The 56,501-nt window shown below is 70.9% G+C and carries 51 protein-coding genes and 1 pseudogene (2 of these 52 running past the window's edge); 28 read left to right on the top strand and 24 right to left on the bottom strand.

The genetic code is table 11. The annotated features are described in order from the left end of the window. Positions 1-1,494: the 3' portion of a flavin-containing monooxygenase gene (locus ACFC96_RS04045; RefSeq protein ID WP_376610073.1), read on the top strand. It extends 72 nt beyond the left edge of the window; 1,494 of the gene's 1,566 nt are visible here — the last part of the coding sequence; its start codon lies off the left edge, out of view; its stop codon occupies positions 1,492-1,494. Positions 1,495-1,573: 79 nt separating this feature from the next. Here the strand turns inward: ACFC96_RS04045 and ACFC96_RS04040 are convergent, their stop codons facing one another. Together ACFC96_RS04040 and ACFC96_RS04035 are read right to left on the bottom strand one after the other, a co-directional pair. Then, positions 1,574-2,950, bottom strand: coding sequence for a pyridoxal phosphate-dependent decarboxylase family protein (locus ACFC96_RS04040; RefSeq protein WP_376254287.1), 1,377 nt, complete (start codon positions 2,948-2,950; stop codon positions 1,574-1,576). A gap of 156 nt (positions 2,951-3,106) precedes the next feature. After that, positions 3,107-3,868: a FadR/GntR family transcriptional regulator gene (locus tag ACFC96_RS04035; protein ID WP_376610072.1), complete on the bottom strand. Its 762-nt coding sequence runs from the start codon at positions 3,866-3,868 to the stop codon at positions 3,107-3,109. Positions 3,869-4,036: 168 nt separating this feature from the next. Between ACFC96_RS04035 and ACFC96_RS04030 the strand changes: the two genes are divergently transcribed. Next, a complete protein-coding gene (locus ACFC96_RS04030; RefSeq protein WP_376610071.1) occupies positions 4,037-5,407 on the top strand; it encodes an MFS transporter in 1,371 nt (456 codons plus the stop codon). A gap of 142 nt (positions 5,408-5,549) precedes the next feature. On the opposite strand, the gene ACFC96_RS04025 is transcribed toward ACFC96_RS04030, so the two are convergent. Continuing rightward, positions 5,550-6,251 carry a GntR family transcriptional regulator gene (locus ACFC96_RS04025; protein WP_376610069.1) on the bottom strand — a complete coding sequence of 234 codons (702 nt, stop codon included), beginning with the start codon at positions 6,249-6,251 and terminating at the stop codon, positions 5,550-5,552. Positions 6,252-6,468: 217 nt separating this feature from the next. Between ACFC96_RS04025 and ACFC96_RS04020 the strand changes: the two genes are divergently transcribed. The 3 genes from ACFC96_RS04020 to ACFC96_RS04010 all read left to right on the top strand — a co-directional run bounded on the left by ACFC96_RS04020 (position 6,469) and on the right by ACFC96_RS04010 (position 10,024). Further along, positions 6,469-7,794 (top strand): amidohydrolase family protein, encoded by a 1,326-nt coding sequence (locus tag ACFC96_RS04020; protein WP_376610067.1) that lies wholly within the window; start codon positions 6,469-6,471, stop codon positions 7,792-7,794. Next, complete coding sequence (locus tag ACFC96_RS04015) at positions 7,791-9,296, top strand: APC family permease (protein ID WP_340457253.1); 1,506 nt, start codon at positions 7,791-7,793, stop codon at positions 9,294-9,296. Before ACFC96_RS04020 ends, ACFC96_RS04015 begins: the two co-directional genes overlap by 4 nt. A gap of 149 nt (positions 9,297-9,445) precedes the next feature. Further along, a complete protein-coding gene (locus tag ACFC96_RS04010) occupies positions 9,446-10,024 on the top strand; it encodes a dihydrofolate reductase family protein (protein ID WP_376610065.1) in 579 nt (192 codons plus the stop codon). 93 nt (positions 10,025-10,117) lie between these two features. Here ACFC96_RS04010 and ACFC96_RS04005 read toward each other — a convergent pair whose 3' ends face one another. Together ACFC96_RS04005 and ACFC96_RS04000 are read right to left on the bottom strand one after the other, a co-directional pair. After that, positions 10,118-10,501: a thioesterase family protein gene (locus tag ACFC96_RS04005; RefSeq protein ID WP_376610064.1), complete on the bottom strand. Its 384-nt coding sequence runs from the start codon at positions 10,499-10,501 to the stop codon at positions 10,118-10,120. Positions 10,502-10,552: 51 nt separating this feature from the next. After that, complete coding sequence (locus ACFC96_RS04000) at positions 10,553-12,331, bottom strand: FUSC family protein (protein WP_376610062.1); 1,779 nt, start codon at positions 12,329-12,331, stop codon at positions 10,553-10,555. Positions 12,332-12,517: 186 nt separating this feature from the next. Here ACFC96_RS04000 and ACFC96_RS03995 point away from each other — a divergent pair, with 186 nt between their 5' ends. Further along, positions 12,518-13,150 carry a DUF1345 domain-containing protein gene (locus ACFC96_RS03995; protein WP_340457249.1) on the top strand — a complete coding sequence of 211 codons (633 nt, stop codon included), beginning with the start codon at positions 12,518-12,520 and terminating at the stop codon, positions 13,148-13,150. A gap of 235 nt (positions 13,151-13,385) precedes the next feature. Here ACFC96_RS03995 and ACFC96_RS03990 read toward each other — a convergent pair whose 3' ends face one another. Continuing rightward, the gene (locus ACFC96_RS03990; protein ID WP_376610060.1) at positions 13,386-13,706 is read right to left on the bottom strand and encodes an Hsp20/alpha crystallin family protein; all 321 of its coding nucleotides are present in this window, start codon (positions 13,704-13,706) and stop codon (positions 13,386-13,388) included. A gap of 376 nt (positions 13,707-14,082) precedes the next feature. On the opposite strand from ACFC96_RS03990, the gene ACFC96_RS03985 reads away from it, so the two are divergent. From ACFC96_RS03985 to ACFC96_RS03975, 3 genes are all read left to right on the top strand, one after another. Then, a complete protein-coding gene (locus tag ACFC96_RS03985) occupies positions 14,083-16,620 on the top strand; it encodes an ATP-dependent Clp protease ATP-binding subunit (protein ID WP_376610058.1) in 2,538 nt (845 codons plus the stop codon). A gap of 61 nt (positions 16,621-16,681) precedes the next feature. Further along, entirely contained in the window at positions 16,682-16,957 is a 276-nt protein-coding gene (locus tag ACFC96_RS03980; RefSeq protein ID WP_340457246.1) for a hypothetical protein, read from the top strand. Between the two features lie 40 nt (positions 16,958-16,997). Beyond that, a complete protein-coding gene (locus ACFC96_RS03975) occupies positions 16,998-17,459 on the top strand; it encodes a GreA/GreB family elongation factor (RefSeq protein WP_376254259.1) in 462 nt (153 codons plus the stop codon). A gap of 91 nt (positions 17,460-17,550) precedes the next feature. On the opposite strand, the gene ACFC96_RS03970 is transcribed toward ACFC96_RS03975, so the two are convergent. From ACFC96_RS03970 to ACFC96_RS03955, 4 genes are all read right to left on the bottom strand, one after another. After that, complete coding sequence (locus tag ACFC96_RS03970) at positions 17,551-18,480, bottom strand: LysR family transcriptional regulator (RefSeq protein ID WP_376254257.1); 930 nt, start codon at positions 18,478-18,480, stop codon at positions 17,551-17,553. Between the two features lie 74 nt (positions 18,481-18,554). After that, a complete protein-coding gene (fdhD, locus tag ACFC96_RS03965) occupies positions 18,555-19,391 on the bottom strand; it encodes a formate dehydrogenase accessory sulfurtransferase FdhD (RefSeq protein ID WP_376610057.1) in 837 nt (278 codons plus the stop codon). Between the two features lie 82 nt (positions 19,392-19,473). Further along, a complete protein-coding gene (locus ACFC96_RS03960) occupies positions 19,474-20,673 on the bottom strand; it encodes an MFS transporter (protein ID WP_376610055.1) in 1,200 nt (399 codons plus the stop codon). Between the two features lie 104 nt (positions 20,674-20,777). Continuing rightward, on the bottom strand, positions 20,778-23,072 hold the full coding sequence (locus ACFC96_RS03955) for an FdhF/YdeP family oxidoreductase (RefSeq protein ID WP_376610053.1): 2,295 nt from the start codon (positions 23,070-23,072) through the stop codon (positions 20,778-20,780). A gap of 482 nt (positions 23,073-23,554) precedes the next feature. Between ACFC96_RS03955 and moaA the strand changes: the two genes are divergently transcribed. The 6 genes and pseudogenes from moaA (at position 23,555) to ACFC96_RS03925 (ending at position 27,971) form a co-directional block, all read left to right on the top strand. Continuing rightward, the gene (moaA, locus tag ACFC96_RS03950) at positions 23,555-24,580 is read left to right on the top strand and encodes a GTP 3',8-cyclase MoaA (RefSeq protein ID WP_376610521.1); all 1,026 of its coding nucleotides are present in this window, start codon (positions 23,555-23,557) and stop codon (positions 24,578-24,580) included. 69 nt (positions 24,581-24,649) lie between these two features. After that, a pseudogene (locus ACFC96_RS03945) lies at positions 24,650-24,898 on the top strand (DUF6457 domain-containing protein); the annotation flags it as partial. A gap of 62 nt (positions 24,899-24,960) precedes the next feature. Beyond that, positions 24,961-26,151, top strand: coding sequence for a molybdopterin molybdotransferase MoeA (locus tag ACFC96_RS03940; RefSeq protein WP_376610519.1), 1,191 nt, complete (start codon positions 24,961-24,963; stop codon positions 26,149-26,151). Between the two features lie 86 nt (positions 26,152-26,237). After that, complete coding sequence (locus tag ACFC96_RS03935) at positions 26,238-26,501, top strand: MoaD/ThiS family protein (protein WP_376610518.1); 264 nt, start codon at positions 26,238-26,240, stop codon at positions 26,499-26,501. A 39-nt stretch (positions 26,502-26,540) separates the two neighbouring features. Further along, complete coding sequence (locus ACFC96_RS03930) at positions 26,541-27,041, top strand: molybdenum cofactor biosynthesis protein MoaE (RefSeq protein ID WP_376254247.1); 501 nt, start codon at positions 26,541-26,543, stop codon at positions 27,039-27,041. 234 nt (positions 27,042-27,275) lie between these two features. Beyond that, positions 27,276-27,971: a L,D-transpeptidase family protein gene (locus ACFC96_RS03925; protein WP_376610052.1), complete on the top strand. Its 696-nt coding sequence runs from the start codon at positions 27,276-27,278 to the stop codon at positions 27,969-27,971. Positions 27,972-28,083: 112 nt separating this feature from the next. On the opposite strand, the gene ACFC96_RS03920 is transcribed toward ACFC96_RS03925, so the two are convergent. Beyond that, a complete protein-coding gene (locus ACFC96_RS03920) occupies positions 28,084-28,734 on the bottom strand; it encodes a TetR/AcrR family transcriptional regulator (RefSeq protein WP_376610050.1) in 651 nt (216 codons plus the stop codon). Positions 28,735-28,803: 69 nt separating this feature from the next. Here ACFC96_RS03920 and ACFC96_RS03915 point away from each other — a divergent pair, with 69 nt between their 5' ends. Then, on the top strand, positions 28,804-30,249 hold the full coding sequence (locus ACFC96_RS03915) for an FAD-dependent oxidoreductase (RefSeq protein ID WP_376610048.1): 1,446 nt from the start codon (positions 28,804-28,806) through the stop codon (positions 30,247-30,249). Here ACFC96_RS03915 and ACFC96_RS03910 read toward each other — a convergent pair. Continuing rightward, a complete protein-coding gene (locus tag ACFC96_RS03910; RefSeq protein WP_376610046.1) occupies positions 30,222-31,007 on the bottom strand; it encodes an SAM-dependent methyltransferase in 786 nt (261 codons plus the stop codon). The two genes, ACFC96_RS03915 and ACFC96_RS03910, sit on opposite strands and share 28 nt — an antisense overlap. 243 nt (positions 31,008-31,250) lie before the next feature. Then, positions 31,251-32,396, bottom strand: coding sequence for a S1 family peptidase (locus tag ACFC96_RS03905; protein ID WP_376610044.1), 1,146 nt, complete (start codon positions 32,394-32,396; stop codon positions 31,251-31,253). Positions 32,397-32,594: 198 nt separating this feature from the next. Between ACFC96_RS03905 and ACFC96_RS03900 the strand changes: the two genes are divergently transcribed. The 7 genes from ACFC96_RS03900 (at position 32,595) to ACFC96_RS03870 (ending at position 39,942) form a co-directional block, all read left to right on the top strand. Further along, a complete protein-coding gene (locus tag ACFC96_RS03900) occupies positions 32,595-32,726 on the top strand; it encodes a hypothetical protein (RefSeq protein ID WP_376610547.1) in 132 nt (43 codons plus the stop codon). 233 nt (positions 32,727-32,959) lie between these two features. Further along, the gene (locus ACFC96_RS03895) at positions 32,960-33,724 is read left to right on the top strand and encodes an alpha/beta hydrolase (protein ID WP_376610042.1); all 765 of its coding nucleotides are present in this window, start codon (positions 32,960-32,962) and stop codon (positions 33,722-33,724) included. A gap of 148 nt (positions 33,725-33,872) precedes the next feature. Continuing rightward, entirely contained in the window at positions 33,873-34,439 is a 567-nt protein-coding gene (locus tag ACFC96_RS03890; RefSeq protein WP_340456748.1) for a glycerol-3-phosphate responsive antiterminator, read from the top strand. 262 nt (positions 34,440-34,701) lie between these two features. Further along, positions 34,702-36,003: an MFS transporter gene (locus ACFC96_RS03885; RefSeq protein ID WP_376610041.1), complete on the top strand. Its 1,302-nt coding sequence runs from the start codon at positions 34,702-34,704 to the stop codon at positions 36,001-36,003. A gap of 127 nt (positions 36,004-36,130) precedes the next feature. Beyond that, a complete protein-coding gene (locus ACFC96_RS03880) occupies positions 36,131-36,907 on the top strand; it encodes an SDR family NAD(P)-dependent oxidoreductase (RefSeq protein ID WP_376610039.1) in 777 nt (258 codons plus the stop codon). 70 nt (positions 36,908-36,977) lie between these two features. Further along, the gene (locus ACFC96_RS03875) at positions 36,978-38,441 is read left to right on the top strand and encodes an FAD-binding oxidoreductase (protein WP_376610037.1); all 1,464 of its coding nucleotides are present in this window, start codon (positions 36,978-36,980) and stop codon (positions 38,439-38,441) included. Between the two features lie 70 nt (positions 38,442-38,511). Then, on the top strand, positions 38,512-39,942 hold the full coding sequence (locus ACFC96_RS03870) for an FGGY-family carbohydrate kinase (protein WP_376610035.1): 1,431 nt from the start codon (positions 38,512-38,514) through the stop codon (positions 39,940-39,942). Positions 39,943-40,069: 127 nt separating this feature from the next. Here ACFC96_RS03870 and ACFC96_RS03865 read toward each other — a convergent pair whose 3' ends face one another. Beyond that, complete coding sequence (locus tag ACFC96_RS03865) at positions 40,070-40,498, bottom strand: pyridoxamine 5'-phosphate oxidase family protein (protein WP_340456743.1); 429 nt, start codon at positions 40,496-40,498, stop codon at positions 40,070-40,072. Positions 40,499-40,645: 147 nt separating this feature from the next. Between ACFC96_RS03865 and ACFC96_RS03860 the strand changes: the two genes are divergently transcribed. Then, positions 40,646-42,532 carry a DUF6461 domain-containing protein gene (locus ACFC96_RS03860; RefSeq protein ID WP_376610033.1) on the top strand — a complete coding sequence of 629 codons (1,887 nt, stop codon included), beginning with the start codon at positions 40,646-40,648 and terminating at the stop codon, positions 42,530-42,532. 25 nt (positions 42,533-42,557) lie between these two features. After that, positions 42,558-42,728: a hypothetical protein gene (locus ACFC96_RS03855; RefSeq protein WP_376227764.1), complete on the top strand. Its 171-nt coding sequence runs from the start codon at positions 42,558-42,560 to the stop codon at positions 42,726-42,728. A gap of 30 nt (positions 42,729-42,758) precedes the next feature. Here ACFC96_RS03855 and ACFC96_RS03850 read toward each other — a convergent pair whose 3' ends face one another. From ACFC96_RS03850 to ACFC96_RS03815, 8 genes are all read right to left on the bottom strand, one after another. After that, on the bottom strand, positions 42,759-43,757 hold the full coding sequence (locus ACFC96_RS03850; protein ID WP_376610516.1) for a phosphotransferase family protein: 999 nt from the start codon (positions 43,755-43,757) through the stop codon (positions 42,759-42,761). A gap of 106 nt (positions 43,758-43,863) precedes the next feature. After that, positions 43,864-44,421 (bottom strand): pyridoxamine 5'-phosphate oxidase family protein, encoded by a 558-nt coding sequence (locus ACFC96_RS03845; RefSeq protein ID WP_376610031.1) that lies wholly within the window; start codon positions 44,419-44,421, stop codon positions 43,864-43,866. A gap of 86 nt (positions 44,422-44,507) precedes the next feature. Next, a complete protein-coding gene (locus tag ACFC96_RS03840) occupies positions 44,508-47,237 on the bottom strand; it encodes a fumarate reductase/succinate dehydrogenase flavoprotein subunit (protein ID WP_376610029.1) in 2,730 nt (909 codons plus the stop codon). Positions 47,238-47,266: 29 nt separating this feature from the next. Next, on the bottom strand, positions 47,267-48,016 hold the full coding sequence (locus tag ACFC96_RS03835) for an ABC transporter ATP-binding protein (RefSeq protein ID WP_340456739.1): 750 nt from the start codon (positions 48,014-48,016) through the stop codon (positions 47,267-47,269). After that, positions 48,013-48,870 (bottom strand): ABC transporter permease, encoded by an 858-nt coding sequence (locus tag ACFC96_RS03830; RefSeq protein WP_340456738.1) that lies wholly within the window; start codon positions 48,868-48,870, stop codon positions 48,013-48,015. Before ACFC96_RS03830 ends, ACFC96_RS03835 begins: the two co-directional genes overlap by 4 nt. Beyond that, the gene (locus ACFC96_RS03825) at positions 48,867-50,213 is read right to left on the bottom strand and encodes an ABC transporter substrate-binding protein (RefSeq protein ID WP_376610027.1); all 1,347 of its coding nucleotides are present in this window, start codon (positions 50,211-50,213) and stop codon (positions 48,867-48,869) included. Before ACFC96_RS03825 ends, ACFC96_RS03830 begins: the two co-directional genes overlap by 4 nt. 14 nt (positions 50,214-50,227) lie before the next feature. After that, positions 50,228-50,455, bottom strand: a complete 228-nt coding sequence (locus ACFC96_RS03820; protein ID WP_055563275.1) for a ferredoxin family protein — start codon at positions 50,453-50,455, stop codon at positions 50,228-50,230. Positions 50,456-50,496: 41 nt separating this feature from the next. Further along, positions 50,497-51,267: a GntR family transcriptional regulator gene (locus ACFC96_RS03815; protein ID WP_340456734.1), complete on the bottom strand. Its 771-nt coding sequence runs from the start codon at positions 51,265-51,267 to the stop codon at positions 50,497-50,499. Between the two features lie 224 nt (positions 51,268-51,491). Here ACFC96_RS03815 and ACFC96_RS03810 point away from each other — a divergent pair, with 224 nt between their 5' ends. From ACFC96_RS03810 to ACFC96_RS03800, 3 genes are all read left to right on the top strand, one after another. Continuing rightward, a complete protein-coding gene (locus ACFC96_RS03810) occupies positions 51,492-53,210 on the top strand; it encodes an FAD-dependent monooxygenase (protein ID WP_376610025.1) in 1,719 nt (572 codons plus the stop codon). A gap of 100 nt (positions 53,211-53,310) precedes the next feature. Then, positions 53,311-53,991, top strand: a complete 681-nt coding sequence (locus ACFC96_RS03805) for a DUF2238 domain-containing protein (protein ID WP_376610023.1) — start codon at positions 53,311-53,313, stop codon at positions 53,989-53,991. A 191-nt stretch (positions 53,992-54,182) separates the two neighbouring features. Further along, complete coding sequence (locus ACFC96_RS03800) at positions 54,183-54,518, top strand: hypothetical protein (RefSeq protein WP_376610022.1); 336 nt, start codon at positions 54,183-54,185, stop codon at positions 54,516-54,518. Here the strand turns inward: ACFC96_RS03800 and ACFC96_RS03795 are convergent. Continuing rightward, on the bottom strand, positions 54,490-55,992 hold the full coding sequence (locus ACFC96_RS03795) for a long-chain fatty acid--CoA ligase (protein WP_376610021.1): 1,503 nt from the start codon (positions 55,990-55,992) through the stop codon (positions 54,490-54,492). The two genes, ACFC96_RS03800 and ACFC96_RS03795, sit on opposite strands and share 29 nt — an antisense overlap. Next, positions 55,943-56,501, bottom strand: the 3' portion of a protein-coding gene (locus ACFC96_RS03790; protein WP_376610019.1) for a TauD/TfdA family dioxygenase. Its footprint extends 524 nt past the window's final position; only the last 559 of its 1,083 coding nucleotides appear in the window; its start codon lies beyond the right edge, outside the window; its stop codon occupies positions 55,943-55,945. The genes ACFC96_RS03795 and ACFC96_RS03790 overlap by 50 nt, the downstream gene beginning before the upstream one ends.

The raw sequence follows: 56,501 nt of genomic DNA, 5'->3' as shown, positions 1-56,501 counted from the left end.
GGCGCCGGCCTGTCCGGTGTCGGCGCCGCGTACCGGCTCCAGAGCGAGTGCCCGGAACGCTCGTACGCGATCCTCGAGGCGCGGCAGTCCATGGGCGGGACCTGGGACCTGTTCCGCTACCCGGGCGTGCGCTCGGACTCCGACATGTTCACGCTGGGCTACCCGTTCAAGCCCTGGCGCGACCGCAAGGTGCTCGCCGACGGCGGGTCCATCCTGAGCTACATCGAGGAGACGGCAGCCGAGTTCGGCATCGACCGCCGGATCCGCTACGGCACCAAGGTGCTCGCCGCCGACTGGTCCACAAAGGCGGCGCGCTGGACCGTGACGCTGGAGCGCACCGACGGGGACGGCCACCGCACGCTGTCCACCCTCACCTGCGATTTCCTCTACTCCTGCGCGGGCTACTACGACTACGACAAGGGACACACCCCCGAGTTCGAGGGCGCCGACTCCTTCTCCGGCACGGTCGTGCACCCGCAGTTCTGGCCCGAGGACCTGGACTACGCGGGCAAGCGCGTCGTCGTCATCGGCAGCGGCGCCACCGCCGTCACACTGGTCCCCGCGATGGCGCGGAGCGCCGCCCACGTCACCATGCTCCAGCGCTCCCCGACCTGGATCAGCTCGCTGCCCTCACGCGACAGACTCGCCGACGGCATCCGTGCCGCCCTGCCCTCGGGAGCGGCCCACCGGGTGGTGCGTACCAAGAACATCCTGTTCGCCATCGGCGTCTACCAGTTCTGCCGGCGCAGCCCGAAGACGGCCCGGCGCGTCCTGACCGGGCTCAACAAGCGCATCGTCAAGGACGACCGGCTGGTCGACGAGCACCTCACACCGTCGTACGACCCGTGGGACCAGCGGCTGTGCGCGGTGCCCGACGCGGACCTGTTCAAGGTCCTCAGGTCGGGCGACGCCGACATCGTCACCGACCACATCGACCGCTTCGTCCCCGAGGGCATCCGCCTGAAGTCGGGGCGCGTCGTGGAGGCCGACATCATCGTGTCCGCGACCGGGCTCAAGCTCCTCGCCTTCGGCGGCATCGCGCCGCGCGTCGACGGTGAACCCGTCCCCCTGAACCGCCAGTTCGTGTGGCGCGGCGCGATGATGACCGGCGTCCCCAACTTCGCGGTGTGCATCGGCTACACCAACGCCTCCTGGACACTGCGCGCCGACCTCACGTCCCGGCTCGTGTGCAAGGTGCTCAACCATATGCGCCACCACGACTACGCGGCGGTGGAGCCGAGGCCGACAGGCGCCCTGAACGAGCGCCCGCTGCTCGACCTCGCCTCCGGATACGTGAAGCGCTCCATCGACGCGTTCCCCCGGCAGGGCGACCGCGGCCCGTGGAAGGTCCGGCAGAACTACGTGCTCGACGCCGCGTCGACCCTGCGCACCAACCTGCACCGGACGCTGGCCCCCACCCCGGCGTCCACGGTCCGCGCGGCCCGCAGCCGTATCGGCAGGGAGCCGGCCGAGGTGGCGGCGCCGGCGGGGTGACGCGTCGCCGGTCTCGCGTGCCGACCCCTGTACGGCACGGTGACGTGCTCCGCCGCCCCCGTGTGGGCTCCCGCTCGGACTACCCCTCGTCGACGAGCGAGTCGAGGATGGCGCGGACGGTCTCCTCGGTGATGTCCGGGTGGAGGAAGGCGAGGCGGGCGACCGTCTCGCCCTCCCAGACGCTCGGGGTGACGAAGGCGGTCCCCGAGGCGAGCAGCCGCTTGGACCAGGCGTAGTAGTCCTCCGGCTCCCAGCCGGTGCGACGCACGAGGACCACCGTCAACTCGGGCTCGCGCAGCAGCTCCAGACCCTCGGTCCGCTCGACGAGGCGGGCGGTGCGCCGGGCGATGTCGGCGCCCCGGGCGACGGCGTCGCGGTAGGCGTCGGTGCCGTGCACGGCCAGCGAGAACCACAGCGGCAGACCGCGGGGGCGGCGCGTGAGGTGGTACGCGTAGTCGCTCGGGTTCCACTCGGTCTCGTCGTCGGCGCCGTCCGCCCCGTGGATGGCGTCGAGATACGAGGCGTCCTGGGTGTGGACAGCGCGGGCCGACTTCGGGTCGCGGTAGAGCAGCGCGCCGCAGTCGAAGGGCGCGAACATCCACTTGTGCGGGTCGACGACGAGCGAGTCGGCGTGCTCGATGCCGCGCAGCCGCTCGCGCAGCTCCGGTACGAACAGCGCCGCGCCGCCGTACGCGGCGTCGATGTGCAGCCACAGGTCATGGGCGCGGGTCTGCTCGGCGACCCCCTCGAGGTCGTCGATGATGCCGGCGTTGGTGGTGCCGGCGGTCGCCACGGCGGCGACGACGGGTGCGCCCCCGTCCCGCTCGGCGGCGTCCAGGGCGGCGCGCAGGGCTTCGCCCGTGAGGCGGTGGTCGGAGGTGGGCACGACGAGGGGCTCGACGCCGAGGATGCGCAGCGTGTTGCCGACCGAGGAGTGGACCTGGTCGCTGACCGCGATGCGGACGGGAGCGCGCTCGTCCAGGCCGCGGCGGTGGCGGCCGGTGTCCCGGGCGACGACGAGGGCGGAGAGGTTGCCGGCGGAGCCGCCGCTGACGAAGCAGCCACCGGCGGCTGCGGGCAGCCCGGCCAGGTCGGCGAACAGCCGCAGCACCTGGTTCTCCGCCGCGACCGCGCCGGACGCCTCCAGCCAGGAGACGCCGTGCAGGGAGGACGCCGAGAGCACCATGTCGAACAGTGCTGCGGCCTTCGTGGGGGCGCCGGGTATGAACGCGAGGAAGGCCGGGTGGTCGCACGAGACGACCGTGGGCTCGAGGGAGTCGGTGTAGGTGCGCAGCACGTCGGCGGGGGACTGCGGGGCGCGTCCGATCGCGTCCTTGAGCGCCAGGGTGAGTTCCTGATGGTCGCCGAGGCGGCCGAGCGGCGGCGGGTCGAGCCGGAGTCGGTGCACCAGGTGGTCCATGACCTGCTGCGTGAGGTCCTCGTCGTAAGAGTGCACGGGGCGTCTCTCCTGTCGCGCGCTGCGGAATTGCCTTTTGGGTCTCACCTGGACCCATTTCGGAGCGTAGGCGTCGCCACGGGCGCGCGTCAATCGACGGGCGCGCGGAGCAGGGGTGCCGGGCCCGTCCGTGTGGGGCGCGGGGCGCGCCCGGGGTCAGTCCTGTGCGGCGAACTGGTCGAGCAACGCCAGGAATTGACGGTGCGAGTCGTTCAGGTGATCCCGCATCCGCGCCTCGGCCGCGTCGCCGTCGCCGGACAGTACGGCGAGCGCGACGGCCTCGTGTTCCTCCCGGAACGCGGAGCCGAAGTCCCGCTCCGCCGGATACACCCGGCTCCAGTCGGAGCCGAGCCACAGGGCGTTGCCGCCCACGAACATCTCGGCGCGGGCCCGCGTCACCGCCTCCGCGAGCACCTCGTTGCCGCCGGCGGTCGCGATACCGAGGTGGAACGCGGTGTCGCAGCGGTGGTACTCGCCGAGGTCGGCGACGTCGGTGTCGAGCATCGCCAGCAGTTCGCGGCGGGCCGCGCCCGCCCCGCGCTCGGCGGCCAGGCGCGCCGCGTACGGTTCGATCGCGAGCCGGTACTCCATGTAGTCGCGCAGCGAGGCCCGGATCGTCGCGGTGATCGCGGCCCGTGAACCGTCCCCGCCGGGCCGGGTGGGTGCCACGCGGGTGCCGCCGTTGCGCCCCAATGTGGTGGTGACCAGGCCTTCGTCGGCCAGCTCACGCACTGCCTGCCGCACGGTGTTGCGCCCCACCCCGAAGGCCGCGGACAGCTCCCGCTCGGTGGGCAGCCGGTCGCCCGGTCCGAAACCGCCGAGCGCGATGCGCTGCCGGAGCGTCTCGGCCACCACGGCGTGCGACGCCGCCTGGCGCGTCCCGGTCGTCCATGCGTCACGACTCTCGCTGTTGCTCACGGGCCCTCTCCCAGCTCGCGGGTCACGCGCGTCCCGTCATGCCCCGGATGGCCATGATATTGGACTTCACGCGAACCCTATTGACAGCCCCTGGTGAGCGCCTTAGCGTCGCCCCCACGTTTTTGGGTCCATTGCGAACCCAATCGTTGGCCGTGAAGGAGTACGCACATGAGCACAGTCGCAGGTGGCGCCACGGGCCCGGGAGCACGGCGCCGATCCGGGCCGTGGAAGGTCGCCGGGGCCTCGATGATCGGCACCAGCGTCGAGTGGTACGACTTCGGCATCTACGCCACCGCCGCCGCGCTCGTCTTCCCGGAGTTGTTCTTCCCCGAGGTGAACCGGGCACTCGGCACGCTCATGTCGTTCGCGACGCTCTTCGTGGGCTCTCTCGGGCGTCCGCTCGGCGCGATCGTGTTCGGGCACATCGGCGACCGCTACGGCCGTAAGCGCGCCCTGATCTGGTCCATGACCCTCATGGGCGGCGCCACCTTCTGTATCGGCCTGCTCCCGGGCTATGCCTCCATCGGCGTCGCCGCGCCGCTCCTGCTCGTCCTCATCCGTATGGTCCAGTCGCTCGCGGTCGGCGGCGAGTGGGGCGGCGCCGTGCTGTTCGCCGTCGAACACGCCCCGCCCCGACGCCGGGCGTTCTTCGGCTCCTTCCCCCAAGTCGGCGACGGCGTGGGCTACTTCATGTCGACCGGTGCCTTCGCCCTGGCGGCACTGGCGGGACACCACGCACTCGTCGGCTGGGCCTGGCGCCTGCCCTTCCTGCTGTCCGCCGTCCTGGTCCTGGTCGGCCTCGTGATCCGCGGGTCCATCGAGGAGTCGCCCGAGTTCGAGGCGGCGCGCCGGGCCGAGGCCGCCGAGGAGAAGCAGGCGGCGCCGCTCGTCGCCGTCGTCCGCGACGCGTGGCGAACCTGGCTGCTCGCCTCCGGTGCCTTCCTCGTCACCGTCGGCGGCTACTACGTGGTCGTCACCTTCATGTCGACCTACGCCGTCACCGAACTCGGCTTCACCGACTCGCAGGTGGCGGGGGCCGGCACGGCCGCCTCCGTCGTCGTCATCGTGTGCACCCCCCTCGCCGCCCTGGCCGCCGACCGCCTGGGGCTGCGCCGCGTGACGCTGGCCGGCATCCTGCTGCACCTCGTCGTGGCCTTCCCGATGTTCTGGCTCGCCGACACCCGTTCCGTACCCGGACTCTGGCTCGCGATGTGCCTGCCGATGCTCGCCAGCACCGTCGCGTACGCCTCGATCGGCACCCTCATATCCGGCTGGTTCGCTCCTCGGGCGCGCTACACGGGTCTGTCCATGAGCTACCAGACGGCGGGCCTCATCGGCACGCTGGCCCCGGCGGCGGCCACCTGGCTGTTCAGCGCCGCCGGGAACTCATGGACTCCGGTCGCCCTTGCCTTCGCCGTGATGGCGCTGGTCAGCGCGGGCTGCCTCGCCGCGTTCCGGCAGACGCCCGTCACGGAGTCGAAGGCCGTGGACATCGATGAGCGGGAGGCGGTGCCTCCGGCCGCCGCGCCTGTCGAGTAGCGGAAGCGCCCGCCGCCCAGAACGGTCCGCCCCGGCGCCTTCGGCGAGGGCGGCCGGGTTCCTGCTCGGGCGGGAGCGGTGGGAGTAGCAGGATCGGCGGGATCGGATGCGTCGGGGCGAGTGCCCCGGCGCACTTTGTCGTTCAGCCCTCGCCGCAGACCTGCGTCGCCGCGTCGGAGAAGTAGCGCAGAGCCGAGTCGCGGGTGCCGGCCACGTGCTGTCGGGCCAGTTCCTCCGCGCGGGCCGCGTCACGGTCGTGGATCGCCTCGTACAGACGCTCGTGCTCCCCGCACATCGGATCGCCGTCATTGAGATCGGAGGTCAGGCGGAAGAGCCGGCGCAGCCGCGCGTCGAGGGGCGCCATCAGTTCCTGGAGGAGCGGATTGCCCGACGCCTCGACGATCTGCTGGTGGAAGTCCGCGTTGTGGGCCACGGCCTGGCGCAGCCGCCCCGCGTCGGAGGACTTGCGGCTGCGCGCCAACAGGCGTTCCATCGTGCGCAGTTGGACGGTCGTGGCATGGCGCGCGGCGAGTCCCGCCGCCAGGCCTTCGAGGTTCTCACGGACGTCGAAGAGGTACGTCGCGTCCTGCGCGCCGAAGTCGGTGACCACGGAGCCGCGCCTGGCCTGCACGGTCAGGAACCCCTCCTGCTCGAGCCGCTGCATGGCTTCCCTCAAGGGGATGCGGGAGACACCCAGCTGGTCCGCCAGTTCGCGTTCCACCAGTCGCATGCCCGCCGGGAACGTCCCCTCGATGATCCGCTCGCGGAGTTCCACGTAGACCCGTTCTCTCAGGGACTGGTGGGTCTCACCGATCGTGGGGCGGCGGTCAGCGCGGGTGGTCATCGAGTCCTCTTCGGTGGCGAGCGGGCGCGGCCGTGGCCGCACCCGGGGGTGCTCCTGATCATCGCAGACCGCGGAAACAAGATCCCACAGACCATTGCCTGGTATTTGGTATACCAGCTAGCTTGTCGTTGCCCGCCGCTCACCAGCAGCGTTCCGCCGGATGCGTGACCGGTTGGTCAGTCGTGCCGGGCACCGAACGAAACAGTTGGAGGAAGTCGTGTCGCATCCCGCCGACACCCCGTCTATCCCGCTCGCCCCCGAGGTCCTCAGGAACGCCACGCTGCCCGATGGCCGACGTGCCGACATCCACCTCGCGGACGGCCGGGTCACGGCTTTGGTCGACCAGCCCGACAAGGCCGACCGGCTCGACACCGGCCGGGGGCTCGACAGCGGCCGAAGGCCCACAGCCGGTCCCGGCAGCATCGACCTCGGAGGCGCTCTCGTCCTGCCCGCGCTCGTCGACGGGCACGCTCACCTGGACAAGACGCTGCTCGGTGCGCCCTGGCAGCCACACCCCACCTCGGCCACTCTGCGCGAACACATAGCGAACGAACGGGCCCTGCGCGCCGTCGCGGGCGTACCGGTGGCCGACCGGGCCACGGCCCTGGCACACCGCATGGTGTCCCTCGGCACCGGTCATGTGCGGTCGCACGTCGACATCGACCCGGACGTGCGCCTGGACGGCCTGCACGCGCTGGTCGAGGTGCGGGAGAAGTTCCGCGACCGGCTGGGCATCCAGATCGTCGCGTTCCCGCAGAGCGGCGTCGTCACCGCGCCCGGTGTCGCCGATCTCCTGGACGCGGCACTCTCGGAGGGCGCCGACCTGATCGGCGGCCTCGATCCGGCGGGCTTCGACGAAGACGTGGACGGCCAGCTCGACATCGTCTTCGGGCTGGCCGAGCGCCACGGCGCGGGCATCGACATCCACCTGCACGACGGAGGCGTGACCGGCACCCGGCAGCTGCGGCACATCGCGCAGCGCACGGCGGCGCTCGGCCTCGGCGGCACCGTCACCGTCAGCCACGCCTACGCCCTCGGGGAGGTCGACGCCACGGAACTCGACCGCACCGCCACCGCCCTGGCCTCGGCCGGGGTGGCGATCATGACCAACGGTCCCCGCCACTCCATGCCGCCCGTGCTGCGCCTGCGCGACCACGGCGTCCGTGTGTTCGCCGGCTCGGACAACATCCGTGACACCTGGTGGCCCTACGGCACCGCCGACATGCTCGAACGCGCCACCGTCATCGGCCTCCAGGGTGACCTGATGACCGACCCTGAACTACGCCACGCGGCCTCGATGATCACCGACGAGGCTGCCGCGGCGCTCGGCCTCACCGGCTACGGTCTCGCCCCCGGCTGCCGGGCGGACCTCGTCGTGATCGCGGCGCGCGGTGTACCGGAAGCGGTCGCGGCCCACCCGCGACGCCTCCTGGTCCTGCACGGCGGACGGGTCGTGGGACCCGCGCCCGAGACCGACTTCCCGGAATTCCCCGCCCTTTCCGTAACGGGCGGCGACGCCCCTGCCCCACAGGGGGAGCGATGAGCATCCAGCAGTCCAGAGCCGAGTCCACCGTCAAAGTCGCCGACAGACCTGAACAACCGGGCGAGGCCGGGCAGGACACCGGCGGCGGTCTCTCCTCCGGACAGATCGGCACCTTCGACCTCGTCTTCTTCGTCGTGGCAGCCGCCGCGCCGCTCACCGTGCTCGCCGGCGTGGCGCCCATCGCCATCGCCATCGGCGGCCCCGGCGCCCCGCTCGGCTACCTGATCTCAGGAGCACTGCTCGTCCTCTTCGCCGCGGGCTTCACGGCCATGAGCCTGTACGTCCGCAACGCCGGCGCCTTCTACGCCTACGTGGCCCGCGGCCTCGGCCGCACCCTCGGCGTCGGAATCGCCTACGTCGCCGTCGTGTCGTACAACCTCATCACGCCCGGAGTCGCGGCGGCCTTCGGCTACTTCGCGGCCGGGTCGGTGCACGACGCCACCGGAGCCGACATCCCCTGGTGGGTGCTCTCCGGTGTCTGCGTCCTCGCCGTCGGCGTGCTCGGCTGGCTGCGCGTCACCCTCAGCGCCAAGGTGCTCGGCGTCGCGCTGATCCTCGAAGTGCTGACCCTGCTCATCATGGACGGCGGCATTCTCGGCCACCGGGGCACGGCAGCGCTCGACGCGCACTCCTTCGACCCGAGCACGCTCGCCACCGGCGGGATCGCGGGCATGTTCGTCATCGTGATCGGCGCCTTCACCGGCTTCGAGGCCACCGCCATCTACGCGGAGGAGGCACGCGAACCGAGCCGCACCGTCCCGCGCGCCACCTTCATCGCCATCGGGTTCCTCGCCCTGTTCTATTCCGTCGGCGCGTGGCTCATCATGGGCGCGTTCGGCACGGACAAGGCGGTGGCCATGGCTCGCGCCGCGGCCGGCCCCGAACTCACCTTCAAGGCGGGCGAGTTGTACGTGGGTGCCTGGCTGGCCGACACCATGCACGCCCTTGTCATCGTCAGCGCCTTCGCCGCCACCCTCGCCTTCCACAACGCCGCCGCGCGCTACCTCTACGCCCTCGGACGCGAAGGACTCCTGCCGCGACGACTGGGCGTCGTCTCCGCCCGGCACGGCTCTCCGGGCACCGCCGTGAGCGCGCAGACCGTCTTCAACCTCTTGGTGATCGTCGTCGGCGCGGTGCTGGCCGCCGACCCGTTCTCCCAGGTCCTGATCTGGACCAACAGCATCGCCGTCCTCGGCATCATGCTCATGCAGGCCCTGGCGGCCCTCGCCGTATGGGCCTTCTTCCGCCGGGACCGGCGGGGCATGTCGGCCGCCCGGGTGGTCTGGTCCCCGCTGATCGCGTTCGCCGGTCTCGCGCTCCTCACCGTCTTGGCGGTCCTCCACTTCGACCTTCTGACGGGCGCGTCGGGGACGGTGAACACCGTCCTCCTGGCACCCCTGCCCGTGGTCCTCGCGGCAGGCATCTGCATCGCCCTGCGCATCCGGAGCCGGGACCCGCAGCGCTACGCCCGGCTGACCAACATCGACGTCGAGAGGGACTGAGCCCCGGCTCCCGGCGGCGAGGTGCGCGGACGGTGCGGCCGCCCGCGCACCTCGTCCGTCGGGCGATGAGTCCCGGGGGCGTGCTCGGTCTATGTATGGACGAAGGCCGGAAGTCACCGCGGCTCATGTCGGAACACCTGGGAGTAGTGATGGGCACCGTAGTGATGCACAACGTCGTTTCCGTGGACGGCTTCATCGCCGACCCGGAGGATCAGGTCGGCCCACTTTTCGCCTGGTACGCGAACGGCGACGTCGAGATCGGCGTGAACGACAGGGTGTCGGTGTCCGAGGTCTCGGCGGAGTACGTCCGGCCGATGTGGGCGGGCATCGGGGCGATGGTCATCGGACGGCACCTGTTCGACATCACCAACGGCTGGGAGGGAGCGCCGCCGGCGGGGGAGCACGTGGTCGTCGTGTCCCACCGGCCGAAGCCCGAGGGCTGGCACCCCGAGGCGTCGTACCACTTCGTGGACGACGTGGCGCGGGCGGTCGCCAAGGCCAGGGAGCTCGCGGGGGACCGCACCGTCGCCGTGGCCGCCGGCGAGGTGGGCGGGCAGGCACTCGCCCTGGGGGTGGTGGACGAGGTGGCCATGGACGTCGTGCCCGTGGTCTTCGGCTCCGGCAAGCGGTACTTCGGCCCCGTCGACGCCCAGCTTCTCCTCGAGGACCCCCACGTGGTGATCCAGGGCGACCGCGTACTGCACCTCCGCTACAAGGTCCGCCGGTAGTTCGGGAGGTGAGCCCAGGGCTGCGGGATCAGTCAGGGTGAGCGTGAGCGCCTTCCCTGATGGACGTGCTCGACGCCGACGGCGAGTTCGGCGTCATGACATTCCTCTCGCGCCGTTCCCCGGTGCGGACGCCCGAGCGAGGAAGCGTTGCCGGTCGACGATCGCCCGGTCGATCTCGCCCGTCGCGACCAGCTCGCCCGTGCTGTCGACGGCCCGTACGTGGAAGGTGAGCCGCCGGCCTTCCGCATCTGCGGGCGGTTCCGCGAGGACGTCGACCCAGGCACCCACCCGTGTGGCACGCAGGTGCCTGACGCGCACACCGGTTCCGACCGTCGTGCGGCCCGGCGTCGTGAAGGGCGCGGCGGCCCGCACGGTGGCCGCCTCCATCCACGCGATCAGCCACGGGGTGGCGAGAACGGGCAGGTCACCGCTTCCCACCGCCATCGCGGTATGGGCGTCGCACACCTCATGGCGCATCACACCACGCTAGCCCCGGGCAGCAGCCCCGCGCGCGTCGGACGTCGGTCGTCAGCGCTGGTGATGGAGGTGTTCCAGCAGGAGGTAGGCACGTTGCTCGGCGGCGGCGAGCTCGGCGGGATCGATCCCCGCCGGCCACAGTTCTCCCGCGGCGGCGTTGTCGGCATCACGCAGCTCGACCACCGCGAGCACCAGTTGGACCTGGACCTCCGGGGGTGGGGGTCCCGATTCTGCGGCCAGTGACCGTTCCGCGTGATCGGATGCCTGGGTGCAGGCGGTCAGCGCGCGCTCGACGCGCAGCGCGGCATGGTCGTGGACGATCAGAAGCGCGCAGCCGAGCCCGACGACGATGCCGAGCACGCTTCCCAGCACGCGGTAGGCGACGAGTTCCCCGGCAGGAGTGGGCGCGGCCAGGTCAGACATCAGGAGGGCCAGCGGCGTGAGGAAGACGACGCCGAGGCCGTAGTTGCGCGGGACGAAGTACTCGAGGAGGAATTCGAGGAGCACGATCACGCAGGCCAGCGCCACCGGCTCCGGGTCCGTGGCCAGCACGCCCAGGGCGATGAGCAGGCCGATGATCGTGCCGAGAGTGCGCTGGACGGCTCGCTGCGCCGTGGTGCGCAGATTGATGGAGTGCAGGACGGCGGCGGCGGAGATCGACGCCCAGTAGCTGTGCTCGAGCCCCAGAGCCACGGCCAGCCCGCCCGCGATCCCCGTGCCCAGGACCATCCGTGCCGCGGGCACGGCGAGGACGGCGCGGTGTTCGGGGCCGCCGGCGCGTCGCCCCATGAGGAGTTCGGTGGCGCGCCAGGCGACGGGTTGGCCCGGTCCGGTGGCGGGGGCCATGGACGTGATGGGCGGGTCCTCGCCGCCCTGCGCCGCCGGAGACGGGAAGGGCAGCTCGGGCAGAAGTGCCGGCGTGCGCCGGCGCCGCTCGGTGAGGACGCGAGCCTGCCGCAGCAGCTGCTCCGCCGTCGCGGCGGGGTCGGCAGGCGGCCGGCGCGCCGAGTCGATCAGCAGTGACCAGGACAGGTCGGTGAGGTGCACGAAGACTCCGCCCCGGCCTGCCTGGTGCGCGCGCGTCGGAGGCACGAGGCCGAGGGAGTGGTACGCCTGGAGCACCGCGACGGTCGTGCGGTGCCGCGCCTGCCGTGCGTCTCCACCCGGTCCTCCGGGCCCGGTCAGCAGTCCCGCGAGCTCACGCAGGGCCCTGGCGACGGCGAATCTCTGCGGCCGGTCCGGGTGCACGAGCCAGCCGAACACCGCGAGTGTCCACGCGACCGCGGCTCCGGCCGCGGCGAGCCCGGTGTGCGGGAGAATGTCGGCGGTGGTGGGCGAGCCGTTGGCCGCCACCGCGAAGGAGAACAACAGCAGCACCGCGCCGAGCCCGCCCAACCGGGTCGCGTCGCACGCCAGCTTCGCGAGACCGGCGACCAGGGCCGTCGCCGTGACCACGACCGCGGCGCCCCAGCCCCCGGCTTCCGGGCGGACCCAGGCGGCGAGTGCGGACCCGCAGCCCACGCACGCCGTCATGGCCACCGCCACCAGCGCGAGAACGCGAGCACGGCGCGGGTACGGCAGGTTGCGTCCGAACGTCGTCGTGAAGGCGCCCAGCATGGCGTACACGGAGAGGTCGGGACGACCCGCGATCGCCACCGGCAGTGCCACCAGCGCCATCGCCAAGGCGCCGCGTACGGCGAAGAGAAGTGCCCCGTCCGCCCGCTGGAGCGCCAGGGAGCCGCGCGGGGAGAGCAGGCGCACCGCGCTGACCACGGCAGGCCGCCAACCGTGCCTGGTCACGGTGGGGAGTGGACGGCGGGAAGGAGACATGTCCGGTATATACCACCGGCTTCGAGTGTGGTTTCTGATCTGCACGCGGCTGAGCCGAGCCGAGTCGAGCCGGGGCGTGCCGGGCTGCTGCGGCCGAGTCGAGCCACATCGAGCTGCATCCAGTCTCTGTCCCCGCAGCGGGCGTCGCCAGGCTGGCCGGTGGCGGGAGGACTAGTGTGCTGATCCATGAGCAGATGGCTGCCCCTGTCCGCGGTTCCCCGGCTCGGTGGCTCGGTGGTTGCCGGTGCCGTGGTCGGGGCGATCGTCGCGGTGACGAACAACGCTGCGCTGGGTGTTCTCTCCGGAATCGCCGCGACCGAACTGGTCTTCGTACTGGCGGGCTGGGCGGTGCTGTGGCCGATGGATGCCAGAGCCACCCGCGCCAATGTCCGACGTGAGGACTTCCAGCCCGTCACCGACGAGCTCGTGATCGTCGGCGTCGCTCTGTGCGGCCTGGTCGCCACCGTCCTGCTGCTCCTGCTCGGCAAATCCGAAAGCGGCCACGCCGCGGCGGCCGTCGCGCTGGGCGGCGTGTTCATGGCGTGGGCGGCGCTCCACCTCATGTACGCCACGCGCTACGCGTACCTGTACTACACGGCCTCCGGCGGGATCGACTTCAACAACGACGACCCGCCCGCGTACCGCGACTTCCTCTACTTCAGCTACAACCTCGGCATGACCTATCAGGTGTCCGACACCAACGTCTCGACCTCGACGATCCGTTCGGTGGTGCTGCGGCACTCACTGCTGTCCTACGTGTTCGGCACCAGCATCCTCGCCACGACCATCAACCTCGTCACAGGAATCGTCACCGGCTGACATCGGCCGTGGAGCCGTGGAGCCGTGGAGCCGTGTGGCCGTGGAGCCGTGTGGCCGGTGTGACCGCGGATCGGCGGTGGCAGGGACGGCAGGGTCAGCAGCCGGGCCCGGCGCGCCGCGCGCGCCGCGGCGGGCCCTGATCGCGGAACGTCCGCGCCGACAGGGCACGTCCCCGCCGACAGGACGCCCGGGCCGGGCAGGGGGACACTGAGAAGGGCGGGGCGTCGCGCAGCCTCTATTCGGCGTTGCCTTCGGCGCGGATTTCGATCGTTCGCCGCGTCACCGCGGCGGTCTTCGGGAGGCGCAGCGTCAGAACGCCGTCCGCCATATCGGCCTGGATACGATCGATGTCGACATCGCCGGGAACACGGACTCCGTAGGAAAAGGTCCCTGACCGGCGGCGCAGAGCATTTCCGTCCGCTGATTCCTCGACGGAACCGGAGATGTGCAGTTCCCTGCCGTCCACTTCCACGTTCACGCGCTCACGACGGACACCGGGCAGTTCCGCGCGCACCACGTACGCGACCCCCGAGTCGGCTTCCTCCACCACGGGCATCCAGTGCTGCGAAGGGCCTGCGGGCTGCGAAGAGCGCTCCAGGAGACGGCTCACCTCGCCCCACAGGTGCTGGAGCTCCGAAGCCGGATCGGCCCCGGCCCACCAGGCAGTTCGGGCCTGATGCGACCGCGTGACGTCTGCGCGTTCATCCATGATTGCTCTCCGACTCCGTCGACTCTCGCGGCGCTCACCCGCCGGATTCCCTGACGACAGCCTGCGTCCCGGGCCTCCCGCCCGCAAATACGCCCACGCCATTGGGTCGCATTCCCTTGACCGACTGGAATCGGCGCTCAGGGGCGCCGATTCCAGCTGCTGTTGCGGCCCAGCTGACATCGCGCTTGAGTTGAACCAATCTCTATCGGTATCAGGAGCTGGCATGTCGATGTCCTTCGGTTCAGGGTTCGGCTCGTCCGATCCCTTCAGCGACTTGTTCAACCGGTTCTTCGGAATGTCACCCGCTTCCTCACCGCCGGCGGTCCAACGCGTGCCGATCGGAAGGCTGTTGACGGATTCGTCGCAGGAACTCCTCGGTCTCGCCGCTCGGAAAGCGATCGAGGACGGCACCTCCGATCTCGACACCGAGCACCTGCTCTGGGCGACCACGAAGATCGAACCGACCCGGAAACTGCTCTCCCAGATCGGAGTGGACCCCGACGGGCTGTCGAAGGAGGTCGCCGCGGTCCTGCCGCAGGAGTCGGGCCAGCCGTCGGCCGAGCCCGGACTCACCCCGGCGGCCAAGCGCACGCTCCAGGCCGCCTACTCGCACTCGCAGGCTGCCGGGGCCTCGTACATAGGCCCCGAGCACATCCTCGCGGCGCTCCTGAGCGACTCCGACAGCGGCGCCGCCCGACTGCTGCGCGCGCAGGGCTTCAGCCCGGACCGACTGGAGAGCCTCGCCGACCAGACGTCCCGCTCGGAGGGAGCCGCGGAGGCCAAGAAGCCGGCGACGACCCTCGACGAGTACGGCCGGGACCTGACGGAGGACGCGAAGGCCGGGATGCTCGACCCGGTCGTGGGGCGGGCGGACGAGATCGAGCAGACCGTCGAGATCCTCTCGCGGCGCTCCAAGAACAACCCCGTACTCATCGGAGAGCCCGGCGTCGGAAAGACCGCCATCGTGGAGGGTCTGGCCCAGCGCATCGTGGCGGGCGAAGTCCCGGAAACCCTCAAGGACAAGCGAGTTGTCTCCCTCGACCTCTCCGGCATGGTGGCCGGCGCGCAGTACCGCGGCCAGTTCGAGGAGCGCCTGAAGAAGGTCATCGAGGACGTCCAGGACGCCGGCGGCAGCATCATCCTGTTCATCGACGAGCTGCACACCGTCGTGGGCGCGGGAGCGACCGGTGAGGGAGCCATGGACGCGGGCAACATGCTGAAGCCCGCCCTCGCGCGTGGTGAGCTGCAGCTCGTGGGCGCGACGACCATCGACGAGTACCGCAAGCACATCGAGAAGGACGCGGCGCTGGAGCGCCGCTTCCAGCCGGTACTGATTCCGGAGCCGACCGTCGAGCAGACCGTGCAGATCCTGGAGGGGCTGCGCGACGCCTACGAGGCCCACCACCAGGTCCGCTTCGCCGACGGCGCCCTGGCTGCGGCCGCCGAGCTCTCCGACCGCTACATCAGCGACCGGTTCCTGCCGGACAAGGCCATCGACCTGATGGACCAGGCAGGCGCGCGCGTGCGGCTGCGCAGCGCCGGGCGCTCCACCGAGGTCGTCAGCCGCGAGGACCGCATCGCCAAGCTGCGGCGCGAGCAGCAGGAGGCCGTGGCCGGTGAGGACTTCGAGAAGGCGTCGGAGTTCAAGCGGCAGATCGCCGAACTGGAGGGCGAACTCGCGGGCATCGAGGAGCGGCGCGAGGGCGTCGTCTCGGTCACCGAGGCGGACATCGCCGACGTCGTCTCCCGCCGCACCGGCATCCCCGTCTCCCAGCTCACCGCGAGCGAGAAGGAGAAGCTCCTCAACCTCGAGGCGGAGATGCACTCGAGGATCGTCGGCCAGAACGAGGCGGTCACCGCGGTCTCCGAGGCCGTGCGGCGCAACCGCGCGGGCATGGGCGACCCCAACCGCCCCGTGGGTTCCTTCCTCTTCCTGGGCCCCACCGGTGTCGGTAAGACCGAACTCGCCAAGACCCTGGCCGAGTTGCTCTTCGGCGACGAGGATCACATGATCCGCTTCGACATGAGCGAGTTCCAGGAGAAGCACACCGTCGCCCGCCTCGTCGGCGCCCCTCCCGGATACGTCGGATACGAGGAGGCCGGCCAGCTCACCGAGAAGGTCCGCCGACAGCCGTACAGCGTCGTGCTGTTCGACGAGGTGGAGAAGGCACACCCCGACGTCTTCAACACCCTGCTCCAGATCCTCGACGACGGACGTCTCACCGACGGCCAGGGCCGCACGGTCGACTTCCGCCACTGCGTCATCATCATGACGTCGAACATCGGCGCCCACCGGATCCTCGCGCACCACGGCGACGTGTCCGAGATCAAGGGCGATCTGATGGAGGACCTGCAGGGCCGGTTCCTGCCCGAGTTCCTCAACCGCATCGACGACATCATCATCTTCCACGGCCTCACCGAGGACGACCTGTCGCAGATCGTGGACCACCTCCTGGACCAGAGCAAGCGCCGGGTGCTCGGCCAGGGCATGACCCTGGACGTCACCGAGGCGGCCAAGAAGCTTCTCGTCGCCCATGGCCACCAGCCGGAGTTCGGCGCGCGTCCGCTGCGGCGCACGATCCAGGCCGAACTCGACAACCGGATCGCGTCGATCCTGCTGAGCGGTGACGCGGAGCCCGGCGACACCATCGTCGCGGACGTGAAGAACGACACCATCCACTGCACCGTGCGCAAGGACGACGTCGCAAAGGACGCGAAGGCCGAAGGCGCCGCGGAGGAACCGCCCGCGGCCGAGGCGTGACGGACCCCCGACACCTGATCCGGTCGGGCGCGCCTGACGGCGTCTGAACCAAGGAGGACACATGGTCCATCACCACAAGTCCAACCGAGCCGTCGAGGGCAACCCCGACGACCGACGGGGCATGCCCCTGCGCCCCGACGTGGATGCACTCGAAAGGCGCACCCAGGAGGACCTGCGGGGCGTCGGACTGCGGGTGAAGAAGCCCGAGCGGCCCGCGAAGCAGTACGAGGCGATCCAGAACGAGGTCGACCGCGAGGTCGACAGCGGCGCGATGCCGAGCGGCAAGATGTCGCGGGCACAGCGGGACGCCTTCCCGCCGACCCGCTACGACAGGTGACCTTCCCGCACACCGGCCACGACGGGCGAAGGGAGCAGGAATGAGCGGGGAGCCCGAACCGATGAGCGCCGCCGAGCGCCGCGCACTCGAGCAGGAACTCGCCGACGTGACGGCCGAACGCAACGCGGACGCCGCCACGTTGCAGGACACCACCGAGGTGGGCGATCACGCCGACCAGGCCGACGAGTTGATCCGTTCCGACGAGGTGGACCGCCTCGACGCGCGCATCGACGAGATCAAGGTGCGCCTGCGGACGGCCGCCGACGCGGGCGCGCCCAGCACGGACGTGGTCGGCGTGGGCAGCACGGTCGAGCTGCGGTACGCGGACGGCTCGGTGGCGACCGTCCAGATCGGCGAGGGCGCGGCGGTCCTCGACCGGACACTGGTCACCGCCGACAGCCCGCTCGGCAGCGCCCTGCTGGGACACCGGGCCGGCGACAGCGTCAGCTACGACGCGCCCGACGGCCAGGCGACGGTCACGGTCGTGTCCCTCGGCGAGTAGCCGGACGCGTCCAGGGCCTGTCGTCCGGATCAGGCCGGACCAGACGGCGGGTGCCGGCACCCGCGAGCCCGGCATGATCCGGACGAAGGCCCTAGGGGACCGCGGGATCTCCCGGGAGGCGCTCCAGCGCGGCGGCCACCTCGGTGTGTCGGGCGACCTCCACCAGCGCGCGGGCCATGACCGAACCCGGCTCGCGGGCCGTGACCACCAGGCCGACCGGCACCGTCCGGGCGGGCTCCACGAGAGGCACCGCCCGCATGCCGTGCGGGACGCCGAAGACATGCAGCCACGCGTGCGGGACGACGCTCGCCCACCGGCCCGTCCTGACATGGGCGAACAGCGCGCCCACCGAGTCGGTCTCGACCCGGGGCGACGGCCGGGTCCCGGCCTCGGCGAACACCTCGTCCAGCACCCGGCGTCCCTGCATGGAGTCGGTCAGCAGACACAACGCCAGCCGAGACGCCTCCGCCCACGTCGCCGTCGTCCGATGCGCCAGGGCATCGGCGGCCGTGATCAGGAGCACGTACCGCTCCTCGTACAGCGGGACGGTGTGGAAGTGCTCCGCGAGGTCCTCGTGCAGATACGTGATCCCGGCGTCGATCTCGAAGTTCTGCAGCTGCCTCAGGATGTCCCGCGACTGGAGATCCGCTATCACCTCCACGGTCACCAGCGGGTGCTCCGCGCAGAACGGGCCGGTCAGCAGGGAGACGGCGCCGGACGCGGTCGGGACCGAGCCGATCCGGATCCGGCCGCTGAGCCCGGTGCGCAGCGCGCCGACCTCGTCCTTGAGCGCGTCGCGATCAGCCAGGATCCGCTGCGCCCACACCACGATGCGCTCACCCTCGGGCGTGAGGCCCTCGTACTTGCGGCCGCGCCGGACCAGCGGCACGTCCAGCTCCTCCTCCAGCTTGCGGATCGCCTCCGAGAGGGCGGGCTGGGAGACGTAACAGGCTTGGGCGGCGCGGGCGAAGTGGCGCTCCCGCGAGAGGGCCAGCAGGTATTCGAGTTGGCGAAACAGCACGCCACGGGTCTACCCGACGGCCCGGGGGAAAGCCAATCGGGCTCGCCCGCCGCCGGACGGGCCCCGGTCAGCCATCACGCCACGGGCACCTGTGCCAGCCGCTCGGCACCGGCGTAGACGTTCATCGAGGTGCCGCGCAGGAAACCGATCAGGGTCAGACCGCTCTCGGCGGCGAGGTCCACGGCGAGCGACGACGGCGCGGAGACCGCCGCCAGCATCGGGATTCCGGCCATCAGCGCCTTCTGCACCAGCTCGAACGAGGCCCGGCCGCTCACCATCAGGACGGTCTCGCGCAGCGGCAGCAGCCCCTCGCGCAGGGCGTGGCCGACGACCTTGTCGACGGCGTTGTGCCGGCCGACGTCCTCGCGCAGGCACAGCATCTCCCCATCGGCGCCGAACAAGGCGGCGGCGTGCAGGCCGCCCGTGCTGTCGAACACCTTCTGGGCCGCCCGCAGCCGGTCCGGCAGCGTCGTCACGAGCTCGGGACCGACGCGCAGCGGATCCTCGGAGACCGTCCACGCCGCCGAGGTGCGCACCGCGTCCAGGCTCGCCTTGCCGCACAGCCCGCACGAGGACGTCGTGTAGAAATTCCGCTCCAGGGAGGCGTCAGGGGCGGCCACGCCGGGGCCCAGCGCCACATCCACGACGTTGTACGTGTTGCCGCCGTCGGACGTGGCGCCCGCGCAGTAGCGGATCCCGGCCACATCGCCGGCGGAGTGCACCACGCCCTCGCTCACCAGGAACCCGGCCGCGAGATCGAAGTCGTCGCCCGGTGTCCGCATGGTCACCGTGAGCGGACGCCCGCCCACCCTGATCTCCATCGGCTCCTCGACGGCCATGGTGTCAGGCCGGTACGAGGACACCCCGTCCCGAACTCGCAGCACACGCCGGCGCGCGGTCACGCGTCCCATGATGGTGCTCCTCTCCTCGGAGCGGCGCTCCGATGTTGTCGACGATATGACGCATGGCGGACCTCGTCCTGCAGCCGTGCCCTCAGGGAAGACCCAGACGGCTGTGCCTCGCCGTGACGGCCAGGCACAGCAGGCCCACAGCCGCCATGCCCGCCAGGAGTTCCGGGTAGGCGGCGGTGCCGGTCCCCGCCGTGAGGGCCAGCAGGAGAGGTGTGAGGAAGCCGCTGCAGGTGGCGCCCTGATAGAGGACCGCCGTGGAGGGGTGGCTCTTCGACGGAACGAGCCGTTCGATCTCCCTCAGGCCCGCCGTCGGCGTGAGCCCGTATCCGGCGCCGAGCAGTGCAGCGGCGGCCGTCACCAGAGCCGCGGAGTTCCGGTGCGCGGCGAACGCGCCCACCGTCAGTCCGCCGATCACGACGGCCATGGCGGCCAGGGTGGCCCGCGCGCTGTGCGCATGGTCCAGCCGTGCGGCCAGGGGCTGGGCGACGATGCCCGTCGTGAACGTCAGCGCCGTCACGAGACCGCTGAACAGCGGCGCGTGACCGGGGACCCGGTCGGCCACCAGCGGCGGCAGCACGACGTACGCCACGGTCGCGGCGCCGAAGACCGCCGGGCTCGCGGGAAGCACGACCCACAGGAAGCGCCGGTTCCCGACGACCGCCCGGTGCAGTTCCACGGCGCGGGACGACACCGGGGCGGCCCCGGGCAGCGGCGCCGTCTCGGGTACGCGCCTGGTCGCGCCGAGCACGAGCAGCGCCAGCAGACAATGGACGAGGCCCGGCAGCACCATCGGGTGCGGCAGCCACTCGGCGAGCGCACCCGCCGTCGCCGCGCCGGCCGCGAAGCCGCCCCCGGCGGCGTACGTCGCGCGCCGGTCGCCGGCATCCGCGCGTCCGGCCCCGGCCGACAGTTCCCGAAGCCATGTGGTGCCCGCGGTCAGGACGACACCCGCCGCGAATCCGGTGACCGGCCGGCTCACATAGACGAGGTTCGGGCTCACCGGCGCGGCAGCCAGCAAGGCGCTCGCGACAGCGGACAGGGCCAGGGCGGGCCGGACAGTGAGGCACCGGCCCAGCCGGTCCGCAGCCGGGCCGCCGAGCAGCAGACCGGGCAGCAGCCCCAGCAGGTAGGTGGTGAACATCGCGGCGACCGGGACGGCGGGCCAGTGCTCCTGAGTCCGGTACACCACCGCGAGCGGGGTGAACTGGTTCGCGCCCCACCCGGCGGCGAACACCGCGGCCGCCGCCGGAAGCCAACCACGGGCGGCGCGAGATGCGGGCATGCGGCCAAGTACCTTTCTGAACACGGCGCTTCGGCCCGCCGTCACGACGGGCGCTCCGAGGACTCCGGCACTCCACGGACTTCTCCGGGAGTGCCGGGTGTCGGTCAGCTCGGAGTGACGACGGGCTCCAGACGCACCACAACTCCCTTGGAGGTGGGGCAGTTGCTGATGTCGGCGACGCTGTCCAGCGGGACCAGGACGTTCGTCTCGGGGTAGTAGGCCGCGGCGGATCCGCGGCTCGCCGGGTAGGCGACGACCTTGAAGTTCTCGGCGCGGCGCTCCCTGTCGTCGTGCCAGACGCTGACCAGGTCGACCATGTCGCCGTCCTCGATGCCGAGCATCTCGAGGTCGGCGGGGTTCACCATGACGACACGGCGGGCGTTGTGGATGCCGCGGTAACGGTCGTTGGGCGCGTACCAGACGGTGTTCCACTGGTCGTGCGAGCGCAGCGTCTGCAGCAGCAGGTGGCCCTCGGGCACGTGCGGCATCGTGAAGTCGTTCTGCGTGAACACGGCCTTGCCGCTGGGGGTGTTGAAGACGCCGCGGTTGGCCGGGTTGGGCAGGTTGAAGCCACCCGGGACGGCGACACGCTCGTTGAAGTCCTCGAAGCCCGGGACGACGCGGGAGATCCGGTCGCGGACGGTGCCGTAGTCGTCCACGAAGCCCTGCCACGGGATGCCGTACTTGTCGCCGATGGTCGCGAGGGCCATACGGCTGACGATGGCGACCTCGCTGAGCAGGTGCGGGGAGGCCGGCGGCAGCTTGCCGCGGGAGGCGTGCACGTCGCTCATCGAGTCCTCGACGGTGATGAACTGTTCGCCGCCGGCCTGGAAGTCCTTGTCGCTGCGGCCCAGGGTGGGCAGGATCAGCGCGGTCTCACCGCACACGGTGTGGGAACGGTTGAGCTTCGTCGAGACGTGGGCCGTCAGGCTGCAGTTGCGCATCGCCTGCTCGGTGATCTCGCTGTCGGGGGTGGCCCGTACAAAGTTGCCGGCCACGCCGAGGAAGAATTTGGCGCGCTTCTCGTACATCGCGCGGATGCCGTCGACGGCGTCCAGGCCGTGGTGGCTGGGCGGCGTGAAGCCGAACTCCTTGCCCAGGGAGTCCAGGAACTTCTGCGGCATCCGCTCCCACACGCCCATCGTGCGGTCGCCCTGCACGTTGCTGTGGCCGCGCACCGGGCACGCGCCCGCGCCGGGCTTGCCGATGTTGCCGCGCAGCATGAGGAAGTTGATGACTTCGCGGATCGAGGGGACGCCGTGCTTGTGCTGCGTGAGGCCCATCGCCCAGCACACGATGACCGACTCGGCCTTCAGGACGCGCTCGAAGACCTCGTCGATCTCCTCCCGGGACAAGCCGGTGGCGTCGTGGATGTGCTCCCAGGTGACCTGACGCGCGTGCTTCTCGAAGGCCTCGAAGCCGATGGTGTTCTTCTCGATGAAGGCGTGGTCGATCACCGTGCCCGGGTTGGCGTCCTCCGCCTCCAGCAGCAGCAGGTTCAGGGCCTGGAACAGGGCGAGGTCGCCGCCGGCCCTGATGTGCAGGAACTGGTCGGCGATCTGCGTGCCCTTGCCGATGATGCCGCGCGGGCGCTGCGGGTGCTTGAAGCGCAGCAGACCGGCCTCGGGGAGCGTGTTGACGGCGACGATCTTGCCGCCGTTGCGCTTGGTCTCCTCCAGCGAGGACAGCATGCGCGGGTGGTTGGTGCCCGGGTTCTGGCCCACGACGAAGACCAGGTCGGAGTTCTCCAGGTCGTCGAGCGAGACCGTGCCCTTGCCGACTCCCAGGGTCTCCGACATCGCGGAGCCGCTGGACTCGTGGCACATGTTGGAACAGTCCGGCAGGTTGTTGGTGCCGTACGCGCGGGCGAAGAGCTGGAGGAGGAACGCGGCCTCGTTGTTGAGGCGGCCGGAGACGTAGAAGAGGGCCTCGTCGGGGGAGGTGAGCTGCTTGAGCTCCTTGGCGAGGATGCCGAACGCCTCGTCCCAGTCGATCGGCTCGTAGTGCGTCGCGCCGGGGCGCTTGACCATCGGCTCGGTCAGCCGGCCCTGCTGGTTGAGCCAGTAGTCCGACTTGGAGCCCAGCTCGGCGATCGAGTGCTCGCGGAAGAAGTCACGGGTGACGCGGCGCGAGGTGGCCTCGTCGTTGATGTGCTTGGCGCCGTTCTCGCAGTACTCGTTCATGTGCCGCTTGCCCGGCGCGGGCTCGGGCCAGGCACAGCCGGGGCAGTCGATGCCCTTGGCCTGGTTGATGTTCAGCAGCGTCAGCATGGTGCGGCGCGGGGACGTCTGGCCGAGGGAGTACTCCAGCGCGTGCGTCACGGCGGGCAGACCCGTCGCCCAGGTCTTGGGGGGCGTGACCGACAGGTCGTCGATCGGGTCCTCGCTGATGCTGCTCATGATCTGGATGCCTCTTTCTTCCATGCACCTGGGTGGATGGGTCCCCGGGAACCGGCGGCCTGTTTTCCGTGTTCGCATTTACGCTTTTTGGCTGCGCGCGCCGGTCACGTTTACGCCTCATCGCCGCGAGAGAAGCTTCCTGCAATCCACGAGTGTCGTCAAAGAGGCGTTTCCGATCGCTTGATAGGTGCCGCTTATCACGACGGACCCCTTGTCCCGCCTGAGGTCTGAGGTCCGATAGCCTTGACCGATGATGCCATCGAGAACCTCTCTTTGACTTCTCCTGCAAACCTTCCGATGATGATCGATGAGCGGGGAATAGGTGGAGCGGAGAAAGGCGTCGGATTCCGACCCCTGGATAATTTGCGAAGCCTGGACTCTAATGTTTCACCAACCCGGCTTCCGGTATTTCATGGGAGGGCGCAACCGTGCTTGATCACAGCGACGATCCGACCGATCCCGGTCCGCCCGGGCACGAGACCGTGGAGCGGCTCCCCGACCGCGCGGAGCGGTTCGGCCCGCCGCCCCTGGTGGACCGCTTCGGGCGGGTCCACACGGACCTGCGGGTCTCCCTGACCGACCGCTGCAACCTGCGGTGCACCTACTGCATGCCCGCCGAGGGGCTGAACTGGCTGCCCCGCGCCGAAGTCCTCACCGACGACGAGGTCGTACGCCTGGTCCGTATCGGCGCCGAGCGCCTGGGGATCACCGAGGTCCGGCTGACCGGTGGTGAGCCGCTGCTGCGCCGGGGCCTGCCCGGTCTGGTGGCCCGCCTGTCCGCCCTCGACCCGGCTCCGGAGCTGTCGATCACCACCAACGGCATCGGCCTGGCGCGCAGTGCGGTCGCCCTGCGGGAGGCCGGGTTGAGGCGGGTCAACGTCAGCCTCGACACGCTGCGCCCGGAGCGGTTCGCCGAGATCACCCGGCGCGACCGGATCTCGGACGTACTGGCCGGGCTCTCGGCCGCGCGCGACGCGGGCCTGCATCCCGTGAAGATCAACGCGGTTCCGGTGCGGGGGGTCAACGACGACGAGATCGTCGACCTGACGGCGTTCGCGGCGGAGCACGGCTACCAGATGCGGTTCATCGAGTCGATGCCGCTGGACGCCCAGGGTGCCTGGGACCGGGACCGGATGGTCACGGCGGCGGAGGTCCTCGACCGGCTCGATGAGCGCTTCGAGTTGGTGCCGGCCGGGCGACAGGGCAACGCGCCCGCGGAGGAGTGGCGGATCGCCGGCACGGACACCCTGGTGGGTGTCATCGCCAGTGTCACCCGACCGTTCTGCGGCAGCTGCGACCGCGTGCGGCTCACGGCGGACGGGCAGTTGCGCAACTGCCTCTTCGCCACCGAGGAGTCCGACCTGCGGTCCCTGCTGCGCCGGTGCGCCGACGACGCGACGGTGGAGGCGGCGTGGCGGACCTCGGTCGGCGGCAAGGGCCCCGGCCACGCGATCAACAGCCCGGAGTTCCGCCGCCCGCAACGCCCGATGTCGGCCATCGGCGGCTGACGGGCCGAGGGCCCACCCAAGTCGGACCACGGGCGGAAGAAACGAACAAAGGTGAGCTGGATGCGTAAATGGATCGAGGACGTCAAGTCCGAACTCGGCGTCGACCTTGACGTCGATGTAGCCGAACTGCTCGACATGACCAAGACCGTCGCTCATGGTGTGGCCCGTCCCGCGGCACCGCTGACCTCGTTCCTGGTCGGCTACGCCGCGGCGCGGGCGGGCGGCGGTCCCGAGGCCGTCGCCGAGGCGAACCGCAGGGTGACGGCGCTGGCCGAACGCTGGGCCGCCGAGCCCGAGAACAGCGCGGGCAGCGCATGAGCCCGGCAGGCACACACACCCTGGACGGCACCGGGACAGCCGGAGTGACAGCACGCACCCGCATGACCTGGGAACAGGCCCGGCACACGGCACGGGACTGCGTCGGACAGCCGCTGCCCGTCGTCACGCGGCCCCTGGCGGCCGCGCTCGGTCACGCTCTCGCCGGACCGCTGACGGCCCTCACCGATCTGCCGCCGTTCGACACGTCCGCGATGGACGGCTGGGCCGTGGCCGGACCGGGACCGTGGCTGGTGGGCGGCGCCGCCGTCCTCGCCGGCGATCGGGCCGAGCCGCTCGGCGACTACGGCACCGCCGTCCCCATCGCCACCGGCGCCCGAGTTCCGACGGGCGCAACGGCCGTACTGCGAAGGGAGCACGGGGAGTTCGACGCCGAGAGCGGCACGCTGCACGATCGCTCCGACGGGACCGGCCCGGTGGCTCCCGGCCGCGACATCCGCCCGCGTGGCCAGGAGTGCCACGCGGGCGAGACGCTGATCCCGGCCGGCCTCGCGGTGACCCCCGCCGTGCTGGGACTCGCGGCGGCGGCCGGGTACGACCGGCTCGCCGTGCACCGCCGTCCGACCGTCGAACTCCTGGTACTGGGTGACGAGTTGCTGGAATCCGGCTTGCCCCGGCACGGGCAGGTGCGCGACGCGCTCGGCCCCCTGCTGCCGCCGTGGCTGAGAAGTTTCGGCGCCGACGTGATCGGCAGCCGCCGGGTGGCGGACGACTTGGCGCTGCTGCGCCAGGCTGTGAAGGATTCGCCCGCCGACGTCGTCGTCACCACTGGCAGCACGGCCGCCGGCCCGGTGGACTTCCTGCACGCCACCCTCGAGGAGGTGGGTGCCCGCCTGCTCGTCGACTCCGTCGCCGTACGGCCTGGCCACCCCATGCTGCTCGCCGAGCTGCCGCCGACCCCCGACGGGCGGGCCCGCCGGCTCGTCGGCCTGCCCGGCAACCCACTGGCCGCCGTCGCCGGCACGGTGACACTGGCCGCGCCGCTGCTGCGCCGTCTCGGCGGGCACACGGACGCGGAATCCTGCCGGATGCGCGCCGCCGCCCCGCTGCCGGGGCACCCGCGGGACACCCGCCTGCTGCCGGTGCACCGCACGGACCACGAAGTGGCACCGCTCCCGTTCGACGGCCCGGCGATGCTGCGCGGGCTGGCGTTCGCCGACGGCCTCGCGGTCGTCCCGCCCGGCGGGGTGCCCGCCGGGGCCGGCGTGGAGGTCTTGGAGGTACCCGGACTGTGACCGGGTGGCAACCCCCGACGACAACGGCGGACGGAACGAAAGATCGGAGCAGTTCAACCGGAGGAGGTACAGCTGTGGCGACGCCGATGATGCCCGACGGCACCATCCGCTACTGGGCGGCGGCCAAGGCGGCGGCCGGTGCGGCGGAGGAGCCCTACCGCGCGACGACGCTCGCGGAGGCGCTGGAACAGGTCCGTTCCCGGCACGACGGCCGCCCTGCCTTGGCGCGGGTGCTCGGCTACTGCTCGTTCCTCGTGGACGGCCGCCCCGTCGGGGGACGCGACCACGCGTCGGTCCGCCTCACCCCAGGGGGAACGATCGAAGTGCTGCCCCCGTTCGCGGGCGGCTGACCCGGCCCGACTCCAGTCATACATAGCGGAGTTCACGCCATGGATCCCGCGCACAGCCCGACATCCCGCACCGTCCATCCTCAGGAACGAACCATGCCGCAGACTCCGGGCCCCTCCGGCCATCCCGTACAGCTGCTCGCGATCCGCGACACCCCGCTCTCGCTCGACGAGGTGTACGAGGCCGTGGGCGACGCCACCGCCGGAGGCACGGCCGTCTTCGTCGGTACCGTGCGCGACCACGACGGAGGCAGGTCGGTGCAGGCCCTCGAATACAGCGCCCACCCCGCCGCGGAGGACGAGTTGCGCCGGGTCGCCGAGAAGGTCGCCGCCGACTTCCCGGTCAGTGCCCTCGCCGCCGTCCACCGGACGGGCCGCCTGGAGATCGGTGATGTCGCGGTGATCGCCGCAGTCTCCTGCCCGCACCGCGCGGAAGCCTTCGCCGCCTGCGCCCGCCTGGTCGAGGACCTCAAGCACGAGGTGCCGATCTGGAAGCACCAGTTCTTCTCGGACGGCGACGAGGAGTGGGTCGGCGCCTGCTGAGGCTCTTCCGCTGGTCACTGCTCCGGCGCGCGGCCCGTTGGGGAAGCCCCGACCGGCACGGAGGGTCGCCGTGCGCCGGTCCCCTTCCCCCGCGGTCTTTATCGGCGCAGGCTTCGGAATTGTCACCATTGGGTCCCAGCCCGAGTACGACTGCAACCTCCGGGACCCACAACCGGTCTACCTGGCAGAGAACGCGTCAGGCGCCTCGAGCGCCCTGTCAGGAAAGGCTCTTCCATGGGGGACGTACGCAGACGGGGAGCCGTCGCACTGGGGATCACCGGACTCGTCGCACCGCTGACGCTCGCGCTGGGCGCCGCGCCCGCGCAGGCCGCGAGCTGCACGACGTCGACCGGTCCCTACCAGAAGCAGGTGGAGCGGTTCCTCGGCCGGCCGGTCGACGGAAAGCAGTCCGCCGCGGACTGCAAGGCCGTCCAGGCCTTCCAGAACAAGCACGGGATCAGCCCGAACATCGGCTACGCGGGGCCCGTCACGTGGGGCGTGATGGACCTGATGAACAAGCAGAAGGCCGTCGGCAGCAATCCCAACAAAGACGGCAAATGCCCCGTCAACAAGGGGCGCATCGCCTGCGTGAACCTGACGCTTCAGCTCAGCTGGATCCAGGACGGCAAAAACCTCGTCTACGGGCCGGTGCCGGTCCGCACGGGCCGTGACGGCTACGAGACCCGCACGGGTCTGAAGAAGATTTACTGGCGGCACATCGACCACGTGTCGAGCATCTACAACGTGCCCATGCCCTACAGCCAGTTCTTCGACGGCGGCCAGGCCTTCCACTCGGTCGGCGTGAGCATGTGGAACCCGCCGGGCTCGCACGGCTGCGTCAACATGACCAGCACCACCGCCAAGAAGTACTGGTCCCTGCTGAAGACGGGCGACGACGTCTACGTCTACGGCCGTAAGCCGGGCACCTGAGCCCAGCGGGCTGCCGGGAGTTCCCCTGCAGGTCCGGCACCTGCCTCGTGGCCGGGCCGTACCGGACGTGCTCGTCGGCAGCCCTTGGCCGGGAGCGGCTCCGAGCAGCCCCTCAGGCCATCCCGTAGTGCGCTTCGATCCCCGCGATCACGAGGGCGAGACCGTCCTCGAAGTGTTGCTCGTAGTCCTCGAAGATCTCCGCGCCCGCCGCGGCCGACAGGGGGAAGTCGGCCATCCGGCGGGCGCGTTCGTCGATGTCGTAGCCCTCGCGGCGCTCGCCCGGCAGAGGCTGTACGCCCTGCTCCTCGGTGACGAAACCGAGGGTGTACATGTGCGCGGTCGTGGTGGCCCGCACCGCCTGCTCGAGTGTGAACCCGGCGTCGGTGAACAGACGCAGCGTCCGCTCCATCTCTACCGCGTGCAGCGTGCCGGTGAAGCGTGAGCCGCTGAAGACCTTGGCGCCGTCGCGGTGGCTCAGGAGCGCGGCACGCAGTCCGCGGTTCGCCGTCAGCAGTCGCTCCCGCCAACTGGCGCCGGAAGGGAGCGGATCGGCTGCCGTCATCCGGCGGTACATCTCCGTCGCCATCTCGTCCAGCAGTTCCTGCTTGTTCTTGAAGTGCCAGTACAGCGCGGGCGCCTGGACGTTCAGCTCCTTGGCGATGGCGCGGAGCGTGAGCCCGTCGAGGCCGACGTCGTCGAGCAGGCGCAGCGCGGTGTCGACGACCTGCGTCTTGTCCAGCTTGGGGGTTCTCCGGGTTGTCACGCTTGACAGTTTAACGCCGTTAAGCGCATGCTGCGGAGCATGCAACTTAACGACGTTAAGGAACGGGTCATGGGCCCCCGCACAGACGCGATCACACACATCGAAGTCCTCGTCGTCGGCGCCGGGCCGACCGGCCTCGCCCTCGCCGTCGACCTCGCCCGGCGCGGTGTCGACGCCCTCGTCGTCGAGCGCGCCGACGCGCTCTTCCCCGGATCGCGCGGCAAGGGGATCCAGCCGCGCACCAGGGAGGTCTTCCATGACCTCGGCGTGCTGGACGCGATCCACGCCTGCGGCGGCCCCTATCCCGTCGGCATGATCTGGCAGGACGGCGCGCGGGTCGGCGAGCACAGGATGTTCGACCCGGGGGAGGCGAGCGAAGACTCCCCGTACACCGAGCCGTGGATGGTGCCGCAGTGGCGCACGCAGCAGATCCTGTTCGAGCGGCTCACGGACCTCGGCGGACGGGTGGAGTTCGGCCGTGAGCTGGTGACGGTCGAACAGGACGCGGACACGGTGACCGCGCGCTTCGCCGCCGGAGAACCGGTCCGCGCGCGGTACGCCGTCGCGGCCGACGGCGGACGCTCGGCCGTGCGCCGCGCGCTGGGCATCGGCATGACCGGCGAGACCGTCGACCCGCACCCGATGCTCGTGGCGGACGTGCGCATCACCGGCCTCGACCGCGACAACTGGCACTTCTTCCCGCCCCGCGAGGGGAGCGAGGGCTTCCTCGGGATCTGCCCGCTCGCCGGCACCGAGGACTTCCAGATGAGTGCGCAGTTCCCCGAGGGGACCGTGCCCGACCTCTCCCTCGACGGCATCCGCAAGGTGGTGGCCACGCGCTCCCATCTGGCCCCCGAAAACGTGACCGAGCTGCGCTGGGCCTCGGACTTCCGGCCCCGGGCCGCGCTGGCCGACCGCTTCCGCGCGGGGCGCGTCCTCCTGGCCGGGGACGCCGCGCACGTCCACTCGCCGGCTGGGGGCCAGGGCCTGAACACCAGCGTCCAGGACGCGTACAACCTGGGGTGGAAGCTGGGCGCGGTACTGCGTGACGGCGCCCCGGACTCCCTCGTCGAGACATACGAGGAGGAGCGCCGCCCGGTCGCCGCGCACATGCTCGGCATTTCGACGGGCGTACACCGGGGCGAGATCCGCCGCGGCGAGGCGACCCGCCAACTGGGCCTGGGCTACCGCGAATCGACCCTCGCCGTCGACACCCGCACGACCGCGGGCCCGGTGCGCGCGGGCGACCGGGCGCCGGACGGAACGGTGGACGGCATCCGCCTCTTCGACGCCTTCCGCGGCCCGCACTGGACGTTGCTCACGGTCGGCACGGACACCGCACTTCCTGCGCTCGACGTCCCCACCGTCCGTGTCCCGGCGTACGAGGCGTACGGCACGGGCGTGTACCTCGTCCGGCCCGACGGCTACGTGGGGTGGGCGGGCGACACGGCCGACGGTCTCGCGGAGTACGCGCGACGATCGGGTGTTCAGGGCACGCGGGCGACCCCGGCGTAGAAGCCGCTCGGCTCCTCCTCGGGCGCGGGCGTGTCCTTGTACCACCTCGTCGCCGTGACCAGCCCCGGCTCCACCAGCTCCAGGCCCTCGAAGAACGGCTCGACCTCGGCCCGCGTACGCATCCGCAGCGGAATCTCGCCCTGCCGGTACGTGTTCTTCACCGTCTTCGCGAGGTGCGGGTGCTCATCGGTCGTGCCGTGGGAGAACACCAGGTAACTGCCCGAGGGCAGGGCGTCGACGAGGGTCCGCGCGAGACTGTACGGGTCCTCCTCGTCGGTGATGAAGTGCATCAGGGCGAGCATCGACAGCGCGAGGGGCCGGCTGAAGTCCAGGAACGTACGGGCGTGGTCGAGGATGGCCTCGGGCTGACGGACGTCTGCCTCGATGTAGTCGGTCGCCCCCTGGGGAGTGCTGACCAGCAGCGCCTCCGCGTGCCGCAGCACGATGGGGTCGTTGTCGGTGTACGCGACCCGCGCCGACGGCACGATGCCCTGCACGATCTGGTGCAGGTTCGGTTTCGTCGGGATGCCCGTGCCGACGTCGAGGTACTGGTCGATGCCGTTGCTCGCCAGCCAGGCCGCCGCACGGTGCATGAACGCGCGGTTGCGCCGGGCACTGAGGCGCGACTCCGGCGGCAGTTTCTCCCCGACCTCCTGATCGACCGGATAGTTGTCCTTGCCGCCCAGCAGCCAGTCGTAGACACGCGCCGGGTGAGCCCTGCCCGTGTCGATACGGCTTCCGGAGGACTGTGCCGTCATGCGTGACTCCAGCGTGTACTAGATCGCTGACCGACTCACCGGGACCGCCGAGCGCACCCTGGGTCAGGCCGTGAAGGACCTTGCGATTATGTCACCGGCCATGCCTTCGCGCAGAGCTGTGAGGAAGGGGAGGCGAGGCCATCTCGCGTGCGGCGACCGCACGTTGGGGCAGGAACGCGGGGGACCCGGTACGGCGGGCGGCGCCTGCGACGCCGTACCGGGCGCGGTTCCTCGGAACGGCGGTCAGGCCGTGGTCAGCGTCAGGCCGTACCGGTTCAGGATCTCGTTGATCGGCTGGTACCAGGTCTCACCGCCGCCGGAGCAGTCGCCCCAGCCGCCCGAGGTGACACCCTGGGCCTGGTCGCCGCTGATGAACGAGCCGCCCGAGTCGCCCGGTTCGGCGCACACGTTCGTCTTGGTCATCTCGTGCACCGCGCCCTGGCTGTAGTTCACGGTCTCGTTCTTGGCCAGCACGGTGCCGCAGTGCCAGTGCGAGGTGGAGCCCGAACGGCAGATGGACGCGCCGATCGGCGCCTCGGCGGAGCCGCGCACCAACTGGTCCGGGACGGTGCCCCAGCCGAGCACCACGGGGACGGTCCACCAGCCGCTGCCGACGTTGACCCAGGCGTAGTCGTTGTCCGGGAACGACGACCCCTGGAAGTTGCCGATGTACGAGCCGTCCCAGCCGTTCACTGCGGCTCCGGCGCCGCTGCAGTGACCGGCCGTGACGAAGCCGCCGTTCACCGAGAAGCCGATCGAGCAGCGGACGTTGCCCGTGTAGTAGGGGTCCCCTCCGACCGTGCCGGCCGCGAGGGTGCGGGGCGCGTGGGCCGTCTTCTCGACGGCGACGGGGCCGGCCTCGCGAGCCTGCGCGAGGAAGTGTCTGACATCGTTGTCGCCCCGCCGTCCGGCCAGGGTCTCGATCACGACCCGGTTGGACGCCGGATCGACGTGCCAACTTGCCACGCCCTTGGGCGCCTTGAGGGCGTCGATGCGTTCCTTGGTCGCGTCGAGCTGCTCGGCGCTGTACTTCACCACCTTGGCCTCGGCGCCCGTCGACCGTACGGCCGCGGCCTTGTCCCGGTCGGTGACGGCCACGGTCAGGCGGCCGCTCTCCGGCGTGAACCAGGCGCCGCCGTAGGACGATCCGGCTGCTCGCCGTGCCTCTCCCTCGACGGCCGTGGCCTTCTTCTCCGCCCTCAGCCGGGCCTCGGCCCGGCTCTCGGTGAGGCCGAAGTCGCGTTGCATGGCGGCGAGCATGGACCCGGAGGCCGGTGCCTTCTGGTCCGCGGGGGTGGCGGCACCGGCCGAAGCCGGTGCGAAGCCGGCCGACACTCCGGCGACGAGTAAGGCGGACAGGGCGATGCGCAGGGGTTTCGTGCGTCTCATGGGGTTGGCCCTTCGTTGTTCCAGCATCGTGGGGGTGGAACAGCAAAGCCTGGGAGCGCTCCCAGGAAATGCCCGCTGGGGAGCCTATCGAAGGATCATGGACAGGTCCATGCCAATGCGTTCGCGAGGTGCTGGGGGTGCGACACGTACCGCGGCAGGTCTGGTGAGGGTCCCTCAGGCCGGCGTCTCGCGGATCAAGTGCACGGCCTACGGGCGAAGCTGAGCCAGGCCGACTTCGGCAGCGCCGTCTTCGGCCTCAAGGACGGCAACTTCAACCACCACCTCGAGAAGGCAGAGCCGGCCGGCATACCTTTCGACCCCAACGCCTGACCGGGCAGCTTCGCTGCGCGAGCGGAGCCGCCCGGGCCCGCAGCAGAAAAAGAGGTTGGGCGGGATGCCCGCCGGTTGGTAGCGTCCCGCCCAGGCCGTGACGTCGTGCGAGGAGGTGAGACCCATGAACGCTGTATCTGTGTGGGTGCTCCCCTCTTCGCCACGGTCGGGCGGTTGACGTAGGTCTCGCCGGGAGCGCCTCCTCCACAAGGCACTCCCGAAGGGCAACACCTATGAACTCTCTTCGATTCACCACGCGGACATCGTCGAACGGTGTCGTGGAGCGCGACTTCACCGTGGGTGAGGTCACCGGCGCGCTCTGGTCGCCGGCCCCGGGCTCCGACCGCGCGCCTCTTGTCCTGATGGGCCACGGCGGCGGCAACCACCGGAAGTCACCGGCCATGGTCGGCCGGGCTCAGCGGCTCGTGGCGGGCGGCGGCTTCCACGTCGCCACCATCGACGCACCCGGTCACGGCGGCCGCCCCCGCACGGCGCACGACGAGCGCGAGATCGCCCTGATGCAGCGGACGATGGCGGCGGGCGAGCCGGTCGGCCCGATCGTCCAGCGGTACAACGCCCACCTCGCGGAGCGCGCCGTACCGGAATGGCGGGCGACCCTCGACGCGCTCCAGGAACTCCCGGAGATCGGTACCGGCGGGCCGGTCGGCTACTTCGGCCTGAACATGGGCACCGCGATCGGAGTGCCGCTGACGGCGATCGAACCCAGGATCACCGCCGCGGTCTTCGGTCTCTTCTGGCCCGAGTCGCTGGTCCGGGCGGCCGGGCAGATCACCGTGCCGATCGAGTTCGCGCTCCAGTGGGACGACGAGCACATCCCGCGCGCATCCGGTCTGGCGCTGTTCGACGCCTTCGCCTCGAAGGACAAGACGCTGCACGCCAACGCGGGCCGGCACAAGGAACTCCCCAGGTTCGAAGCCGACAGCGCGGTCCACTTCTTCGTCCGGCATCTCGGCGGGGCGGCCACGGCACCGGCGTGACCTGACCCGACCTGACGGCAGCGGCGTCCGGGCGCCGCTGCCCACCGGCGGGATCACGGGCAGGTGGCGGCTCGCGGCTGAGGGAAGTTACCCTGCGCTGCGGCGCTGATCGGCGGAGATTGGCCGCCGATCCCCTGGGAGGTCATTCGTGGACGTGTCACTTCCGGTCCTCCTTGAGGACCACCCGGTCGTCGCCAGCGTCATAGACGACGACGGTCTGCGCGCCGTGATGGACTCCGAGTGCAAGGTCGTCTTCCTGCTGTACGGGTCCCTGCTGAACCTCCCCACGATCGTGCGGCAGCTCAAGGACAGCGGCAAGGTCGTCCTGGTCAATGTGGACCTGCTCGAAGGGTTCAGCGGCAAGGACATCGTGGTGCAGTACGTGAAGGAGCACACCTCCGCGGACGGGGTGCTCAGCTCCAAGGCCCACATGGTGCGCGCCGCCCGCGAGGTCGGCCTGTTCGCCGTCCACCGGTTCTTCCTCATCGACTCGAAGTCGTACCGCAATCTCGCGCCGCAGGTTCGCCAGTCCAAGGCCGACTGTGTCGAGATCCTGCCGGGCTGTATGCCCCGGGTCATCTCGTGGGCCGTCCAGGACATCGAAGTGCCCCTGATCGCGGGCGGGCTCGTGTGTGACCGAGAGGATGTGTTCGCGGCGCTGAAGGCGGGAGCTGCGGCCATTGCCTCGTCGAATCGTGACGTCTGGGCAATGTAGGGGTCCGGCCCTGTTGAGGTCCGGGCCTCGTCAAGGAATGTGGCACAGGACTCTATTGACACTGCGGATCGGCCCTGCCTAGCATGGCGAACGCACCCGGAGTTCATGTCATGACCACGGGCGCGACAATCAAATAAAGGTTCCGGCCCCGCGCCGGGACAGTTACTAGAGACCAGAGAACAGTAACCTCCGAACATCGGAGTTTGCTGTTCTTTTTTTATGCCCATTTCCTGTCCACGACGAGGTGGCTGCGGTGATCCGGATGAACAAGGCCCAGAAGTGGCTGAGCTTCTTCGCGCTCTCCATGACCGGCGGAATCATTTTCCAGGTCGCCTACATCAGGTTCGTGTACCTCGAACCCACCTATACGGCGCTGAATCTCAGCTCGCAGCAGTACGGAAACATCGTCTCGGCGTTCGGCGCCGTGGCCATCGTCATGTATTTCTTCGGCGGCTGGTTCTCCGACAAGTTCTCGCCGAAACTCCTCATCGTGATTTCGCTCGTCGGAATGGGAATCGCCGACATCTATCTCGCCACCGTTCCCGGATTCTGGGGAATCGTGGCGGCGCACATCCTGATGGCGGTCGTCGGCATGGGCCTGTACTGGTCGGCGCTGGTGAAGTCGATCGGCATGCTCGGCGACTCCGGCGAGCAGGGCCGGCTCTTCGGCTTCCTCGAAGGCACCCGCGGCGTCGTCTCGACGGCCGTCGGCTTCATCGGCACCGCGATCGTCTCCGCTTCCGTCGTGCCCGCGCACGGCGTCCTCACGCTGATCCGCATCTACGGCGTGCTGAGCTTCGTGTTCGCCGCCGTCGTGCTGCTCGTCGTACGCGAGGACAAGACGAGGCTCGCCGGGCTCGACTCGGCGACCGTCACCCTCAAGCAGCTCCTCGCGGCGGCCCGCAACCGGTACACCTGGCTCATCGGCGGCACCGCCATGCTGATGTACTGCTTCTACACGACGCTCGGCTACTTCTCGCCGCTGCTCCAGGACAACTACGGCGTCTCAGCTTCCATGATCGCCGTCATCGGCGTCGTGCGGTCCTACGTCTTCCAGTTCGTCGCCGGACCCGCGGGCGGCGTCGTCGTGGACAAGGTGACCCGCTCCTCCGCGGTGTTCCTGCGCTGGATGTTCGCCGGCGGCGCCGTGCTCGCCGCACTCTTCTTCGTCCTGCCGCGCACCGCCTCACTGGCCTGGCTCGCGCTGGTCATGATGTTCGTCCTGTGCGCGCTGGTCTTCGCCTCGCGCGGCGTCTACTGGTCCACGGTCGGCGAGGTGGAGGTACCTGAGCAGGAACGCGGGGGCGTCATTGGGCTCGCCTCCGGCCTAGCGTATCTGCCGGACGCGTTCCTGCCGTCCCTGTGCGCCTGGTGGATCGGGGACTCCTCGGCGAGCCCCGAGGTGCCGGAACAGGGCGGCGGCTACAGCGCGCTGTTCGTCTTCCTGCTCGTGGCCGCACTGCTCGGCCTGGTGATGACGACACTCACCGCCCGCACCCGCCGGCGCGAACTGGCCGCCCGCCACAAGGCCCCCGTCAGTGACCGCGTCCTGGCAGGGGTGTGATCGCCGGGTCCTTCGGCTCACCACCCCGAGCGCGTAGAACGTATCCATACAGAGATTTTCAAAGCATTACAAAGCATTACAAAGAACAAGAAGAGTCACGAAGCGTCAGAAGATCGGCAGGCAACACATGGACATCACGGACTTCTCCCGGGACTTCTTCTCCCTCGACGGGAAGAACGCGATCGTCACCGGCGGCAACACCGGCCTCGGTCAGGCGTTCTCCCTCGCCCTCGCCAAGGCGGGCGCCGACGTCCTCGTCCCGGCACTCGCCGACGACGGCGGCGAGACGCGCAAGCTGATCGAGGCCGAGGGCCGGCGCATGGAGTTCCTGGAGGCCGACATCACCGGGGCAGGCGTGCCCCGGCAGGTCGTCGAGCACTGCGTCGACAGCCTCGGGTCGGTCGACATCCTGGTGAACTCGGCGGGCATCTGCAATCTCGCCTCCGTCGAGGAGTTCGACCGCCGCGCGTGGGACCCGATGCTGGCCGTGAACCTCACCGCGCCCTTCGAACTCGCCCACGAAGCGACGAAGTTCATGATCCCGCAGCGCTCCGGGAAGATCATCAACATCGCCTCCCTGTTCTCCTTCCTGGGCGGCCAGATGTCTCCCGCGTACGCCGCCACCAAGCATGGCATCGCCGGCTTCACCAAGGCGTACTGCGACGAACTCGCCCAGCACAACATCCAGGTCAACGCGATCGCCCCGGGCTACTTCGCGACCAGGATCACCGAGGCGACGCGTGCCGACCCGCAGACCAACCAGCGCGTCCTCGACCACATCCCGGCCGGCCGCTGGGGCGATGTCGCCGACCTCATGGGCGCCACCGTCTTCCTCGCCAGCCGCGCCGCCGACTACGTCAACGGCCATGTCCTGACCGTCGACGGCGGCTATCTCGTCCGCTGACCCCGACCCGACACCCACTTCTCCCTCGCCCCCACACGTACACACACCCGTACAAAGAAGGTTGATCCACATGGTGCAGTCCGCATCGAAGCTGAACCGAGAAGAGATCGTCGACCGCCTCACCTCCCTGGTCGGCGCGGGCGCGGTCGTCACCGACGAGCAGCAGCTGCGCGAGGCGAGCGTCGACCGCTTCAAGAAGTACCAGGCGGTGCACGGCATCTACGACGCCCCGCCGCCGGCCGCGATCGTCAACGCCACCAGCGTGGACGACGTGTCCAAGGTGCTCGCGTTCGCCGACGAGAACCGCATCAACATCGTGGCCCGCACCGGCCGCACCGGCACCGAGGGCGGCCTGGAGACGGCCGTCACCGACACGATCGTGCTCGACGGCTCGGGCCTCGACGAGATCGTCAAGATCGACGAAGAGAACATGCAGGTCACCGCAGGGTGCGGCGTCCAGCTCCAGGTCCTCGAGGACACGCTGCGGGCCAAGGGCTACACGACCGGGCACTCCCCGCAGTCCAAGCCGCTCGCGCAGATGGGCGGGCTCGTCTCGACGCGCTCGATCGGCCAGTTCTCCACCCTGTACGGCGCGATCGAGGACATGGTCGTCGGCCTGGAGGCGGTCTTCCCCGACGGCACCGTCAGCCGTATCAAGAACGTCCCGCGCCGCGCGACCGGCCCGGACATCCGGCACATCGTCATCGGCAACGAGGGCGCGCTGTGCTACATCACCGAGGTCACGGTGAAGATCTTCAAGTACCAGCCGGAGAACAACGAGTTCCACGGCTTCCTCGTCGACGACATGGCGACCGGCACCGCCATCATCCGCGAGGTCGTCGTCGGCGGCTTCAAGCCGTCCGTCGTGCGCGTCTACTCGCCCGAGGACGCCGGCCAGCACTTCTCGCACTTCTCGAAGGGCAAGTGCGTCGTCGTCTTCGTCGCCGAGGGCCCCAGGGGCATCGTGCGCGCCACCAGCGACGAGATCGAGCGCGTCGCCGCCCAGCACGCGCACGAGAAGGTCGAACCGAAGCTCATCGAGGCGTGGTTCGACAACCTCAACTGGGGTCCGGACAAGATCGAGGCGGAGAAGGAGGTCATGCGCGCCAAGGCCGAGCTCGGCTACACCACCGAGGTCTCCTGCGACTGGTCGAAGGTCACCGAGCTGTACGGCGCGGTCATGAACCGCATCCGCACCGAGTACCCGCACGCCGACGACCTCACCCTCCTCGGCGCCCACTCCTCGCACAGCTACCAGACGGGTACGAACCTCTACTTCGTCTACGACTACAAGATCAACTGTGAGCCGGAGGAGGAGATCCACAAGTACCACGTGCCGCTCAACGCGATCATCGTCGAGGAGGCGCTGCGCGTCGGCGGCTCGATGGTCCACCACCACGGCGTCGGCAAGTACCGCACCGCATGGACGAAGCAGGAGCACGGCAGCGCCTACCACATGCTGGCCAAGCTCAAGGAGGCGTTCGACCCGAACGGGATCATGAACAAGGGAACGATCTTCCCGCTCGACGCCTGATCCCCCACCGTCGTACAGGGGGCCGCCGCCGACCGGCGGCCCCCTCCTGTCTCGCACCCCGGAGTGGGCCATGACTCGCTACTTCATCGGCATCGACAACGGCTCCCAGAGCTCGAAGGTGACCGTTTTCGACGAACACGGCCGGGCCGTCTGCGAGGGACGGCAGAGCCTGCGTCCTTATGCCACCCCACGCCCCGGCGTCGTGGAACATCCTGACGACGACCTGTGGGCGTCGATCGGGGAGGCCAGCCGCCGGGCCATGGCCGGCTTTCCCGGCGACGTCGCCGACATCGTCGGCGTCGGCCTGTGCACGATCCGCTTCTGCCGGGCCGTCCTCAAGGCCGACGGCACACTCGCCCAGCCGGTCATGAGCTGGATGGACGCGCGGGTCTCGCGCCCCTACGAACACACCCTCCCCGAGGCGCGCTACGTCACCACGTCCTCCGGCTACATCAGCCACCGCATGACCGGCGTCTTCCGGGACACCGCCGCCAACTACGCGGGCGACTCCTGGCCGTTGGACTCCGACACCTGGCGGTGGACGACCGACGACACCGTCCTCGCCAAGTCCGGCATCCCGCGCGAGATGCTCTTCGACCTGGTGATGCCCGGCGACGTGCTCGGCACCGTGACCACCGCCGCGGCCCGTCACACCGGCATCCCTGAGGGCCTCCCCGTCGTGGCGACAGCCAACGACAAGGCGGTCGAGGCCCTGGGCTGCGGACTGCGCTCCAGCGACACACTCCTGGTCTCCCTGGGCACGTACGTGGCCGGCATGACCGTCGGCGACAGGAACATGCCCGACGCCTCCGACTTCTGGACCAACTACGCCTGCATGCCGCACTCCTACCTCTACGAGAGTTTCGGTGTGCGGCGCGGCATGTGGACGGTCAGCTGGCTGCGCGACCTGCTCGGCGAGGAGGCGGTCGCGGGAGCCAGGGCGGCGGGCCTCTCCGTCGAGGACCACTTGAACGCCGAGGCCGCGAAGGTCCCGCCCGGCTGCGACGGCCTGATGACGGTGCTCGACTGGCTGGCGCCCACCGACGCCCCGTACCGCAAGGGCACCATCCTCGGCTTCGACGGCCGGCAGGGCCGCTTCCACATGTACCGCTCGGTTCTCGAAGCGCTCGCCCTGTCCATCCACGCCACCGGCGCCCACATGGCCGCCGAACTCGGCACCACCTACCGGCACACGGTCATCTCCGGCGGCGGCTCCGGCTCCGACCTGATGATGCAGATCTTCGCCGACGTCTTCGGCATCCCGGCCCACCGCGCCGAGGTCAACAACGCGGCCGGGCTCGGCTCCGCGATCTGCGCGGCGGTCGGACTCGGCGCCTACCGGACGTTCGACGAGGCGATCGACGCGATGGTCCGCCCCGGCGCGGAGTTCACACCCGACCAGGGCGACCACGACCTGTACCGGCGCCTCGGCGACGTGTACCGCGACATCCGTGAGCACACGGACGGAATCTACCGACGGTCGTACGACGTCTTCGGCTGACGGCTCGGCCCGGTCGGCCGTCAGCGTGGACGCCCACGGCCCGCGCGGCAGGACTGACTGCCGGGGGCAGCCGGGCCACGGCCGCGCGGGCCTCGCTTCCACGGCGACGGCGTCGCCGCTCGTCGTGTCACACGGAGCCGAGGTCCGCCGACAGCCAGTGCTCGGGCCGGATGTGGAAGGTGACCTGCGCGCCGTGCTCGGCGGTGGCCGTCCTGACGTATTCCTCGACCTTGTCGGCGGGCAGGTAGCGGGCCGCGAGATCCGTCAACTCCTGTCCCGTGGAGGTGACTTCGGACGTCACGGGGCCCTCCACGGTCACGTAGCGGACCGTGGGTCCGACGCGTTCGACCATGAGCGAGATGTGGCCGGCGGCCCTGATGGCCTTCGCCTTGGCGGAATCCCGGCCGGTCATGAACCAGAAGTCACCGCCCGGCTCGTACCAGTACCAGATGGGGACGGTGAGTGGCGCACGGCCGGTCGCGCCGCGGGCGACAGCCAGAGCGCCGATATGGGGTTCGGCCAGGAACGCCTCGCGCTCGTCGAGCGGAAGGGGCATAGCGTCTCCTTCTGTATGTCCGTCATGTGGGCATGTCGAGATGCAGTCTTCAACGCCGGTCGGGGGAGAGAGCGGTGAACACACCGGCGTGTATTCCGTCGCGGGGGTGGGAGTCGACTGTCAGTGGCGGGTGCCACGATGGCGCGTATGGAGATCTTCGAGTGGGGGCCGCTGCTCGAGCGGTGGAGCGAGGAATGGCTGGAAGGGCTGGCCGCGGAGGAGCCGGACGAGTTCGCTGAGCTGGACGAGGAGATCGTCCGGGACCGCTGGCTCGGGTTCGGACCGGCCGATCCGGCACGGATGACGGCTTTGGAGGAGCGGATCCGGGCGCAGGGGATCGACGTGCCGCTGCCGCCGTCCCTCCGCTCCTTCCTCGAGACGACGGACGGCTGGCGCCACGCCGGGGGCTTCGTCCAGCTGCTCGCGGGAGCGGACCGCATCGCTTCGTACGGCGATCCGTACGGCCTCCAGGCGATGTACGAGGAACATCTGGACCCGGATCCGACCGAGGAGGAGGTCCTCAGGGCCGGAATGTGGGGCCGGGCGTTGCAGCTCTCGCTCGACTCGGACATGACCGATGTGCTGCTCGACCCGGGCGATGTGGCGGCCGACGGGGAGTGGGCGGTGTACGTGTACCACGGGTGGGGCGGTGAACTGCCGGACCGGTACGACTCGTTCCGCGCGTTCATGGAGGCCATGTACAAGGAGTTCTACCGCCTGGGCGGCGGCCACTCAGGTTTCGAGAACGTGGTGACGCGTGAGCTCGACGCCAAGGTGGAGCAGGCCCGAATCGCCTGCCTGAGAGGCGAGTTGGACGAAGCGCTCGCCGTACTGGGCGAGGCGGGGGAGCTCGGCAGACCGCGGGCCGGCCTGCTGGCGTCACAGCTGAGGGCGCTGCTCGACGGAAGCGGTTGGGTGCCGGTCGACCCGCGCATGGACGATCCGCTGTACGCGGGCGAGGTCCTGCCCCTGAAGGTGCGCGATCACCTGCGCGCGTACCGGAGGGACGACACCCTCGTGCTCGGCCCGGTGACCGAGGACTACGCGACGGACCGGGAGCGGGCCGGTGCCGTCCTGGAGCAGATCAGGCAGCGCACGTACGCGTACACGTCGCCCGGCCCGTTCGGGCGCGCGGTCGAGGAGGCCAGAAACCTGGCGCGCTGGGGCGACACGGACGGCGCATGGCGGGTCCTCGCGGCAGCGGTCCCGCTCTGGGAGCCGTACAGGGAGGACCACGTCGCGCCGTTCGGCCTGCTCGGTGACCCTCTGCTCGGGCCGCTGATCACACCGGAGCGGGGGCGGCGACTGCTGATGACACCCCGGGCGGGCCAGGCGGGGGCGATGCCCGCGCCGGTCGCCGTCGAGGGCGGGGCGATGCGCGACGGGCTCGCATGGCTGACCCATCGACAGCCCAGGGCCGAGCTGCGCAGGGACGCGTACCGGTTCGTACTGGTGGAGGGCGTTCGCCCCGAAGAGCTGGCGGAGCGGTTCGGTACGGGCCCGCTGGAGCCGGTGGCGAGCGAGCGGGACTTCTGGGATCTCCCCTTCGCACGGGAGCAGGCGCGCCGCGGCCCCGTCGCCCGGATCGGCGCCCTCGACGGCTGGAGTTTCGCCTTCGAATCGGCCCGTCGGCCAGGCTTCGACCGTACGCGTCTGACCCACCCCGGGACCGAACTGTCGCGTGGCACGCGGGCGCTCACCGTCTGGTGGGAGCCGGGTCTGTTCCACTTCGCGTGCGCCGAGGACGGGGAACAGCGATACGCGTTCACGGTCCACGAGGCGGAGCGCCACCGGACGGGCGACATCCCCGACGAACTCTCGCCCGACCGTCTGTTCCCGGACCCGGCCGGTCCGGCCACCGACCTCTCGGACGAAAGCAGGGCCCTCGACGCGATAGCGACGACGTTCGGAGTCTCCCTGCCCCGGTTCGCCCTCGACCACGGCAGATTGCCGACGCTCCCCACGCACCCGTGGCTCGGACCGCAGGCACCAGGTGGGACGGAGGCCAGACTCACGTTCACACGCCACCGGTAAGCCCTGTAGGGATCGGCGCCGCTCGATGACCGCGCGGGCGGCCAAGCTGGAGGCAGCGGCTTCCGTGGGGCGCCCCGTACAGCTCCTGTCGCTCCTCGCGCTGGGCGACTGCCTGGCCGAGGCCGGTGACAAAGACAGGTTGGCGGCCTTGCGCTCCCAGCCCTCCCTGATCCGTGGAACCCGGCGTGCTCCCTGACCTCCGGGCCGCGCTCCGAGCGGACAGCCTTCAGCGTCCTGTGTACGGGGGCGTTCGGAGGCGGACCAGCTCCAGCGCTTCGTTCAGGTTGTGCTCGGCGACGGCCGCCATGAACGCCCGGTCGGGGAAGTCCCCGTCGAGCAGCCTCAGAGGTCCCGCCGTCAAAGAGAGCCGCTGGGCCAGCATGTAGAGCGCGAGCCGGTCCTCGTCCAGTCCGTCCACCTCCAGAGGCCGATACGCGTCGTGCAGGCGGATCCGCAGGAACACGTGCTCCCACTCGACGTCGAAGTACATCAAGCCCTCGATGTCGATCGCCACGGGGTTCCCGCCCGCGTCCACGAGCACGTGGTCGGGTCCCAGTTCGCCGTGGACGACCGCGTACTCCGCGCGCGGTCGTACCGCAGCCGCGAGATCCAGCAGCCGCTGCTCCAGCCGTTCGCGCGCTGCCGCGATCCGGGGATCACGCGAAGCCGCCTCGGTGAGGTCCCGCAGCGCACGCTCCAGGACGACCCCCTCGCACGACGTTCCGCGCGAGGTACCTCCTCCGTCGACGACGGCCACCTTGCCGTATGCGGGAGCGCGATGACGCCGCATCGACGCCAGTGCCTCCCCGAGCCGGGCCATGACCGGCTCGGCCGCGCGAGGGTCGCGCGCGAGCAGTTCCTCCAGATTCTCGCCCTGGAGGTCCTCTACGATCGCGAGGTCGGCCGGACAGTGCGTGCCGTCGCGGTCGACGAGACGGATCGCCGGGACGCGGACGCCGAGCGCGTCCAACCGCGCGTGCGCGGCCTCGAACAGGCCGATCCCGAGACCGGGGGAGAACGGGTCGGCGAGGTCGTCGTCGCCCTCGGCCGCCGGCCAGTAGTTCTCGGCGTCGTCCCACAGGTAGGCGATCGCCGTGGTCGCGTCGTCCATCACCAGTCGGTAGACGCCCTTCTTGCTCCCACCCGCGACCCGCTCGACCGCCGCGAGCCGGCGCCCGCCACCCAGCGCGGCCTTCGCCGCACCCGCCAACCGCTCCCGCGTCACCGCTCGGGATGCCACGTCCCCAACCGCCTCTCCGCCGCTGCCACGACAACCCGCGCAACCTACGGGATCAGCGACGTGGAGGCGATCGGTTTGTGGGTGCGGGCGCTCAGAAGGCCCAGCGTGTGTGGGAGTAGACCCCGTCGTCGCGGCCGAAGCCGTACGCCGTGGCCGGGGACACCGCGAACACCATCGCCTCGCCCTTCCGGAACGCGTCCCCGATCCCGTGGAAGGTGCCCTGGCGGGAGGTGATGTGCGCCCCGTACTTCGCCTCGTACGCCGTGATCACCTCCTCGAGCACCGCCGGATCGGTCACCGGCGCGGCCTTGCCCTCGACCACGACGTCGAGCCCTTCCGTGAGCGAGTTCCGTCCGGTCGTCACGGCGCAGTGCCCGTCATGAGCGAGGTTCTTGGCCTTCTGCTCGCCCGGGCCGGTGGAGAAGTACAGCACCCCGGCGTGCCAGGCGGCGATGACCGGAGTGACGTGGAGGCGACCGTCGGGGCGCACCGTGGACACCCAGAAGATCTCGGCGGCCTCCAACTGCCGCTGAGCTTCGGCCCATTCGGTGGCGGTGACTTCGGCGGCACCCGGGCGGGGGTTGAGCGCCGAGCTGTAGCGGGCGTCGAGCTCGGTCGTGGGCTGCTTGGCAGGTTCCTCGGTCGGCATGGTGGATCTCCTTTCCTCTCCCCTGTAACGATCCGCCGCCCACGCGGTCATCGAGCGACGCCGGCCCCGTCGGACACGCCTGGCGGTCACATGGCGGCGCGGGATGCGTAGGCGCGGACGTCCGCGTCGGGATCGGCGGTCGCTTCGGCGAGCGCCGCGCGGGCGTCGGGGTCGGCGCGGTGGGCGAGGAGTGACAGGACGACTGCCTTGCGGACGTCCGCGTTGGGGTCGGTGGATGCCTTGGCGAGGAAGGCAACTGCTGGGTTGGACAGGGCTGTTCGGAGAGCCGTCGCGGCGCCGGCCCGAACCTGCCAGGCGCGGTCGCCGAGCGCGGCCACGGCCCGTTCGGCATAAGGGGGCGGGCAGCCCGTGTCGGCGAGTGCCGCGAGCGCGGCTGCCCTCACCAGCGGGTCGGAGTCGTCGAGGAGCGGGGCGAGCGGGGCCGGTGACGGTTCGCGCACCGCGGCGAGTCCGCGGGCTACCGCGACTCTGACCTCGCGGGCCGGATCTGCCGTGGCCGCCGAGAGGTGAGCGGTCGCGTCGACGGAGACCAGGGCGCGGACGGCCTGGATGCGTACGTCGATGTCGGTGTCGGCGAGCGCGGCGGCGTACACCGAGGCGTCGCCGAGCCGCAGTTCCCGCAGGACGTCCAGCGCGGCGCCCCGGACCGCAGGGTCCGCCACATCGAGGGCCGCTCGCAGACCGGAGCCCAACTCGGCCTCTGACGGCAGGACTTCGACCAGTTCGCGCAGCGCGCCGGCGGCGGCCTGTCGGACCTGGGGTGCGCCGTCCCGCAGCCGTGCGGCGAGCGCGGGACCGGCCCCGACGGGCACCGTCTCGGCGAGGACGGAGACGCCGGCCGCTCGCACCGCAGGGTCCGAGTCCTCGAGGTAGGGGGAGAGCGCGTCCAGGTCGGGAGACTCTTCGGCCAGAGAGAGGAGAGCGAGGAGGGTGGGGCTCGACGTGGGGGCCTGGGCCGCCGAAGGCGAGGGAGCCGCCGCGGCGGACGGGGCCCGGCGGGCGGCCGGAGCGACGTCCCGCTGCCCCGCCGTCGCCACCGGCACCAGCGCGACCTCGCCCAGCGCCCGCTCCGCCCCGGCCGCCGACGGCTCGAACTCCGGCACCGCAACGACGTACGGCTCGACCGGTCGGGCCCTGAACTCCATGGCTCCCGAGGGGGACTTGCGCAGGTCGAGATGGTGCAGCCACCTGGCGTCGTCCCGCTCGGGATGGTCGAGCCGCTCGTGATACAGGCCCCAGCGCGACTCGGTCCTCGCCAGTGAGGCGCGCGCGGCCATCTCCGCGCAGTCCCGGATGAACGACACCTCCGCGCACCGCATCAGCTCATGGGCGGTGCGTGCCCCCATCCCGGCGATCTCGCCGGTCATCCGTTCGAAGGCCTCCACGGCCAGGGACAGCTTCGCCCCGGCCTTCGGCGGCGCCACGTAGTCGTTCACGAACCGTCGCAGTTTGTACTCGACCTGAGGCTGTGGCGGCCCGTCGGGGTGACGCAGCGGCCGGTAGATCAGCTCATGTGCGGCAGCCAGCTGCTCGCCGGGCAACTCGCCCTCGTAGGGCCGGAACCGGGACGCGTCCTCGCCGGCCAGGTCCCCGAAGACGAACGCGCCGATCATGTAGTTGTGCGGTACGCAGGCCAGGTCGCCGGCCGCGTACAGGCGCGGCACGGTGGTGCGGGCGTGTGCGTCGACCCGTACGCCGGACGCCGAGTGTCCGCCGCACAGACCGATCTCCGAGATGTGCATCTCGATGTCGTGCGTGCGGTAGTCGTGGCCGCGGCCCTCGTGGAAGGTGGCGCGCGTGGGCCGTTCCGTGGTGTGCAGGATCGACTCGACGGCGTTGATGGTCTCCTCCGGCAGATGGCTCAGCTTGAGGTACACCGGGGCGCGGTCGGAGGCGAGTTCGGCCGCGAACTCGGCCATCATCTGCCCCGACCAGTAGTCCGACTCCACGAACCGCTCGCCGTGCCGGTTCACCTGGTAGCCGCCGAACGGGTTCGCGACGTACGCGCAGGCCGGCCCGTTGTAGTCCTTGATCAGCGGGTTGATCTGGAAGCACTCGATCCCGGTGAGGGCGGCTCCCGCGTGGTACGCCATCGCGTAGCCGTCACCTGCGTTCGTCGGGTTCTCGTACGTCCCGTAGAGATAGCCCGAGGCGGGCAGGCCGAGACGGCCGCATGCCCCGGTGGCCAGGATCACCGCGCCCGCCCGCACGGTGACGAACTCGCCTGTACGGGTGTTGAATCCGGCCGCACCCACGGCACGGCCGTCCACGGTGAGCACCCGGACCGGCATCACGCGGTTCTCGATGCGGATCCGCTCGCGCATCTCGCGGCGCCGCAGCTGCCGGTAGAGGACCTTCTTGACGTCCTTGCCCTCCGGCATCGGCAGCACGTACGAGCCGGAGCGGTGCACCTGGCGGACCGCGTACTCGCCGTGTTCGTCCTTCTCGAACTTCACGCCGTACGACTCGAGGCGCTTGACCATCGCGAAGCCCCGGGTCGCGGTCTGACGGACGGTGGACTGGTCGACGATGCCGTCGTTGGCGCGGGTGATCTCCGCGACGTAGTCGTCGGGTTCCGCCCGGCCCGGGACGACCGCGTTGTTGACGCCGTCCATCCCCATGGCCAGTGCGCCGGAATGGCGTACGTGCGCCTTCTCCAGGAGCAGCACGTCCGCGCCGCGTTCGGCGGCGGTCAGGGCGGCCATGGTGCCCGCGGTGCCGCCGCCGACGACGAGGACGTCGCAGGAGAGTTCGGTCGCCTCGGAGAGGGCGGGGATGGCCAGGGGGGTGTCCACGGGCGGGCCTTTCACAGGGGTGCGGGTGGTCAGAGGGAGGTGAGGATGCGGCGGCGCAGGCCAGTGGTGGCGGGCGCGTCGTGCGCGTCCCGCTGCCGGGGGTGCGGCACGGTCAGGACCTCGCCGGAGGAGAGCAGGGCGATCCGGTCCCCGAGGTAGAGCGCCTCGTCCACGTCATGGGTGACGAAGACGACCGTCGCGCCCGTGCCGCGCAGGATGTCCACGAGCAGGTCCTGCATGCCCGCGCGGGTGTGCGGGTCGAGAGCGCCGAACGGTTCGTCCATGAGGACGGCGCGGGGCTGCCCGGCCAGGGCGCGGGCCAGCTGGACGCGCTGCCGTTGCCCGCCGGAGAGCCGGCGCGGCAGCTTGCGGGCGTGCTCGGCCAGTCCGACGCGCTCCAGCCACCCGTCGGCGACACTGCGTCGCTCCTCCCGTCCGAAACGCCGTATGGACAGGGGGAGCTCGACGTTGGCGCGGACGCTGCGCCACGGCAGCAGGGCGTCCTCCTGGAAGACGAGCGCCCGGTCGGCGGCGGGTCCGCCGATGGGTGCCCCGTCCTGCGTGACCTGCCCGCCCAACGGGGGCAACAGCCCGGCGAGGGTGCGAAGGAGCGTGGACTTGCCGCAGCCCGACGGCCCGAGCACGGCCACGAGTTCGCCCGGCGCGATCCGCAGGCGAACGGTGCCGGGCAGGGGCTGTCCTTCACGGTGGCCGAGCCGTACGTCTTGCAGGGCGAGTTCGGCACCCTGGCGGAGGGAAGCAGTACGCGTCGGACTCATGAGACGGGTTCCTTCTCCAGGGTCGTGGCGGGGGACGGGACCGCCGGAGGAGCGGCGGCGCGGCGTACGACGCGGGACGGCGCTCGCTCGGGCGGCCGCGGCAGCCAGGCGGTGGCGCGGCGGCCGAGGAACTCCACCGCCGTGGACGTGAGCCAGCCGAGCACGCCGATGGTGACCATGCCGACGAAGACACCGGGGTAGTCGACCACCGTGTAGTCCTGCCAGGTGCGGTAACCGACCCCGTACTCACCGGAGATCATCTCCGCCGAGATCAGACAGATCCACGCGACGCCGATGCCCACCGAGAGCCCGCCGAAGACGCCCGGCAGCGCTCCGGGCAGCACCACCGAGAACAGCACGCGCAGCCGGCCACCGCCCATGGTGAGCACGGCCTCCTCCCACACCGGCGTCAGCGCGCGCACCGCGTGCCGCGTCGACACCAGCACGGGGAAGAACGCCGCGGTGAACGTGATGAACACGATGCCCTGCTCGTTGCTGGGCAGCAGCAGGATCGCGACGGGCACCAGGGCGATCGCCGGGATCGGCCGCGCCACCTCCAGCAGCGGGCCGAGCAGATCGGCGGCCCACCGCGACCGCGCGATCGCCGTGCCCGCCGCCACTCCGAGCACCGCGGCCAGCAGGAACCCGATCACGATGCGGCGCAGGCTGTGACCGAGGTCCTGCCAGTACGGGGCGGTGCCCAGCCGGTCGCCGAAGGCGGAGGCCACCTCGCCGACCGTGGGGAACTGTCCGAACCGCAGCCAGAGTTCGACGTCGAGAGAGGTCAGCAGCTGCCAGAGCCCGAGGGCCGCGGCGAGCGATGCCGCCCGGACCAGCCAGCGGCCCGCGCTCATGACGCGAGCCTCACGGCGTCCGCGTAGCCGACGACCCTGGCGCCGGGGTGCCCCTCGACGTACGTGTTCGCATGGCTCGGGGTGACGAAGGCGCGCAGGTCGGAGCCGTCCGCGACCCACACCGCGCGGTCGGCGAACCACAGGGTGCCGGTCAGCGCGTCGGGGACGTACGCGGCCCGGACCGCAGCTCCCTGGAGCGCCTTGAGGAGCTGCTTCGGACTGTCGAAGGTGCGGGTGGAGTCCCGGCCCTTCAGCCACAGCTCGGACTTGGCGGCGTGCGCTTTCGGATACGGGGGTGCGTGCGTGGCCCGCTTCAGCGGCTCAGGGTCCACGAAGGAGTCCACGTCGACGTCGCCCACCAGCTCGGCCGCCTCGAGGACCGGGACGTCCTTCTTCAGCGCGGCGATCAACTCCGGCCGCAGCGCCGGGTCGAAGGTGGCGATGCCGTGGGCGCCGTTGTAGAGGTAGACGACCTCGGCGGGCAGGCCGGTCTCCTCGGCCACCGACTCGGCGGCCGCGACCGGGTGCTCGCGGAGGTGGTCGGTGGCCCGTCGCTGAGCCTGGAGGAAGTCGTCGACGACCCCGCCGTGCTCCTCGGCGAACTTCTCCCGGACGGTGACTCCGTGGAACGTCGGCAGATTCAGGTCGGCCCCGTCGTACAGGGCATTCGCCTTTCCCTCGTACGCCAACTGGCCCGGCCAGGCGACGAATTGGGACAGCGCGTCCACGCTGCCCCCGGCCAGGGCGGACGCGCCCACGCTGGGCTGCTGGTTGAGTTTGCTGATGCCTTTCTCCGGGTCGATCCCGGCCTTCTTCAGGGCGCGTACCAGGGTGCCGTCGGCGGCCGAGCCGATGCTGGTGGACACTTTTCTGCCGCGCAGGTCGGCCAGTGACCTCAGGCGCGAACCGGGAGCGGTGACCACGGTGTTGAGCCCCCCGCGCAGGTTGTAGCCGGTGACCGAGACGAGCCGTGTCGGCTGCCCCAGCTGCTTGCCCCGGGCCGCGTTGATCAGCAGCGGGAAGTCGCCCATCGACCCGATGTCGATCTTCCCTGCGGTCATCTGGGCGGTGATGGGAGCGCCGGTCGCGTAGTCCTGCCACTTCACCCTGTAGGTCTTGCCGTCCCTCTTGCCGCGGGCCACGAGTTCCTCCTCGAAATAGCCGAGGGAGCGCAACAGCGTTCCGGCGGTGACGGTGTTGATGGTCTTCGACTGGTATCCGACGGTCACCGTGACGGTCCTGGAGTCCTCGGCCCCGGCGGTGCCACCGCACGCCGTGACCAGGGGCAGCAGCAGGGCCGGCGGCAGGAGCCGGGCGAACCGGACATGGGGTTTATGAGGCACGGGAGTGGGACCTTTCACCGGAGCAGGTAGGGCATGTTGACGGTGACCGCGCCGGTGGGGCACCGGGCCGCGCAGGGGCCGCAGTACCAGCACTCGTCGACGTGCATGTACGCCTTGCCGTTGTCCTCGCGGATCGCGAGCGAGTCGAGCGGACACATGTCTACGCAGAGCGTGCAGCCGTCGATACACCGAGACTCGTCGATGGTCACGGGTACGTCGGCGCGCTGCGGGACAACGGGCATGGCTGTCTCCAGGGAGGGTCGTAGGAGGAACGTGGGGTGGGTCAGACAAAGTGGCGCCGAAGGACGCCGCTCATGGTGATGCGGTCGCCGCGGAAGCGGATGAACTCCAGGTCCACGGGCCGGCCGTCGGGCAGATGCGTGAGCCGCTCCAGCATCAGAACGGCGCTCCCGCGCGGCGCCTCGAGGACCGCGGCGGAGTGCGCGTCGGCGTTCACGGCTTCGAGAGTGATCTCGGCGTGCCCCAGCGGGCCGCCGGTCAGCGTCTCCAGGAGCCGGAACACGTCCGTGTTCTCCAGATCGCAGCCGAGGAGGTCACCGCCGACGTCCATGGGCAGATACGACAGGTCCAGGGACAGCGGCAGCCCGTCGAGGCGCCGCAGCCGCTCGATACAGAGCACGTCGGTGTGGTCGGGCAGTCCGAGCCGGCGCGCCACCGGGCCGGGAGCGCTGACCGGCCCGACGGTCCGGACCTCGTTCGTGACCCGGCCGTGCTCGTGCAGGGTCTCGGCCAGGCCTTGCAGCCGGTCGAGGCCGTGCGGGTACTTCTCGCAGACCACGACGGTGCCGACGCCGGCCTTCCGCTCGACGAGCTGCTCGCCGCGCAACAGGTCGAGGGCCTGCCGGACGGTGTTGCGGCTGGCCCGGTAGTCGGCGGCGATGACGTCCTCCAGAGGCAGGACGCCGCGCGGGAATCCGCCCGACAGGATCTGGTGGCGCAGCAGATCCGCGAGCTGCCGGGCCTGGTCCGCACGCAGCCGCCGACGGCGCGCGGCGGCGACCGGAAGCGAGGCGGGGATACGTTCGGCTGGCATGGCAGGGAACGTACCGGCGCCCCGGCCCTCATGGTGTTGCGGCAGCATTGCGCCACCTGATGGCTCCGGCCGCACCGCTCTGACCTGCTGAATCGACGGCCGACGACCGAGATCCGCCACTTGACCGCCCACCACGTGGACAGGGGACGACCGCGTCGTGGTCGCGGGAGCGCGGGGCAGGCGGGCGGGACGCCGGCTCGCCCCCGGCGCGACCGCGGGCGACGATGGAGGACGGGGCCGGTTCCGGGGCCAGGTACTGGGAGGTACCCGTGGAGCACGCCCGAACAACCGACGTATTGATCGTGGGCGCCGGCCCGGTCGGGCTGAGCGCGGCCGCGGAGCTCCGGCGGCACGGAGTGCGCTGCCGCCTCGTCGACCGCCTGCCGGCCCGTCTCCCCTACGCCAAAGCGGTCGGCATCCAGCCGCGCACACTCGAGATCTGGGACCGGATGGGACTGGCCCGCGCCGCCCTGGAGGCCGCCGTCCCGATGCGCGGCCAACTGATCTACGTCAACGGCCGGGAGCAGGCCCGCATCGACCTCGTCCTGCCGCCCGAGGTGCCCTACGGATTCGCCGCGCTGCCGCAGTACGAGACCGAACGCCTCATCGAGGAGTACGTCGGCGGCCTCGGCACGTTCATCGAACGCGGCACCGAACTGCTGTCCTTCACACAGGACGAGGACGGCGTCACGGCCCTTCTGCGCACCGGCTCCGGAGCCGAGGAGGAGCTGCGCGTCCGCTATCTCGTCGGCTGCGACGGAGCGCACAGCACCGTCCGCAAGGGACTGGGCCTGAGCTTCGAGGGCGGCGCCTTCGACGAGGGGTACATGCTGGCCGACGTCGAGGCCGACTGGGACATGCCGCACGGCTACGGCGTGCGCTCCATGCACCGCGCCGAAGACGGTTCCACCGACGACCTGCTGGTCTGCATCCCGCTGCCCGGAAAGGGCCGCTACCGCATGTCCACGCTGGTCCCGCCCGAGCTCTCCGAGCAGGGCGCCGGCCGCGGGACCGCACCGGGGGACGGTGTGGCGCACGGCCTGCAGAACGGTGGCGTCCCCGAGCTGTCCCACATCCAGGCCGCCGTCGACCGGCTCGCCCCTACGCCGGCCACCCTCTCCCACATGCGCTGGTCGTCCGTCTTCCGCATCAGCCACCGCATCGTCGACCGCTACGCCGACGGTCGCGTCTTCGTCGCGGGCGACGCCGCCCACATCCACCCGCCCACCGGTGCCCAGGGCATGAACACCGGTATCCAGGACGCCTGCAACCTGGCCTGGAAGCTCGCCCTCGTCGTCCGGGGCGAGGCCGGACCCGCCCTGCTCACCAGCTACGACGCCGAGCGCCGGCCGGTCGGCGAGGAGGTCGTCGGCCGGACCGTGCGGCATGCCACGCACGGCATCGAAGCGGACCCCGACGCGCCGCAGACCATCATGCTCCGCGAGGCCCAACTGCTCATCGGCTACCGGGACGGACCGCTCGCCGGGAGCCCGCACGGGTCCGCCGAATCGCCCCGGCCCGGGGACCGCGCACCGGACTGCACCGGGCTGACCGAGCCCGTGGCCGCGTACCCGTTGCGCCTGTTCGACATCCTGCGCGGTCGCACGGCACACGTCGTGCTCCTGTACGGGTCCGACGCTGCCGGCCTGGCCGGGGCCGCCGAGACCGTCCGCGCCGCGGGAGAACCCACCGACGGCACGCTCCCCGGCGCCGGACCGGAGGCTGTCGCCGTCCTGGCCCGCGATGCCGAGCCGACCGGTCTCGACCCCCTGGCCGTCGCCGGATACCGCGACGCCGCCGGGGAGTTCGCCCGGCTCTACCGACCCGACGGACCGACCGGCTTCGTCGTGCGCCCCGACGGACACCTCGGCGCCCGCTTCCCCCTCGCCGACACGGCGGCGGCCCTGTCCGACCACCTCGCGGAGCTGTCCCCGCCGGCCTGATCACCAGAGGCCGTCGCCCGCTCCCCTTTGAGTAGCCGTACTCAGGCCACCCGGCTTCCGGGCCGCCACGATGAGGTGACCGAGAAGAAGGAGCGCCCCGATGTCCCTGATCGCAGCTGCCCGTCGCAGGACGCCGAACAATCCGGCCCCGTCCGCGGCCCGGCTCCCGGCCCCGTCGCCGGTGCTGCCCGGCGTCTGCGTCGCCGTCGTGGTCGCGGGGCTCGCCGTCTCCGCCTGGGCACCGCACGACCGGACGACATGGGTGCTGGAAGTGGTGTGGGTGCTGATCGGACTGCCGCTGGCCGTCCTGGCCCGCAGACGCTTCCCGATGTCGGGGCTGCTGTGCTGTCTCCTCGCCGCGCACGCGCTGGTGCTGGCGCTGGGAGGGCACTACACGTACGCCCAGGTGCCGTTGGGCGAGTGGGTGAAGGACGGACTGGGGCTGTCCCGGAACCCGTACGACCGGTTCGGTCACCTGATGCAGGGCTTCGTACCGGCCATCCTGGTGCGGGAGTTGCTGGTCCGGACGTCTCCGCTGCGAGGCAGCCGATGGCTGGCGCCGCTCACGGTCTGCGCGTGCCTGGCGTTCAGCGCGGTCTTCGAGATGTTCGAGTGGGCGGCAGCGGTCATCGGCGGGCACGCGGCGGACGCCTTCCTCGCCACCCAGGGCGATGTGTGGGACACCCAATGGGACATGTTCTGCGCGCTGATCGGCGCCACGGTCTCGCTACTGCTGCTCAGCAAGTGGCACGACCGGCAGCTCACCCGCCTGACCGGCTGATGCCCGACCGCCGCGCCGGCATCACCGGGCCCCACGCACGGAGACCCCCGAGAAGCTGTCGCGCATCGACGGCGAAACCGCGGTGAGCCGCTCACCCAGTGTCGCGATCGCCGCGGCGGACAGGTTGCCCGCAGGCCACGCGGGCTCGGAGGCGGTGGCCGGGCGGGGCCGGGGAGCCGGGCGGAGCGGTCGTGCTCGTACCGGTCGGCCTGGAGGCGGTACATCTGCGCGCAGCGGCCGACGGGTTCGGCGGCGAACAGTTCGGCGTGACTGCCCTCCTCGCCCGGCGGGCCCTCGTCCAGGACGAGGATGCGGGCGACGCGACGCACCGCGACCATGCGGGGCCTGACCAGGACGATGATGCGGTCAGGCCCCGCGAGGCCGAGGATCTGGTCGAAGGCACGCTGCTCCGCGTCCGGGGCCGGCGCGGACATCGGCTCGTCCACGATGACCACGCAGGTCTCAGGGAAGCGGGCGCGGACCGGTCCGGTCGTCGGGTCAGGTTCCCGAAGGCTCCGGCGGGGTGAGCGTGATGTCCCGCTTGAGGATCTTGCCGGTCGCTCCCTTGGGGAGTTCGTCGACGAATCTCACGATCCTCGGGTACTTGTAGGCCGCCACCCGCTGTCGTACGTAGTCGCGCAGCTCGTCCGTCGTGCGGCGGGCGCCGGGCCGGAGAACCACCACGGCGGCCACCTCCTCGCCGCGCGCCGGGTCGGGCACACCGATCACCGCGGCCTCCGCCACGTCCGGGTGCCGGTACAGGACCTCCTCGATCTCCCGCGGATAGACGTTGTAGCCGCCGCGAATGACGAGGTCCTTCTTGCGGTCGACGATGAAGTAGTAGCCGTCTTCGTCGACGCGGGCGAGATCACCGCTGTGGAACCAGCCCTCCTGGAACGCCTGCGCGGTGGCGTCCGGCCGGTTCCAGTACCCCTTCATGACGTTCTCGCCCCGGATCGCCAGTTCACCCACCTCGCCGGGGCCGACCACGCGGCCGCCCTCCGCGACGAGCCGCAACTCGACCCCGCGGACAGGAAGCCCGATGGAACCCGGCTTGCGGGGCCGGTCCGGCGGGTTGAAGCACGCCACCGGCGACGTCTCCGACAGGCCGTAGCCCTCCAGCACCGTGACCCCCAGCTCGCGCTCGGCGGCGTGCAGCAGTTCGACGGGGAGCGCGGAACCGCCCGAGACCCCCAGCCGCAGCCGCGGCAGGGCAGGCCGGATGCCGCTCTGGAGCAGCGCGGTGTACATCGTCGGCACGCCGAGGAAGACGGTCACCTCGTCACGGCGCAGTATCTCGAGTGCCGTGGCCGCGTCGAAGCGAGGCAGGAGGGTCAGACAGGCGCCCGCGGTGATCGCGGTGTTCAGGGCGCAGGTCTGCCCGAAGGCGTGGAACAGCGGGAGCCCGCCGAACAGGACGTCGTCCGGTCCCGCGCGCAGCAGCGTCCGGGCCGCCGTCAGCGCGTTGCTCACCAGGTTGCGGTGCGTCAGCTCCGCTCCCTTGGGCGTCCCCGTCGTGCCGGACGTGTAGAGGATCACCGCGGTGTCGTCATCGGCGTTCCCGGCGGCTCCGGTCATCGGCGGGGAGAGACGCAGCCGCGCGTCGAGCGTCGCCGGGTCCGCGATGAGGTGTTCCACGCCGGCCGTCGACGCCGCCGGAACGGCCTCGTCGGCGGAGGACGGCGACGCCACCAGGAACCGGGTGGCGCAGTCGTCCAGCACGAACGCGATCTCGTCCGCCTTCAGCAGCGGATTCATCGGGACGACGACGCCGCCCGCGCGCAGGATGCCGTAGTACACGACGGGGAAGTGCAGGACGTTGGGCAGGACCATCGCCACGCGGTCGCCCGCCCGCACACCCCTGGCCCGCAGCAGCGCCGCGAACCGGGCGGTCAGGTCGTCGAGTTCCCCGTATGTGAGGACGCACTCGCCCTGACGGACAGCGGTCCGGTCAGCGTGCGCCCGGGCGGATCGCGTCAGCAGTGCGCAGAGGTCGGACATGTGGCTTCCCTTTCGTCGGGGGGTGCGGGGTGATCACATCGCGCGGCGCGACCCCGCCGCGCCCGCCCGTGCGGGAGTTCTCGTCTGCCCAGAACTCACGTGGCAGTGAGCGTGGTTGATGGGGCGTCAGCCACAACTGGAGCAGATGACAGAGGTGTTCGGGATCCGGATCGTCCTCGCGCGGTGCGCGAGCGTGCAGGACCGCGTGGTTGTTGAGCAGCAGCAGGTCGCCGGGGGCGAGGTCGACGTCGAGGCGCAGCTCGGGGGACGACGCCGCCTCGTCCATGAGGTCGAAGAGCTCCCGCTCGGCCGAACTCAGGCGCGGCACCTCGGGATACCGCTGCGCTGACTCCAGACGACCGCGGTCGTAACGCAGGCTGAGCCTGTTCCCGTCCCGGTGGGCGAGCGGCACCGCCTGCCAGGGGAGCCTGCCCGGGAGCTGTTCCCCGCGGCGGTCGAGGAAGTGCGTACGGCTCAGGCCGTCGAGCAGCTCGGGCCTGCGAGCCAGT

The organism is Streptomyces sp. NPDC055955 (assembly GCF_042270245.1).
GTDB lineage: Bacteria > Actinomycetota > Actinomycetes > Streptomycetales > Streptomycetaceae > Streptomyces.
The sequence above is the reverse complement of the archived record's forward strand: the minus strand, read 5'-3'. Positions and strand labels throughout refer to the sequence as shown.

Coding starts and splice junctions, on each gene's coding strand:
- ACFC96_RS03985 (WP_376610058.1), top strand. CDS start 14,083: ATGTCGATGTCCTTCGGTTCAGGGTTCGGCTCGTCCGATCCCTTCAGC.
- ACFC96_RS03820 (WP_055563275.1), bottom strand. CDS start 50,455: ATGCCCGTTGTCCCGCAGCGCGCCGACGTACCCGTGACCATCGACGAG.
- ACFC96_RS03860 (WP_376610033.1), top strand. CDS start 40,646: ATGGAGATCTTCGAGTGGGGGCCGCTGCTCGAGCGGTGGAGCGAGGAA.
- ACFC96_RS03975 (WP_376254259.1), top strand. CDS start 16,998: ATGAGCGGGGAGCCCGAACCGATGAGCGCCGCCGAGCGCCGCGCACTC.
- ACFC96_RS03795 (WP_376610021.1), bottom strand. CDS start 55,992: ATGTCCGACCTCTGCGCACTGCTGACGCGATCCGCCCGGGCGCACGCT.
- ACFC96_RS03995 (WP_340457249.1), top strand. CDS start 12,518: ATGAGCAGATGGCTGCCCCTGTCCGCGGTTCCCCGGCTCGGTGGCTCG.
- ACFC96_RS03805 (WP_376610023.1), top strand. CDS start 53,311: ATGTCCCTGATCGCAGCTGCCCGTCGCAGGACGCCGAACAATCCGGCC.
- ACFC96_RS04005 (WP_376610064.1), bottom strand. CDS start 10,501: ATGCGCCATGAGGTGTGCGACGCCCATACCGCGATGGCGGTGGGAAGC.
- ACFC96_RS03940 (WP_376610519.1), top strand. CDS start 24,961: ATGACCTGGGAACAGGCCCGGCACACGGCACGGGACTGCGTCGGACAG.
- ACFC96_RS04010 (WP_376610065.1), top strand. CDS start 9,446: ATGGGCACCGTAGTGATGCACAACGTCGTTTCCGTGGACGGCTTCATC.
- ACFC96_RS03870 (WP_376610035.1), top strand. CDS start 38,512: ATGACTCGCTACTTCATCGGCATCGACAACGGCTCCCAGAGCTCGAAG.
- ACFC96_RS03915 (WP_376610048.1), top strand. CDS start 28,804: ATGGGCCCCCGCACAGACGCGATCACACACATCGAAGTCCTCGTCGTC.
- ACFC96_RS03885 (WP_376610041.1), top strand. CDS start 34,702: ATGAACAAGGCCCAGAAGTGGCTGAGCTTCTTCGCGCTCTCCATGACC.
- fdhD (WP_376610057.1), bottom strand. CDS start 19,391: ATGGGACGCGTGACCGCGCGCCGGCGTGTGCTGCGAGTTCGGGACGGG.
- ACFC96_RS03910 (WP_376610046.1), bottom strand. CDS start 31,007: ATGACGGCACAGTCCTCCGGAAGCCGTATCGACACGGGCAGGGCTCAC.
- ACFC96_RS03815 (WP_340456734.1), bottom strand. CDS start 51,267: ATGCCAGCCGAACGTATCCCCGCCTCGCTTCCGGTCGCCGCCGCGCGC.
- ACFC96_RS04030 (WP_376610071.1), top strand. CDS start 4,037: ATGAGCACAGTCGCAGGTGGCGCCACGGGCCCGGGAGCACGGCGCCGA.
- ACFC96_RS03980 (WP_340457246.1), top strand. CDS start 16,682: ATGGTCCATCACCACAAGTCCAACCGAGCCGTCGAGGGCAACCCCGAC.
- ACFC96_RS03875 (WP_376610037.1), top strand. CDS start 36,978: ATGGTGCAGTCCGCATCGAAGCTGAACCGAGAAGAGATCGTCGACCGC.
- ACFC96_RS03810 (WP_376610025.1), top strand. CDS start 51,492: ATGGAGGACGGGGCCGGTTCCGGGGCCAGGTACTGGGAGGTACCCGTG.
- ACFC96_RS03935 (WP_376610518.1), top strand. CDS start 26,238: ATGATGCCCGACGGCACCATCCGCTACTGGGCGGCGGCCAAGGCGGCG.
- ACFC96_RS03865 (WP_340456743.1), bottom strand. CDS start 40,498: ATGCCCCTTCCGCTCGACGAGCGCGAGGCGTTCCTGGCCGAACCCCAT.
- ACFC96_RS04025 (WP_376610069.1), bottom strand. CDS start 6,251: ATGACCACCCGCGCTGACCGCCGCCCCACGATCGGTGAGACCCACCAG.
- ACFC96_RS04000 (WP_376610062.1), bottom strand. CDS start 12,331: ATGTCTCCTTCCCGCCGTCCACTCCCCACCGTGACCAGGCACGGTTGG.
- ACFC96_RS03845 (WP_376610031.1), bottom strand. CDS start 44,421: ATGCCGACCGAGGAACCTGCCAAGCAGCCCACGACCGAGCTCGACGCC.
- ACFC96_RS03960 (WP_376610055.1), bottom strand. CDS start 20,673: ATGCCCGCATCTCGCGCCGCCCGTGGTTGGCTTCCGGCGGCGGCCGCG.
- ACFC96_RS03905 (WP_376610044.1), bottom strand. CDS start 32,396: ATGAGACGCACGAAACCCCTGCGCATCGCCCTGTCCGCCTTACTCGTC.
- ACFC96_RS03855 (WP_376227764.1), top strand. CDS start 42,558: ATGACCGCGCGGGCGGCCAAGCTGGAGGCAGCGGCTTCCGTGGGGCGC.
- ACFC96_RS04015 (WP_340457253.1), top strand. CDS start 7,791: ATGAGCATCCAGCAGTCCAGAGCCGAGTCCACCGTCAAAGTCGCCGAC.
- ACFC96_RS03880 (WP_376610039.1), top strand. CDS start 36,131: ATGGACATCACGGACTTCTCCCGGGACTTCTTCTCCCTCGACGGGAAG.
- ACFC96_RS03990 (WP_376610060.1), bottom strand. CDS start 13,706: ATGCCCGTGGTGGAGGAAGCCGACTCGGGGGTCGCGTACGTGGTGCGC.
- ACFC96_RS03955 (WP_376610053.1), bottom strand. CDS start 23,072: ATGAGCAGCATCAGCGAGGACCCGATCGACGACCTGTCGGTCACGCCC.
- ACFC96_RS03925 (WP_376610052.1), top strand. CDS start 27,276: ATGGGGGACGTACGCAGACGGGGAGCCGTCGCACTGGGGATCACCGGA.
- ACFC96_RS03930 (WP_376254247.1), top strand. CDS start 26,541: ATGGATCCCGCGCACAGCCCGACATCCCGCACCGTCCATCCTCAGGAA.
- ACFC96_RS03835 (WP_340456739.1), bottom strand. CDS start 48,016: ATGAGTCCGACGCGTACTGCTTCCCTCCGCCAGGGTGCCGAACTCGCC.
- ACFC96_RS03830 (WP_340456738.1), bottom strand. CDS start 48,870: ATGAGCGCGGGCCGCTGGCTGGTCCGGGCGGCATCGCTCGCCGCGGCC.
- ACFC96_RS03895 (WP_376610042.1), top strand. CDS start 32,960: ATGAACTCTCTTCGATTCACCACGCGGACATCGTCGAACGGTGTCGTG.